The sequence below is a fragment of the Roseomonas sp. CAU 1739 genome, assembly GCF_039839775.1.
Taxonomy (GTDB): domain Bacteria; phylum Pseudomonadota; class Alphaproteobacteria; order Acetobacterales; family Acetobacteraceae; genus Neoroseomonas.
Window position 1 is genome coordinate 391,025 of record NZ_JBDOQQ010000001.1, and the last position, 55,488, is coordinate 446,512.

At 69.1% G+C, this 55,488-nt stretch carries 51 protein-coding genes (2 of these 51 only partly in view); 27 read left to right on the forward strand and 24 right to left on the reverse strand.

The features are described 5' to 3' along the window. The 6 genes in view from AAFN86_RS01805 to AAFN86_RS01830 are tightly spaced (at most 58 nt apart) and all read left to right on the forward strand, a layout consistent with a single transcriptional unit that may run on beyond the window. Positions 1 to 782, forward strand: partial view of an acetate--CoA ligase family protein gene (locus AAFN86_RS01805; RefSeq protein WP_347541491.1) — the final stretch only. Its footprint begins 1,342 nt before the window's first position; only the last 782 of its 2,124 coding nucleotides appear in the window; its start codon lies beyond the left edge, outside the window; its stop codon occupies positions 780 to 782. Then, positions 779 to 1,747: a tripartite tricarboxylate transporter substrate binding protein gene (locus AAFN86_RS01810; RefSeq protein ID WP_347541492.1), complete on the forward strand. Its 969-nt coding sequence runs from the start codon at positions 779 to 781 to the stop codon at positions 1,745 to 1,747. Before AAFN86_RS01805 ends, AAFN86_RS01810 begins: the two co-directional genes overlap by 4 nt. 1 nt (position 1,748) lies before the next feature. Continuing rightward, positions 1,749 to 2,489: an enoyl-CoA hydratase-related protein gene (locus AAFN86_RS01815; protein ID WP_347541493.1), complete on the forward strand. Its 741-nt coding sequence runs from the start codon at positions 1,749 to 1,751 to the stop codon at positions 2,487 to 2,489. A gap of 3 nt (positions 2,490 to 2,492) precedes the next feature. After that, a complete protein-coding gene (locus tag AAFN86_RS01820; protein WP_347541494.1) occupies positions 2,493 to 3,611 on the forward strand; it encodes a CaiB/BaiF CoA-transferase family protein in 1,119 nt (372 codons plus the stop codon). A gap of 58 nt (positions 3,612 to 3,669) precedes the next feature. After that, a complete protein-coding gene (locus AAFN86_RS01825) occupies positions 3,670 to 4,830 on the forward strand; it encodes an acyl-CoA dehydrogenase family protein (RefSeq protein ID WP_347541495.1) in 1,161 nt (386 codons plus the stop codon). Positions 4,831 to 4,865: 35 nt separating this feature from the next. After that, entirely contained in the window at positions 4,866 to 5,834 is a 969-nt protein-coding gene (locus tag AAFN86_RS01830) for a tripartite tricarboxylate transporter substrate binding protein (RefSeq protein ID WP_347541496.1), read from the forward strand. Here AAFN86_RS01830 and AAFN86_RS01835 read toward each other — a convergent pair. Beyond that, positions 5,821 to 7,362 carry an AMP-binding protein gene (locus AAFN86_RS01835; RefSeq protein ID WP_347541497.1) on the reverse strand — a complete coding sequence of 514 codons (1,542 nt, stop codon included), beginning with the start codon at positions 7,360 to 7,362 and terminating at the stop codon, positions 5,821 to 5,823. The two genes, AAFN86_RS01830 and AAFN86_RS01835, sit on opposite strands and share 14 nt — an antisense overlap. A 95-nt stretch (positions 7,363 to 7,457) precedes the next feature. Here AAFN86_RS01835 and AAFN86_RS01840 point away from each other — a divergent pair, with 95 nt between their 5' ends. Then, on the forward strand, positions 7,458 to 8,165 hold the full coding sequence (locus tag AAFN86_RS01840) for an NUDIX domain-containing protein (RefSeq protein WP_347541498.1): 708 nt from the start codon (positions 7,458 to 7,460) through the stop codon (positions 8,163 to 8,165). A 33-nt stretch (positions 8,166 to 8,198) separates the two neighbouring features. Next, complete coding sequence (locus AAFN86_RS01845; protein ID WP_347541499.1) at positions 8,199 to 9,404, forward strand: LLM class flavin-dependent oxidoreductase; 1,206 nt, start codon at positions 8,199 to 8,201, stop codon at positions 9,402 to 9,404. A 366-nt stretch (positions 9,405 to 9,770) separates the two neighbouring features. Here the strand turns inward: AAFN86_RS01845 and AAFN86_RS01850 are convergent, their stop codons facing one another. From AAFN86_RS01850 to AAFN86_RS01890, 9 genes are all read right to left on the reverse strand, one after another. After that, on the reverse strand, positions 9,771 to 10,742 hold the full coding sequence (locus AAFN86_RS01850; protein ID WP_347541500.1) for a tripartite tricarboxylate transporter substrate binding protein: 972 nt from the start codon (positions 10,740 to 10,742) through the stop codon (positions 9,771 to 9,773). A gap of 67 nt (positions 10,743 to 10,809) precedes the next feature. Further along, positions 10,810 to 11,961, reverse strand: coding sequence for a thiolase C-terminal domain-containing protein (locus tag AAFN86_RS01855; RefSeq protein ID WP_347541501.1), 1,152 nt, complete (start codon positions 11,959 to 11,961; stop codon positions 10,810 to 10,812). A gap of 4 nt (positions 11,962 to 11,965) precedes the next feature. Then, positions 11,966 to 12,382 (reverse strand): Zn-ribbon domain-containing OB-fold protein, encoded by a 417-nt coding sequence (locus AAFN86_RS01860; protein WP_347541502.1) that lies wholly within the window; start codon positions 12,380 to 12,382, stop codon positions 11,966 to 11,968. An 89-nt stretch (positions 12,383 to 12,471) separates the two neighbouring features. Further along, the gene (locus tag AAFN86_RS01865; RefSeq protein WP_347541503.1) at positions 12,472 to 13,332 is read right to left on the reverse strand and encodes a glycosyltransferase family 2 protein; all 861 of its coding nucleotides are present in this window, start codon (positions 13,330 to 13,332) and stop codon (positions 12,472 to 12,474) included. Next, on the reverse strand, positions 13,332 to 14,207 hold the full coding sequence (locus AAFN86_RS01870; RefSeq protein WP_347541504.1) for a glycosyltransferase family A protein: 876 nt from the start codon (positions 14,205 to 14,207) through the stop codon (positions 13,332 to 13,334). Before AAFN86_RS01870 ends, AAFN86_RS01865 begins: the two co-directional genes overlap by 1 nt. Beyond that, a complete protein-coding gene (locus tag AAFN86_RS01875) occupies positions 14,204 to 15,304 on the reverse strand; it encodes a glycosyltransferase (RefSeq protein ID WP_347541505.1) in 1,101 nt (366 codons plus the stop codon). Before AAFN86_RS01875 ends, AAFN86_RS01870 begins: the two co-directional genes overlap by 4 nt. Next, positions 15,301 to 16,377 (reverse strand): glycosyltransferase family 1 protein, encoded by a 1,077-nt coding sequence (locus AAFN86_RS01880; protein WP_347541506.1) that lies wholly within the window; start codon positions 16,375 to 16,377, stop codon positions 15,301 to 15,303. Before AAFN86_RS01880 ends, AAFN86_RS01875 begins: the two co-directional genes overlap by 4 nt. Then, positions 16,374 to 17,879 carry a flippase gene (locus AAFN86_RS01885; protein WP_347541507.1) on the reverse strand — a complete coding sequence of 502 codons (1,506 nt, stop codon included), beginning with the start codon at positions 17,877 to 17,879 and terminating at the stop codon, positions 16,374 to 16,376. The genes AAFN86_RS01880 and AAFN86_RS01885 overlap by 4 nt, the downstream gene beginning before the upstream one ends. Positions 17,880 to 17,907: 28 nt before the next feature. Beyond that, the gene (locus AAFN86_RS01890) at positions 17,908 to 18,555 is read right to left on the reverse strand and encodes a sugar transferase (RefSeq protein WP_347541508.1); all 648 of its coding nucleotides are present in this window, start codon (positions 18,553 to 18,555) and stop codon (positions 17,908 to 17,910) included. Positions 18,556 to 18,959: 404 nt separating this feature from the next. Here AAFN86_RS01890 and AAFN86_RS01895 point away from each other — a divergent pair, with 404 nt between their 5' ends. Then, the gene (locus AAFN86_RS01895; RefSeq protein WP_347541509.1) at positions 18,960 to 20,597 is read left to right on the forward strand and encodes a DUF6311 domain-containing protein; all 1,638 of its coding nucleotides are present in this window, start codon (positions 18,960 to 18,962) and stop codon (positions 20,595 to 20,597) included. Here AAFN86_RS01895 and AAFN86_RS01900 read toward each other — a convergent pair. Beyond that, complete coding sequence (locus tag AAFN86_RS01900) at positions 20,584 to 21,546, reverse strand: glycosyltransferase family 2 protein (RefSeq protein ID WP_347541510.1); 963 nt, start codon at positions 21,544 to 21,546, stop codon at positions 20,584 to 20,586. The genes AAFN86_RS01895 and AAFN86_RS01900 overlap by 14 nt on opposite strands. Before the next feature lie 191 nt (positions 21,547 to 21,737). Between AAFN86_RS01900 and AAFN86_RS01905 the strand changes: the two genes are divergently transcribed. Genes AAFN86_RS01905 through AAFN86_RS01915 form a run of 3 tightly spaced genes read left to right on the forward strand, consistent with a single transcriptional unit; the run spans position 21,738 to position 24,110 of the window. Further along, on the forward strand, positions 21,738 to 22,547 hold the full coding sequence (locus AAFN86_RS01905; RefSeq protein ID WP_347541511.1) for an SDR family NAD(P)-dependent oxidoreductase: 810 nt from the start codon (positions 21,738 to 21,740) through the stop codon (positions 22,545 to 22,547). Beyond that, positions 22,544 to 23,101: a carboxymuconolactone decarboxylase family protein gene (locus tag AAFN86_RS01910; protein ID WP_347541512.1), complete on the forward strand. Its 558-nt coding sequence runs from the start codon at positions 22,544 to 22,546 to the stop codon at positions 23,099 to 23,101. Before AAFN86_RS01905 ends, AAFN86_RS01910 begins: the two co-directional genes overlap by 4 nt. Positions 23,102 to 23,126: 25 nt before the next feature. Beyond that, complete coding sequence (locus AAFN86_RS01915; protein WP_347541513.1) at positions 23,127 to 24,110, forward strand: tripartite tricarboxylate transporter substrate binding protein; 984 nt, start codon at positions 23,127 to 23,129, stop codon at positions 24,108 to 24,110. A 178-nt stretch (positions 24,111 to 24,288) separates the two neighbouring features. On the opposite strand, the gene AAFN86_RS01920 is transcribed toward AAFN86_RS01915, so the two are convergent. Next, on the reverse strand, positions 24,289 to 25,254 hold the full coding sequence (locus AAFN86_RS01920) for a tripartite tricarboxylate transporter substrate binding protein (RefSeq protein ID WP_347541514.1): 966 nt from the start codon (positions 25,252 to 25,254) through the stop codon (positions 24,289 to 24,291). Between the two features lie 234 nt (positions 25,255 to 25,488). On the opposite strand from AAFN86_RS01920, the gene AAFN86_RS01925 reads away from it, so the two are divergent. The 6 genes from AAFN86_RS01925 (at position 25,489) to AAFN86_RS01950 (ending at position 31,528) form a co-directional block, all read left to right on the forward strand. Next, the gene (locus tag AAFN86_RS01925; RefSeq protein WP_347541515.1) at positions 25,489 to 26,403 is read left to right on the forward strand and encodes an aldo/keto reductase; all 915 of its coding nucleotides are present in this window, start codon (positions 25,489 to 25,491) and stop codon (positions 26,401 to 26,403) included. Then, a complete protein-coding gene (locus AAFN86_RS01930) occupies positions 26,393 to 27,748 on the forward strand; it encodes an MFS transporter (RefSeq protein ID WP_347541516.1) in 1,356 nt (451 codons plus the stop codon). Before AAFN86_RS01925 ends, AAFN86_RS01930 begins: the two co-directional genes overlap by 11 nt. Before the next feature lie 316 nt (positions 27,749 to 28,064). Beyond that, positions 28,065 to 28,256 (forward strand): DUF4089 domain-containing protein, encoded by a 192-nt coding sequence (locus AAFN86_RS01935; RefSeq protein WP_347541517.1) that lies wholly within the window; start codon positions 28,065 to 28,067, stop codon positions 28,254 to 28,256. After that, positions 28,253 to 29,662, forward strand: coding sequence for an AtzE family amidohydrolase (locus AAFN86_RS01940; RefSeq protein ID WP_347541518.1), 1,410 nt, complete (start codon positions 28,253 to 28,255; stop codon positions 29,660 to 29,662). The genes AAFN86_RS01935 and AAFN86_RS01940 overlap by 4 nt, the downstream gene beginning before the upstream one ends. Positions 29,663 to 29,666: 4 nt before the next feature. Beyond that, positions 29,667 to 30,053 (forward strand): oxalurate catabolism protein HpxZ, encoded by a 387-nt coding sequence (hpxZ, locus tag AAFN86_RS01945; protein ID WP_347541519.1) that lies wholly within the window; start codon positions 29,667 to 29,669, stop codon positions 30,051 to 30,053. A 44-nt stretch (positions 30,054 to 30,097) separates the two neighbouring features. After that, positions 30,098 to 31,528 (forward strand): NAD(P)/FAD-dependent oxidoreductase, encoded by a 1,431-nt coding sequence (locus AAFN86_RS01950; RefSeq protein WP_347541520.1) that lies wholly within the window; start codon positions 30,098 to 30,100, stop codon positions 31,526 to 31,528. A 165-nt stretch (positions 31,529 to 31,693) separates the two neighbouring features. Here the strand turns inward: AAFN86_RS01950 and AAFN86_RS01955 are convergent, their stop codons facing one another. The 7 genes from AAFN86_RS01955 to AAFN86_RS01985 form a co-directional block, all read right to left on the reverse strand. Continuing rightward, a complete protein-coding gene (locus tag AAFN86_RS01955) occupies positions 31,694 to 32,431 on the reverse strand; it encodes a TorF family putative porin (protein WP_347541521.1) in 738 nt (245 codons plus the stop codon). 426 nt (positions 32,432 to 32,857) lie between these two features. Beyond that, positions 32,858 to 34,540: a thiamine pyrophosphate-dependent enzyme gene (locus AAFN86_RS01960; protein WP_347541522.1), complete on the reverse strand. Its 1,683-nt coding sequence runs from the start codon at positions 34,538 to 34,540 to the stop codon at positions 32,858 to 32,860. 10 nt (positions 34,541 to 34,550) lie between these two features. After that, complete coding sequence (locus AAFN86_RS01965; RefSeq protein WP_347541523.1) at positions 34,551 to 35,504, reverse strand: tripartite tricarboxylate transporter substrate binding protein; 954 nt, start codon at positions 35,502 to 35,504, stop codon at positions 34,551 to 34,553. Beyond that, complete coding sequence (locus tag AAFN86_RS01970; protein WP_347541524.1) at positions 35,501 to 36,475, reverse strand: tripartite tricarboxylate transporter substrate binding protein; 975 nt, start codon at positions 36,473 to 36,475, stop codon at positions 35,501 to 35,503. The genes AAFN86_RS01965 and AAFN86_RS01970 overlap by 4 nt, the downstream gene beginning before the upstream one ends. Before the next feature lie 62 nt (positions 36,476 to 36,537). Continuing rightward, entirely contained in the window at positions 36,538 to 37,521 is a 984-nt protein-coding gene (locus AAFN86_RS01975) for a tripartite tricarboxylate transporter substrate-binding protein (protein WP_347541525.1), read from the reverse strand. 101 nt (positions 37,522 to 37,622) lie between these two features. Beyond that, a complete protein-coding gene (locus AAFN86_RS01980; protein WP_347541526.1) occupies positions 37,623 to 38,258 on the reverse strand; it encodes a flavin reductase family protein in 636 nt (211 codons plus the stop codon). 18 nt (positions 38,259 to 38,276) lie between these two features. Further along, complete coding sequence (locus AAFN86_RS01985; RefSeq protein ID WP_347541527.1) at positions 38,277 to 39,254, reverse strand: D-glycerate dehydrogenase; 978 nt, start codon at positions 39,252 to 39,254, stop codon at positions 38,277 to 38,279. Positions 39,255 to 39,381: 127 nt separating this feature from the next. On the opposite strand from AAFN86_RS01985, the gene AAFN86_RS01990 reads away from it, so the two are divergent. The 7 genes from AAFN86_RS01990 (at position 39,382) to AAFN86_RS02020 (ending at position 48,169) form a co-directional block, all read left to right on the forward strand. Continuing rightward, on the forward strand, positions 39,382 to 40,173 hold the full coding sequence (locus tag AAFN86_RS01990; RefSeq protein WP_347541528.1) for an SDR family oxidoreductase: 792 nt from the start codon (positions 39,382 to 39,384) through the stop codon (positions 40,171 to 40,173). Positions 40,174 to 40,231: 58 nt separating this feature from the next. Further along, entirely contained in the window at positions 40,232 to 41,497 is a 1,266-nt protein-coding gene (locus AAFN86_RS01995) for a hydantoinase/carbamoylase family amidase (protein WP_347541529.1), read from the forward strand. Between the two features lie 232 nt (positions 41,498 to 41,729). Beyond that, on the forward strand, positions 41,730 to 42,617 hold the full coding sequence (locus AAFN86_RS02000) for a LysR family transcriptional regulator (RefSeq protein ID WP_347541530.1): 888 nt from the start codon (positions 41,730 to 41,732) through the stop codon (positions 42,615 to 42,617). Between the two features lie 88 nt (positions 42,618 to 42,705). Next, positions 42,706 to 43,506 (forward strand): putative hydro-lyase, encoded by an 801-nt coding sequence (locus AAFN86_RS02005; protein WP_347541531.1) that lies wholly within the window; start codon positions 42,706 to 42,708, stop codon positions 43,504 to 43,506. A gap of 70 nt (positions 43,507 to 43,576) precedes the next feature. Continuing rightward, the gene (locus tag AAFN86_RS02010) at positions 43,577 to 45,652 is read left to right on the forward strand and encodes a hydantoinase/oxoprolinase family protein (protein ID WP_347541532.1); all 2,076 of its coding nucleotides are present in this window, start codon (positions 43,577 to 43,579) and stop codon (positions 45,650 to 45,652) included. Further along, positions 45,652 to 47,325, forward strand: coding sequence for a hydantoinase B/oxoprolinase family protein (locus tag AAFN86_RS02015; protein ID WP_347541533.1), 1,674 nt, complete (start codon positions 45,652 to 45,654; stop codon positions 47,323 to 47,325). Before AAFN86_RS02010 ends, AAFN86_RS02015 begins: the two co-directional genes overlap by 1 nt. Before the next feature lie 94 nt (positions 47,326 to 47,419). Next, positions 47,420 to 48,169: a hypothetical protein gene (locus AAFN86_RS02020; RefSeq protein WP_347541534.1), complete on the forward strand. Its 750-nt coding sequence runs from the start codon at positions 47,420 to 47,422 to the stop codon at positions 48,167 to 48,169. On the opposite strand, the gene motA is transcribed toward AAFN86_RS02020, so the two are convergent. Both motA and AAFN86_RS02030 read right to left on the reverse strand, forming a co-directional pair. Next, positions 48,170 to 49,036 carry a flagellar motor stator protein MotA gene (gene motA, locus AAFN86_RS02025; RefSeq protein ID WP_347541535.1) on the reverse strand — a complete coding sequence of 289 codons (867 nt, stop codon included), beginning with the start codon at positions 49,034 to 49,036 and terminating at the stop codon, positions 48,170 to 48,172. Continuing rightward, positions 49,033 to 50,085 carry a flagellar motor protein MotB gene (locus AAFN86_RS02030; protein WP_347541536.1) on the reverse strand — a complete coding sequence of 351 codons (1,053 nt, stop codon included), beginning with the start codon at positions 50,083 to 50,085 and terminating at the stop codon, positions 49,033 to 49,035. The genes motA and AAFN86_RS02030 overlap by 4 nt, the downstream gene beginning before the upstream one ends. A gap of 324 nt (positions 50,086 to 50,409) precedes the next feature. On the opposite strand from AAFN86_RS02030, the gene AAFN86_RS02035 reads away from it, so the two are divergent. Continuing rightward, positions 50,410 to 51,288: an N-formylglutamate amidohydrolase gene (locus AAFN86_RS02035; protein ID WP_347541537.1), complete on the forward strand. Its 879-nt coding sequence runs from the start codon at positions 50,410 to 50,412 to the stop codon at positions 51,286 to 51,288. Between the two features lie 277 nt (positions 51,289 to 51,565). After that, positions 51,566 to 52,375, forward strand: coding sequence for a murein transglycosylase (locus AAFN86_RS02040; RefSeq protein WP_347541538.1), 810 nt, complete (start codon positions 51,566 to 51,568; stop codon positions 52,373 to 52,375). Between the two features lie 312 nt (positions 52,376 to 52,687). On the opposite strand, the gene AAFN86_RS02045 is transcribed toward AAFN86_RS02040, so the two are convergent. The 3 genes in view from AAFN86_RS02045 to AAFN86_RS02055 are tightly spaced (at most 2 nt apart) and all read right to left on the reverse strand, a layout consistent with a single transcriptional unit that may run on beyond the window. Beyond that, the gene (locus AAFN86_RS02045; RefSeq protein WP_347541539.1) at positions 52,688 to 53,818 is read right to left on the reverse strand and encodes a CaiB/BaiF CoA-transferase family protein; all 1,131 of its coding nucleotides are present in this window, start codon (positions 53,816 to 53,818) and stop codon (positions 52,688 to 52,690) included. Further along, positions 53,815 to 54,657: an HAD family hydrolase gene (locus AAFN86_RS02050; protein WP_347541540.1), complete on the reverse strand. Its 843-nt coding sequence runs from the start codon at positions 54,655 to 54,657 to the stop codon at positions 53,815 to 53,817. Before AAFN86_RS02050 ends, AAFN86_RS02045 begins: the two co-directional genes overlap by 4 nt. Positions 54,658 to 54,659: 2 nt before the next feature. Continuing rightward, positions 54,660 to 55,488: the 3' portion of an acyl-CoA dehydrogenase family protein gene (locus AAFN86_RS02055; protein WP_347541541.1), read on the reverse strand. The gene runs 338 nt beyond the window's last position; the window shows 829 of its 1,167 coding nt (coding positions 339-1,167); the start codon falls outside the window, past its right edge — the gene reads right to left on this strand; its stop codon occupies positions 54,660 to 54,662.

A 55,488-nucleotide genomic window follows, 5' to 3' on the forward strand; every position in this document is an offset into this window, starting at 1 on the left:
CCGACGCGATCGCGGTAATCCGCGCGCTGGAGGCCGAGGCGGAAGGCCGCGCGCGTCGCGTGGCGCCACAACCGGCGCGACCGGCCGGTATCGGCCCCGAGCCTGCGCTGCCCGCCGGCGCACTGACCGAGGGCGAGGCGAAGCGCCTGCTCGCCGCCTATGGCATCCCGGTCACGCGGGAAGCCGCCGCGATGACGGCCGATGAGGCCGTGGCCGTCGCGCGCGGCATCGGCTTCCCGGCGGTGCTGAAGGGCGTCAGCCGCGCCGTGGTGCACAAATCCGACCTCGGCCTGGTACGGCTGAACCTGCGTGACGAGGCCGCGGTCCGCACTGCCTTCGCCGAGGTCGTCGCCGCGCTGGAACGCGCGGCGCCGGGCGCCGCCGAGGGATGCGTCATCCAGGAAATGGCGCGCGGGGAGGCGGAACTCTTCCTTGGTGCGACCTGCGATCCGCAATTCGGCCCGATGGTGCTGGTGGGTGCGGGCGGCGTGCTGGTCGAATTCCTCCAGGATGTGCGGACGGCGCCCGCGCCGCTGTCGCTGGCCGACGCGCACGCGCTGATCGAGGGCCTGCGCGCCGCACCGTTGCTGCGTGGCCTGCGTGGCCGCCCGGCGGCCGATACCGCGGCGGCGGCGGATGCATTGATGCGGCTGTCTTGGCTCGCGGCCGATCTCGGGTCGCGTCTTGTCGAACTGGATGTGAACCCGCTGATCCTGCGCGCGGCCGGACGGGGGGCGATTGCCGTGGACGGCCGCGCCACGCTCAAGGAGGAGACCCCATGACGCCGACACTGTCTCGCCGTGCCCTGGCGCTGATCGGTGCAGGGCTGCTCGCGCGGCCGGCCGTGGCGCAGCCTGTCTGGCCCAACCGCCCGGTGACGCTGGTGGTGCCCTATCCGCCCGGCGGCAGCACCGACAATGTCGCGCGGCCGCTGATGGTGGAATGGTCGCGCATCATCGGCGAGACCATCGTCATCGAGAATCGCGGCGGTGCCGGCGGGACGATCGGCGCCGAGGTGGTCGCCCGCGCGCGGCCGGATGGCTATACCCTGCTGCTGTTCCCGACGGCGGTCTTCACCATCAGCCCGTCGATGATGCGTCCGCCCTATGACGTGGATCGGGACTTCGCGCCGATCGCGCGCGTTGCCGCATCGGACGCCTTCGTGGTGGTCAACCCGTCGGTGCCCGCGAATACCATCCAGGAGCTGGTTGCCTATGGAAAGGCGCATCCCGGGCAGTTGCGCTTCGGATCGGCCGGCAACGGCACCATCACCCAGCTGCAATGCGAGATCTTCGGGGAACAGGCCGGCGTTCGACTGGAACATGTCCCGTATCGCGGGTCGGGCCTGTCGGTGAACGACCTGGTGGCGGGGCATATCCAGATGATCTGCGACCCCGCGGCGCTGCCCATGGTGCGCGCGGGGCGGGTGCGTGCGCTGGCGAGTTTCGGCGACCATCGCCATCCAGAATTTCCCGATGTGCCGACCCTGCTGGAAGTGGGTCTCGCCGATCGCGGGGCGATGTCGTGGTTCGGCATCGCCGCGCCCGCCGGCACGCCGCAGGCGGTGCGCGACCGCATTGCCGCGACGCTGGAGGAAGCGCTCAAATCCGAACAGGTCGCGCGCGGCATGGCGATCGGCGGCTTGCGCCCGGCCTTCGAGACGGGCGAGGCCTTCGCCAACCGTATCACCGGCGATCGCGCGATCTTCGCCGACGTCATCCGCCGCACCGGCGCAGGAGTGAACTGACGTGGAACTGGTCAAGGTCTCGGACGAAGGTCCGATCCGCATCGTGACGCTGAACAATCCGGCCAAGGGCAATGCCATCAGCAAGCCCATGGCGGAGCAGGTCCAGCGGGCGATGCAGGAATTCGAGCAGCGCGCCGATCTGCGCGTGGCGATCATCACCGCCGAGGGCCTGCGCGCCTTCAGCTTCGGTGCCGATGTGACAGATCCGCCGGAGCTGTGGCGCGCCATCCCGACCGTCGGCTTTAAGCCGCTCAAGCCGGTGATCTGCGCGGTCGAGGGCTGGTGCGTCGGCGGCGCCATCGTGTTGGGGATGATGTGCGACCTGATGGTCTGCGGCGCGGGCGCGAAATTCTACTATCCCGAGGCGAAGCTCGGCCTGACGGGCGGCATGATCGCCGGATTGGTCAGCCGCATCCCGCACAAGATCGCCATGGAGATCGCGCTGCTGTGCCGCGTCATCGACGCCCAGCGCGCCGAACGCGTCGGCCTGGTGAATGAGGTGGTGGCGGAGGGCGAGGCGCTCGCCACCGCGAAGCAATGGGCGGCGGATCTGAGCGGCATGGCGCCGATGGTGCTTGGCGAGATCAAGCGCATGGTGACCGAGGAGATCATCCCGCGCGGCCCGTCCGAGCAGATGGCGATCCATGGCCAGCGCATGGCGGCGATCCGGAATTCGGCCGATGTCGCCGAAGGCGTCGCTGCCTTCCGCGAAAAGCGCGCGCCGAACTTCCAGGGACGCTGAGCGATGCCCGGCCCGCTGACCGGACTCCGCGTGCTGGAGATCGCCGGCATCGGGCCGGGTCCCTTCTGCTGCATGATGCTCGCCGACCTCGGCGCGGAGGTACTGCGCATCGACCGCCCCGGCGCTGCGCCGGCTAACCCGGCTGACGTGCCCGGGCGCGGGCGGCGCAGCCTGGCACTCGACCTGAAGTCGCCGGCGTCCATCGCCGCGATGCTGCGTCTGGTCGAGCGCGCCGACGTGCTGGTGGAAGGCTTCCGCCCGGGCGTGATGGAACGCCTCGGGCTCGGGCCGGATCAATGCCATGCGCGCAATCCGCGCCTCGTCTATGGCCGCATGACCGGCTGGGGGCAGGATGGTCCGCTGGCGCAGGTGGCGGGCCACGACATCACCTACATCGCCCTGACTGGCGCGCTGTGGTCGATGGGCCGCGCCGGCGAAAGGCCGGTGCCGCCGCTCAACCTGGTGGGTGATTTCGGCGGCGGCGGGATGCTGCTGGCGTACGGGATCATGGCCGCCCTGTTCGAGACCAGCCGCAGCGGTCGCGGCCAGGTGGTGGATGCGGCGATGACCGATGGGTCCGCCACGCTGATGGGGCCCTTCTTCGGTCTGCTCGCGCAGGGGCGGTGGAACAATGCGCGGGAGAGCAACATGCTCGACGGTGCCTGTCCCTACTACGACACCTATGAATGCGCAGACGGGAAGTACGTCGCGGTCGGGGCGTTGGAACCGCAATTCTTCGCGCTGCTGCTGAAGGGTCTCGGCCTCGATTCGGAACGCTTCGCCGATCGCACGGACCGGGGCCGCTGGCCCGCCATCAAGGCGGAGTTCGCCGCCATCTTCCGCGGCCAGCCGCGCGACCATTGGGCGGTGGTGTTCGATGGCACGGATGCCTGCGTGGCGCCGGTGCTGGACCTCGAGGAAGCGCCGCATCATCCGCACAATGTTGCGCGCGGCACCTTCTTCGCGCGCGGCGCGGGCATGCAGCCCGCACCAAGCCCGCGCTTTTCCCGCACCCCGCCGGCCCAGCCCGGCCCGCCGCTTCGCCGCAGCGCCGATGGCGATGCCGCGCTGGGCGATTGGGGTTTTTCAGCCGCCGAGATCGCCGCCCTTCGCGGCGGCTGACAGGCGGGCCGACCGCGCGGTAGGCTCGCGCCAAGACAAGAATACGAGGGACACGTCAATGGATACCGCAGCCCCGCAGGCCGGGATGGCGCGCAGCGTCTTCACCTCGGATCACGAGATCTTCCGCACCCAGGTGCGGCGCTTTTTCGAGCGCGAAGTCGTGCCCCATCATCGCGACTGGGAACGCGCCGAGATCGTCCCGCGCGAGATCTGGCAGAAGGCCGGCGCGGAAGGGCTGCTCTGCCCGATGATGGCCGAGGAATACGGCGGCGCGGGTGCGGATTTCGGCTATGCCGCCATCATCATCGAGGAGATCGCGCGGACCAATGCCTCCGGCATCGGCTTCCCGCTGCATTCCGACATCGTCGTGCCCTATGTCGAGGAGTTCGCTCTGCCCCACAGGAAGCGCGAATGGCTTCCTCGCATGGCGAAGGGCGAGATCATCACCGCCATCGCCATGACCGAGCCCGGCATGGGTTCCGACCTCAAGGCGATGAAGACGCATGCGCGGCGGGACGGGTCCGACTGGATCATCAACGGGTCGAAGACCTTCATCTCCAATGGCCAGAATTGCGGGCTGGTGATCGTTGCCTGCAAGACCGATCCCGGCGCAGGCCGCAAGGGCATCAGCCTGATCTGCGTCGAGGAAGGCACGCCCGGCTTCACCAAGGGCCGCAACCTCGAGAAGATCGGCATGCACGCCGCCGATACCTCCGAGCTGTTCTTCGACGATGTGCGCGTGCCCGCCGACAACCTTCTCGGCGAGGAGAATGCCGGATTCTCCTACCTGATCAGGAACCTGCCGCAGGAGCGGCTGGTGATCGCCATCCGCAGCGCGATGTCGATGGAGGTGATGCTGCAGAAGACCATCGACTACGCCAAGGACCGCAAGGTCTTCGGCCAGACGGTGTTCGACTTCCAGCACAACCGCTTCAAGCTGGCGGAGCTGCGCGCCAACGCCACCATGTTTCGCGTCTTTTCCGACCATTGCCTCGCGCTGCACTTGAATGGCGGTCTGTCGATCGAGCTCGCCGCGCAGGCCAAGCTGCTCGGTACGGAGATGCAGAACAAGCTGCTGGATGATTGTCTGCAGATGCATGGCGGCAATGGGTACATGGCCGACTACGAGATCGGCCGCGCCTGGGCCGATGCGCGCGTCGGGCGCATCTACGGAGGCAGCTCCGAGATCATGAAGGAAATCATCGCGCGCACGCTGTGACACGCGACAGGCAACATCCGGGAGGACGAACAAGAATGGCATTGATCACCCGTCGCACGGCCATCGGCGCCGCGCTGGCCACACCCTTCGTGCGCGGCGCCGCTGCACAGGACCGCTTCCCCAGCCGGCCCATCACCATCCTGGTGCCCTTCACGCCAGGCGGTGCAACGGATGTGCAGATGCGCGCCCTGGCCGAGGCGGCGACGCGGCATTTCGGCCAGACCGTGCTGGTGGAAAACCGTCCCGGCGCAGGCAGCACGCTCGGCGCGGCGGCGGTCGCCCGCGCGCGGCCCGATGGCTACCTCGTGGCCCAGATCACGCTGCCGGTGCTGCGACTGCCGCATATGCAGCGCATGCCCTATGACGTGACGAAGGACTTCACGCCGATCATCCACCTAACCGGCTACCTGTTCGGCGTGCTGGTCTCGGCCACCGGTCCCTACATGACGTGGCAGGATCTGGTGGCCGATGCGCGCCGCCGCCCTGGCCAGATCCGCATCGGCAATACCGGCGCCAACGGTACGCCTCATTTGACCATGGTCGACCTCGCCGCGCGCGAGAACATCGAGGTGATCCACGTTCCCTTCCGCGGTGAGTCCGAGGCCGCACCCCAGCTCATGGGTGGGCATATCGAGGCGCAGGCAGCCGGTTCCGGCATCGGCCAGCTTGTCGATGAGGGGCGGCTGCGCATGCTGAATGTCTGGGTGCGCGAACGCTCCCCGCGCTGGCCGACCGTGCCGACGCTGATCGAACTCGGCTACACCGACATGGTGGTGACCTCGCCTTATGGCCTCGCCGCTCCGCCGGGCCTCGACCCGGCGATCCGCGCAGCGTTGCATGACGGCTTCAAGACGGCTCTCTACGATCCGTCGCATCTCGCGGTGATGCGCCGGCTCGACCAGCCGGTCGAGTACCTGAACAGCGAGGATTACGGGCGCAACATGCTCGAAGTCTATGAGATGGAGCGCCAGCGTGTGGAACGGCTTGGGCTCAGGACGGGGTGAGGTAGCGTTCCTTGAGGATCCTGCGCAGCAGCTTGCCGGCTTCGCTGCGCGGGAGTTCCTCGACGAATTCCCAGGATCGCGGCCGCTTCGGGCCAGCGAGATGGTCGCGGCACAGCGCGTCCAGTTCCGCTCGCAGCGCGACCTCATCCGCGCGCGGATCGCGCGGGACGATGACGGCATGGACCTGCTCGCCGAAATCCTCGTTGGGTATGCCCACGACGGCGACCTCGGCGACCGCGGGATGACGCACCAGCACCGCCTCGATCTCGGCCGGATACAGGTTCACTCCGCCCGACAGGATCAGGTCGGCGCGCCGGTCCGACAGGAACAGCCAGCCATCTTCATCGACGCGGCCCAGGTCGCCGAGGCTCGCCCAGCCGCGTGCGTTGTAGGCGGCTTCCGTCTTGTCCGGCGCGTTGTGATAGGCGAAGCGCGGCGCGCCCTCGAAGCAGATGCGGCCGACCTCGCCGACCGGCAATTCGCGGCCGTCATCGTCGCAGATGTGCAGCGTCACGCCGTTAACCGGCCGCCCCACCGTGCCCGGCCGCGCCATCCAGTCCTGCGGGGCGGCAACCGTGGTGCCGACGCCTTCAGACCCCGCGTAGTATTCCCACAGGATCGGCCCCCACCACTCCATCATCCGCTGCTTGACCGCGATGGGGCAGGGGGCCGCCGCATGGATGGCGCAGCGATGGGATGACAGGTCGAAGCGGCGGCGCTGCTCCTCCGGCAAGGCGAGCAGCCGCACGAACATCGTCGGCACCCATTGGCTATGGGTGATGTGGTAGCGTTCGATCAACTCCAGCGCCCGCAGCGGATCGAACTTTGCCATCACCACCGCCGTGCCGCCTTCGCCGATGGTGCGGCGGATCGCATAGCCATGCGGTGCGGCGTGATACAGCGGCGCCGGCGACAGGTAGACCGTGTCCGTATCGAAGCCGTACAGCGACTTCCAGGTCATGTCCCAGTCGGGCGCGTCGCGGTTCTCCCAGGACACCATGGGACGCTTGATGCCCTTGGGCAGGCCGGTGGTGCCGGAGGAATAGAGGAATTCCCGCCCGACCGGCCGCTGCGGCAATTCGGTCGGCGCGGGGGTGCCGGCGAGCGCATCCTCGAAGCTATCATAGCCGGCGAGGCCCTCGCCCACGGCGAAGCGCGGCACCGCACCGACCACGCCTTCGTGAAGCAGCGCCGTTGCAAGCTCCGCCAATCCCGGCGAGACGATGATCACCTTCGCCGCCGCATCGGTCATCATGTAGGCGACTTCCTGCGGGCGCAGATGCACCGACAGTGGCGTGTAGTACAGCCCGGCCCGTCGGCAGGCGTAGACCAGTTCGATGAATTCCGGCCGGTTATCCATCAGCATGGCGATCCCGTCGCCCGGCTGCAGCCCCAGGTCGATCAGCCATTGAGCGATGCTGTTGGCCCGCGCGTCGAGCGCGCCATAGGTCAGGCTGGTGCCGCGGTCTGGGAAATGGGCCGCGACCTTATCGGGGAATGCCCGTGCCCAGCGCGCGATCTGCGCCATCCGTTCTCTCCCCTGCCGTCGGCGCAAGCCTGCTGTGCTGCCGCCGTGACGTCAACGCGACTTGCCCCGGCGGCGCTGGCGCGCTGCAATGGGGGATGCCCGATCCAGTCCCCGCCCGGCCTGCCTCCACCGTCCTGTTGCTGCGCGACGGGCCCGGCGGGCTCGAAGTGTTCATGGTGGTGCGGCATCACCAGATCGACTTCGCCTCTGGCGCGCTGGTGTTTCCCGGCGGGCGGGTGGAGGCATCCGATGCCGTGCTCGCCGGCGGCGATGCCCAGGCCGCCTTCCGGGTCGCGGCCATCCGCGAGACCTGGGAGGAATGCGGCATCCTGCTTGCCGCCCCCGGCACGCCGCCGCCGGCCGAAGGCGACTTCGCCGCGATGCTTGCCGAACGCGGGCTGGTGCCCGATTGCGCCTGCCTCGCGCATTTCGCGCATTGGATCACGCCGGTCCCAGTGCCGAAGCGCTTCGACACGCATTTCTTCCTCGCCGCCGCGCCGGCTGACCAGGACGCGCTGCATGATGGGCATGAGGCGGTGGACAGCGTCTGGATCCGTCCCGTCGATGCACTCGCCGAAGGCGTGGCAGGGACGAAGAAGCTGGTGTTCCCGACACGGATGAACCTGACCAAGCTGGCGCGCAGCACTTCCGTCGCCGAGGCCTTCGCCGCTGCCCGCGCGAAGCCGGTGGTGACCGTGCAGCCGATCCAGCGCGACACGCCGGAAGGCCGCTGGCTCCGCATTCCGATCGAGGCCGACTATGACGGCGAGGATTTCCTCGCCGGCGACCCGCCGTCGATGTAACGGCGCCGCGCGCCCCAGCAGAAGGATCACTCCATGGCTCCGCGACGCCTGCGGTTCGGCATCTTCCTCGCCCCCTTCCATCGGGTGGGCGACAATCCGACGCTCGCGATGGATCGCGACATGGCACTGATCCAGTGGCTGGACTCCCTCGGCTATGACGAGGCCTGGATCGGCGAGCATCATTCCGCCGGCTGGGAATTGATCGCTTCCCCCGAGATCATGATCGGCGCGCTGGCCGAGAAGACCCGGCACATCACGCTCGCGACCGGCGTCACCAGCCTGCCGTATCACCATCCGTTCCTGGTCGCGCAGCGCATGGTGCAGCTCGACCACATGACCAAGGGGCGCGTCATCCTTGGCTGCGGGCCGGGCGCGCTGGTCTCCGATGCATTCATGATGGGCATCGACCCCGCGCATCAGCGGCGGCGGATGGATGAATCGCTGACCGCGATTATGCAGCTGCTGGCCTGCGAGGAACCGGTCACCATGCAGACCGACTGGTTCACGTTGCGCGAGGCGCGGCTGCACATGGCGCCGTATTCCGAGCCGCGCTTTCCGGTCACCGTCGCTTCATCCACCACGCCGTCCGGCGCGCTGGCGGCGGGCAAGCATGGCGTGGGCCTGCTCTCGCTCGGCGCGGGGCTGCATGGCGGCCCGAAGATGCTCGCCGAGCAGTGGCGCATGGCCGAGGGCGAGGCCGCCAAACACGGCAAGACCATGGATCGCCGCAACTGGCGACTGGTGGTGAACATGCATTGCGCCGAGGATGACGAGCGCGCCCTGCACGAGGTGCGTCACGGCGAGACGCTGGAGACGCTCACCTATTTCTCCGAGACGCTGGGGCGCCCGCCGATGCGCTCCGAGGATCCGCTGCGCGATGGCCTGGCGCAGGGCTCGACGCTGGTGGGTTCGCCCGACACCATCGCCGCCGGCATCGAGCGCCTGCTGTCCTTCACCGATGGCGGCACCGGCGGCATCCTGTTCCGCGCCCATGAATGGGCGGATCGGGAAGCGACCTGGCGGTCCTTCGAACTGTTCGCGCGCTGGGTGATGCCGCGCTTCCAGAAGTCCCTGGCCATGCCGCAGCAGTCGCGCGACTGGGTCAGCGAAAACCGCGAGACGATCCTGGCGCCGAACATCGCCGCGCTGAAGCAGGCCTTCCGCGATGCGGGGCAGGAGGCGCCGGAATTCTCGCGCCTGGAACTGCATACGGGGAAGGTCGATCTACCGACCTCGTGATTCGGGTTTGGGCACTGGAACGGGTTGAAGAATGGAGGGGTTTCACCCCTCCAGACCACCCCACCAAAGGCTTAAGGCCTTTGGAAACCTTCACTTGGCACAGGGCATGACGGTCAGGATCAATACCCGGAATCATGCCGGTGCACAGCGCGGTCTGCGTCATTGCCGCGAGCGATCCGCGAAGTGCGAAGTCGAGGTTTCCAAAGGCCTTAAGCCTTTGGTGGGGGCGTGAGGCACTGCCTCACGCGGAGGGGGCAAAGCCCTCTCCGGTTCTTCGTCATCCCCGGGCTATCCTGACGCCGATGCTCTTCGTCCATCATCGTCGCGCGGATGCGCAAACCCGCGGTCCGGCGGCACGCGCCGCGTTCAGTTGATGCGCAGCCCCAGCCGGCGGATCATCGCCCCTTCCTCCTCCATCGTCTGGCTGACCGCGGCCGTGTAGTCGGCCGAATTCTTGTAGATGACGGGCATGTCGTAGCGCGCCAGCACCTCGGCATGGGCGGGGTCGTACAGCGCCGTCTTGAACGCATCGTGCAGCACCCGCACCACGCCGGGGTCCATGCCCTTCGGGCCGGCGAGGCCATAGGGCGAGGCCGAGACGATGTTGATGCCGACCTCGCGCAGCGTCGGCACATTCGGGAAGCGCGCCGCGCGGTTTTCGCCCCAGGTCACCAGCAGGCGCAGTTGCCCGGCCTCGACGAGCGGCGCCCAGCCGGTGGAATCCGCATTCGCCTGGGTCTGGCCGGACAGCACCGCCTGGATGTTGTCCGCCCCTCCGCGGAAGGGCACATGCAGCCAATCAATGCCGTTCTCGGCCGCGATGCGTTCCATGGTGATGTGCAGCGTGCTGCCGACACCCGGCGAACCATAGGCGACCTTGCCGGGGTTCGCCTTGGCATGGGCCATGAACTCCTGCCAAGTCTGCCAGGGGCTGTCCGCCTTCACCACCACGCCGAACAGATATCCGGTCAGGTGGATGACATAGGTGAAGTCCTTAAGCGGATCCCAACCCGGGCGGGTGGACATCAGCGGCAGACGGAAGGCGGTGACTGGCAATTGCCCGATCAGATAGCCGTCGCCACGCGCTTCGGCGGCCATCATCTGCGCGCCGAGCGTGCCGGACACGCCGCTGCGGTTCTCGATGATGACGGGCTGGCCGAGTTGACGCTGCGCGATATCGGCGATCGAGCGCAACTGCCCGTCGGTGGACCCGCCCGGCGGCCACGGCACGATCAGGCGGATGGGGCGGCCCGGAAAGCCGGCCTGCGCCACGGCGGGCGCGGCGAGCAGCGTGCCGCCGGCGGCGAGCAAGGCACGACGGGTCGTCGTGACAATCATGGATTTTCCTCCCGTACGTTTCTTGGTGTCGGCCCCGCGGTCGTTGCCGCGAGGCCGAAGTCGCCGATCAGGGCTGCTGGTTGGACAGGATGACGGTGCCGGAGGCGGAGAACATCCCGCCCACGCCATGCGCCACGCTGGTCTTCACGCCCGGCACCTGCGCGGGGGCGGTGCCGCGCACCTGGCGCACACTCTCCTGCAGGGCGAACATGCCGTACATGCCGGTGTGGGTGTAGGACAGGCCGCCGCCATTGGTGTTCAGCGGCAGTTTCGCACCCGGGCGGGTATTGCCTTCCCAGATGAAGTCCTTCGCTTCGCCGCGCTTGACGAAGCCGAGGTCTTCCAGCCCGTACATCGGCAGATGCGCGAAGGCGTCGTAGATCATCAGGTGATCGACGTCGCTGTGCTTGATGCCCGCGGAACGGAAGGCTTCCGGCCCCGCCACGCGGAAGGCGCGGCTGGAGGTGAAATCCTCCATCTGGCTGACCATCGTGGTCTCGACCGATTCACCGCTGCCGAGGATGTAGCAAGGCTTGGTCGGGAAATCCTTCGCCCGCTCGGCGGAGGTGAGGATCAGCGCGCCGCCGCCATCCGTCACCAGGCAGCATTGCAGCAGCCGGAACGGGTAGGCGATCATCTTGCTGTTCAGCACATCGGCGACGGTGATCGGGTCCTTGAAGGCCGCGCGCGGGTTCTTCGCCGCCCATTCGCGCTGCACCACAGCGACCATCGCCATCTGTTCGTGCGTGACACCGAACTTCTTCATATAGCGCAGCACGGGGATGGGAAACAGCGTCGGCGGGCCCATCGGGCCGAAGGGGGCCTCGAACTGGCCATTCAGCGATTGCGGCTCGGGCGGGCGCGGGATGGGGTTGATGCGCGACTTGCCGCTTTCCCCATGGGTAATCAGGATGGTCTTGGCGTAGCCCGCATGGATGGCCGCGGCCGCATGGCGCACATGCAGCATGAAGGAACAGCCGCCGACACCCGTGCCATCGACCCATTTCGGCGTGATGCCGAGGTAATGCGCGACCTGCTGCGGCATCATCTGCCCCACGCAGGCCACGCCGTCGATGTCGGACGGCTTCAGCCCCGCATCGGCCATCGCGTTCAGCGCGGCATCGGCGTGCAGCATGATCTGCGCCATGTCGGGAATGGCGCCGAGCTTCGTGGTCTCGGCCGCGCCGACGATGGCGATCTCGCCTGGCTTGATCGTCATGGTCTCAGGCTCCCTTTGCCGGGCGGAACAGGGGCAGGGAGATGCTGTCATCCATCGGCACGAAGGCGACCTCGAGCGGCATGTCGAGCACCAGCGCCTCGGGCGTCTGCGGGCAGTCGATGATGTTGGTCATCATGCGCGGGCCTTCTTCCAGCTCGACCACCGCGATGGCGTAGGGCGGCTTGAAGCCCGGCACCGGGCGGTGATGGATGACGTAGGAATGCAGCGTGCCGCGGCCCGAGGCTTCGAAGACCTCGACATTGCGCGTGCCAGTATAGGGGCTGAAGGGGCGCGGCGGGAAATAGGCCTTGCCGGTATCGCCGCAGCGCTGCAGCAGCAGCTTGCCGTCCTTCGCGCCGTCCCAGAAATGCTTGGTCTCGGGCGTGGGTTCCGGCCGTGGACGGCCTGGTTCGAGCGTCATGCTGTCGCTTCCTCCTGCTTGGATGGAAGCATGTTCGCCCGGTTGCGCGCCCGGGGAAAGGGGGGCGTCCCGACCGTGCGGTCGGGCGGCTACAGGTCGAGGATGCGTTCCGGTGCCGCGCGCCCGCGCAGCAGGTCCCACAACCCCATCATGTTGCCCTGGAAACGGCCCCAGCGATCCGCCCAGGGTTCAGGCTTCAGCGACCGCACGAGGTTGGCCAGGCAATGCCGTGCCGCGCTCGGGATCGCATGGCTCCAGGGAAACGATCCCTTGCGTGCCAGGTAGACCGGGTTGACGACCTGCGAGTAGCCCAGCCGCTTCTGCTTCACCCGCCCGGATTTCGACCCCAGATGCACGCCGCGCGCGCCGGCCAGGCGCAGGATGGTGCCGTGCTCGCCCAATCGGCGCGTCACGTCGATATCCTCGTACCAGGCATAGAGCGGCAGGCGTTCATCGACGCGGATGCCGTGCGCGCGCACCGTCGCCATGCGGAACGCCATATTGCAGCCATAGCCGTTGAAATGCGGCGCCGCGGCGTTCGCATCGACCGGCGGCACATCGGCGGCGAGCAGCGCGGCACCTTCCTCCAGTGAATAGCCCGGCCCATTGGCGCCATCCGCGACGACGGTGCCGGTGGCGACCACCATGTCGGGATGCGCCGCGAAGGCGGCCTCCGTCACCGCGAGGAACTCCGGCGCGCAGAGAAAGTCATCGTCGAGGAACAGCACCACCTCGCAATCCGTCGCGGCATCCAGGATGGCGTTGCGCTGCTTCGGCAAGCCGGCGGCGGCGGTGATGAATTCGGCGCCGGTGCAGCCGGTGACGTCATCGGGCGTGACATGGCAGACGATGACGCGGTCGGGCGCCCGCGTCTGGCGTTGCAGATCCGCCAGCACCCCGGCGAGGATCGCCGGACGTCCGCGCGTGGCGATGCCGATGGCGATGCGCATCAGCCGGCCTCGGTCAGCGGCGCGACGGCGGCGGGGCGGCGGGCCTCGGGGGCGAGCATGCCGGCGAACCGGCCGCGAAAGGTCATCCAATAGTATCCCGCATCGTGCATCCGTCCGCGCAGCACGCTGGCCACCACGCCGCCGAGCGGCCGCACCAGGAAGGTGAACTGCGTCGAGACCGGCGCGCCATTGCGCCGCAGCGCGAAGCCGAGGCCGCGGCCGTAGCGTTCCGCCCGTTCCACCGCGACATCGGATAGCCGCTTGTCGGGATGAATGATGCGCAGCGCCGCGTTGTATCGCGCGGACAGCCCGCGCGCCATCGCGCGGCAGACCAGATCGTTGCCCTCGGCCGAACCAAAGGGGCTGCCGGGACCCATGCCCTCGTCGAAGCCTCCGAGCGCCAGAGCCGTCTCGCGGCGGAGGAAGATGTTGAACTCGATCACGCTGGTCCAGACATTCGCCAGGTCGATCGGCCCGCTTTCCGTCCGCCAGCGCCCCGACCCCAGCCCCCCCGCCGGCGATGCCGCCGGCCCGGTCAGCACATGCAGCGCCGCGTCGGCAGCGAAGGCCGCATCGACGCGGTCCAGCACGCCGGGCGGATACAGGCAGTCATCATCGGGGAAGGTCACGATCGCCCCGCGCGCATGGCGCAGGCCGAGGTTGCGCGCATGATTGGCGCTGCGGACCGACGAGCGCAGCCGGCGCAGCGGCAACCGCGCGGCATAGCCTGCCTCGATCGGGCCGAGCCGGTCATCGTCATTCTGATCGACGATGATCACCTCGAAATCGGTCCGGCCCTGCGCCAGCAGGGTGTCGAGCAGCGCCGCGACATCCGCATCGCGCCCCAGCGTCGCGACAACCAGCGAGAACCTCATCGCAGCGCCTCCTCCACCACGCGCCGCATCGCTGCGCGGAAGGCAGCGTGGCTGAAGCGCTCGGCATTGGCGCGGCAGGCGGCGGGCGAGATCGCCAGCGTGTCGAAGGCTTCGACCGCCGCGATGATGGAATCGGCGGATTGCTCCGCGAAGAACAGGCCGGTGTCACCGGGCAGCACGATGTCGCGCGCGCCGCCGCGGCCATAGGCGATGACCGGCGTGCCGCAGGCCTGCGCCTCGACCGTGGCGATGCCGAAATCCTCCTCGGCGGCGAAGACGCAGGCGCGGGCGGATTGCGTCAGGCGCACCAGTTCGTCGCCGCCCACGCGACCGCGCAATTCGACATTCGGCGCGCCGGCGGCCGCCGCCTGCACCTGCGGCATGTTCGGGCCATCGCCCACCACCACCAGCCTGCGGCCCGGCATGCGGCGGAACGCCTCGGCGATCAGCTCGATACGCTTGTAGGGCACCATGCGCGATGCGGTCAGGAAGAAGTCTTCCTTGGCGTCCCGCAGCGTGAAGCGTTCCACATCGACCGGCGGATGCACGACGACGCTGTCGCGTCGCCAAGCCTTGCGGATGCGCTCGCCGATATAGGTCGAGTTCGCCACCACTACATCCGGGTTCAACGCGCTGGAACGGTCCCACATGCGCATCCGGTGCAGCAGGCGTCGGGTATAAGCGCCCTTCAGCCCCGTCTCCATCCCGGCTTCGCGCAGATACTGGTGCTGCAGATCCCAGGCGTAGCGCATCGGGCTGTGGACGTAGCAGACATGCAACTGCCCGGGGCCAGTCAGCACGCCCTTCGCCACGGCGTGCGACGACGTCAGCACCAGGTCGTAGCCCGACAGGTCCAACTGCTCGATCGCCAGTGGCATCAGGCCGAGATACTTGCGGAAATGCTTCCGCGCGAAGGGCAGGCGCTGGATGAAGGTGGTGGTTACCGGCTTGCCACGCAGGAAGCCACGCTCGCCTTCCGCCATGAAGTCGCAGACCGCGAACAGGTCGGCCTCGGGCCATTCGGCGATCAACTGTTCGACGACACGCTCGGACCCCGCATAGGTGTCGAGCCATTCGTGGACGATGGCGACCTTCATGCGCCGAACCCCCGCAACTGCGCGAGCAATGCGCGCGCAGCCCTGTCCCAGGTGAAGTCGCGCGCCCGCAGCAACCCCGCGCTACGCATGCCGTCGCGCAAGCCATCCTCCTCGATCAAGCGCGTCAGCGCCTCGCCCAGCGTCGTGGGCTGCGCCGGGTCGAACCACAGCGCGGCCGGGCCGCAGACTTCCGGCACCGCGCCCGCATGCGCGGCGACGACCGGGCAGCCGCAGACCATGGCTTCCAGCGGCGGCAGGCCGAAGCCCTCATAGCGGGACGGGAAGACCAGGCAGAGCGCGTTTTCATACAGCGCGCGCAATTCGGCATCCGACACGCGGCCGAGCACGCGCCCCGCATCCGCCGCGACGCCGCCGCCGGCACGGAACACAGCCGGGTCGGCTGCACCGGCCACGGCGAGCACCAGCCCGTGCCGCCCGAGCACTTCCGCCGCCGCCGTCAGCGCCGAGAGATTCTTGTGCGCCGCCGGATTGCCCACCACCAGCGCGTAGCGCGCCGGCGCCAGCCCATGCTTCGCCAGCACGGCGCCATCGGCCGGGATACGCAGCACATGCTCGCCGCCTTCGGGCAGCACGCCGATCCCCGCGGCGTCCATGCCGAGCGCCGCGGCGATCCGCCCGCGTGAGAATTCCGACACGGTCAGGATCTTCGCCCCGCCGCGCGCCAGCCGCTTCTGCAGCAGCCGGTACCAGGTGCGAAAGGCGAGGGAATACGAGTCCGGCGTGTCGAAGGCCCCGGCATCGTGGATCACCACGGCCTGCCGCGACCCCGCGAAGACCGGTGCCGTATTGCCGAGGTTCACCAGCACGTCGCCGCGCAGCGCACGCGGCAAGTCGATCTGTTCCCAGGCCTGGCCGGACCGCGAACCGACCGGCTCGGCGCGGAAGGCGCGCAGCCCGGCATCGCGCGCACCGGCGGGGTGCAGCACCCGCGCGGCCGGCCATTCGCCCGCAACGGCCAGCGTGTCGGCGGCGGCCACGATCTCGGTGGCGAAGCGCTGCACGCCGGTCATGCCCTGGGTCAGGTAGCGACCATTGATCGCGATGCCGCTCATGCCAGCCCAACCCGCTTCAGCAGTGCCGCGCGGTCATCCTGCGGCGCGATGCGCCAGGCCAGGACCAGCACCGCCGCCAGCGTGACCCCCCCGACCAGCGCCGCCGCGACGAACCCCGGCACCAGCACTTCGAGCGCCAGCCCGCCCCCCGCCACCGCCAGCAGCGGCAGCAGCGCGCGCCCGGCCTCGGCCGCCGGCGGGTAGTACCGCGCCGCCAGCAGGAACCGCCCGGCGCAATCCGTCGCCGCGCGGGCCGCCCAGGCGATCGCCGCGCCCTCGATCCCGATGAGCAGCAGCAGCCCCGCACCCAGCGGCAGGAACACCGCTGCCTGCACCAGGGAGAAGGTCGCGGTCACCTCGGGTCGCCCGATTGCATCCAGCAGCACCCCCGGCACGAAGGCGAGGCAGGAGAAGAAGATCCCGACGCCGAGGATGCGCATCACCATCCCGCCGCCATCCGCGAAGGCGCTGCCGAGCCACAGCCACAGCAGCCAGGGGCCAAGCGCCACCAGCACCAGGCAGGCCGGCAGCACCAGCCCCGCGACGATCAGCGCGCCGCGGCGCAGCAGCAGCGCCGTGCGATCGGGCGCAGTGCGATAGGACGACGCGATGGCCGGCAGCAACGCCTGCGCCACCGCCACGGGCAGGATCCACATGCGCATGACGAGGTCGAGCGGTGTCGCATAGAAGGCCACCGCCGTCAGCCCGATCACCGCGCCGACGATGAAGCGGTCCGCATACAGAAGCATCTGGGTCAGCGCGCCGGACAGGCTCATCCAGCCGCCCTGGCGCAGCAGCGGGCGCAGCAGGGCAAAGCGCGGCCGGGACAGGCCGAGTCCCGGCACATCCCGCCAGGCGAGCGCCGCATAGGCGAGGCCGCTGACCAGCCGCACCAGCACCAGCGCCAACATCACGCCGACAAGGCTGTTCCAGGCCAGCAGCGCCAGCACCGGCCCCAGGTAGTAGAAGACGCTGACCGGCATGTTGACGATGTTGGCCGCGCGAAACCGCTGCCACGCCGCCAGCACGCCCCACAGCGCCGCATTCAGCACCACCAGCGGCGCGGCGACCGCCAGTACGCGGAAGGCGGCCAGCGCCTCGGCTTCCAGCGCCGGGGGGACGATCAGCACATGGTGGATCAGCAGCGGCATGACGGCATAGGCGATGGCCGCCATCACGGACGACAAGCCGAGCAGCGCCCAGATCGTCGCGCCAACCAGCGCCGGCGCGTCATGCCCGCGCCCTTCGCCGATCGCCTCCGACACCGCCCGCGTCAGCGCCATGCCGAGGCCGAGGTCGAATACCCCGAAGATGCCGACCATGGCGAGCGCGAGGGTGAACAACCCCCACCGTTCGGTGCCCATCAGGTGGACCAGGACCGGGGTGATCGCCAGGGCGATGACCAGGGGCACGCCGCGCCCCAGCGCATTCCACAACACCCCGGAAACAAGCCGGCGCCCGCCGGCCCGGTCTTCCGGGCCCTCGGACGCCGTCGCCGTCATCGGATGGGTTCCCTGGTGCGCCCGCGGCTCAGTGGGCGCCGCGGCGTGACAGCACCGCCACGGGGGTCTTGACCAGGATCCGCAGGTCCGCGAGCAGCGAGGGCTGCGACACATAGGCGACGTCGAGCGCCACGCGCTGGTCGTAGGAGGTCTCGGACCGGCCGGACACCTGCCACAGGCCGGTGATGCCCGGGCGGACCGTCAGGTAATGCGCCGCGGACACGCCGTAGTAGCGGTCGAGTTCCGCGGGCGTCACCGGGCGGGGGCCGACCACCGCCATCTCGCCGCGCAGGACGTTGATGAGCTGCGGCAGTTCATCGAGCGAGGTGGCGCGCAGGAAACGACCGATCCGGGTGATGCGCGGGTCGTTCTTCAGCTTGCGCGTGGCATCCCATTCGGCGCGGGCGGCCGGGTCGGCGGCCAGCAGCGCATCGAGGCGCGCCTGGCTGTCCACGACCATGGAGCGGAATTTGAGGCAGCCGAAGACGCGCCCGCCGCGACCCACGCGCGGATGCGCGTAGAAGGCCGGCCCGCCATCGGCGCGCACCATCAGCGACACGACCAGGAAGAAGGGCGCGGCCAGGATCAGCGCGGCGGAGGCGATGGCGATATCCATCGCGCGCTTGGCCAGCGGCGTGAAGCGGGCGGCGCGATAGCCGACCATGGCGCCGGACACGGCGCCTTGCGGGGGGAGGGGACCAACCGGAACGCTGGACATGATCGTCAACGGCCTTCTGGGAGCGCATCGCCGGCGGGGGCCGGCAACGGCCAAGTGGGTCTTCAGGCCAGTCTCGCCTTCCCATGTTCATGGGGGTTTGGACGATCCCGGCCTTCGGTTGATCCCGAATGTGTTCCTTGGCGCTGTCCGATTTGGGACCTGGTTGCGGCGGGATTGTGGCGGCGCAGCATGGTCGGGGCAGAATCTTCGACGCCTTGCCCAGCCTGTCGCGTCGCCCTAGACGGCTGATCTCCAAGGGGCGGTGGCGATCGTTCCGGGTGCCCACAATATATGGATCCGCCAAGGTTTTGCCCTGTTGACGGAACAGCGCCGCGATTTCGGCGCCGCGCCGATCCCAATCCGTGGAGTGCCGCCCCCTGTCCGCCCGTCTCGAGACCGTCCTTGCCTATGGCTTCGCGCTGCTGCTTGGCGCGGTGCTGGTGCTGGCCACCTTCCCGGTGGAGTTCCTGCTGCCGCAGGCGGGCGGTCCCTGGGCGCCGCAGGGCGATGCGGCCCAGCACGCCATCGCGCAGCGCTATTTCATCGGCGACGCCTGGGGCTGGCCGCCTTTGCACGTGGCGAACCTGCTGCCGCCGGATGGGCTGAACATCGCCTTCGCCGATGGGATTCCGTTGCTCGCGCTGCCGCTCAAGGCGCTGCGCGGCCTGCTGCCGGATGGCTTCCACGGCATCGGGCTGTGGTACGGCATCGCCTGGCTGATCCAGCCCGTCGCGGCGGTGTGGTGCCTGCGCGGGGCCGGCGAGACCCGGCTGGCGCCTGCCATCGCGGTGGCGCTGGCGGCCTCGGCCATGCCTGCCTTCATCAATCGCTACGGGCACGCCGCGCTGACCGGGCATTTCACGCTGCTGCTGGCGCTCGGGCTGTATCTGCGCCTGGCCCGCGCGCAGTCGGCGGGGCTGTGGGCGCTCGCCGTGCTGGCCGCGGTCGCGACGCTGCTCGTGCATCCCTATCTCGCGGCGATGGTGCTCGCGCTGCTGGCGGCAGTGCCCGCGACCCTGCTGCTGCGCGGGGACCGGGGCTGGCTCGGCGCCGCGGTCGGGCTGCTGGCCTGCGCGGGTGGGGTCGGTGCGACCATGGCCGGCTTTGGGTATCTCGGTGCGCAGGGCGATGGCGGGTATGGCGACTTCGCCCTGAACCTGCTCTCGCCGGTCTGGCCATGGCAGTCGTGGGTGCTCGGCGGGCTGGTGGGCGCCGAGGTCGACGCGACCGGCCATGGTGGGTGGGAGGGCTATAATTGGCTCGGCCTCGGGCTGCTCGCCGGCGTGCTGGCTGCTTCGGTGCTGGTCCCGATGGAGGCGCTGCGGATGCTGCGGCGCCATGCCGGGCTTGCGCTGGTGCTGCTGGGGCTGGTGCTGCTGGCGGCGTCCTTCCGCGTGGGGGCGGGGCGGGCCGTGGTGCTCGACCTTGGCCCGGCACCGGGCTTCCTGGAGCAGTTCCGCGCCTCCGGCCGATTCTTCTGGCCGGTGGGGGTGGCGCTGCTGGTCGGCACCATCGCGCTGCTGGCGCGGCTGCCGCGCATCGGGCCGGTCCTCGCGCTGGTGCTCGGCCTCGTGCAATTCGCCGATGCGCAGCCGAACCGCGCGGCGATCCACGCCTGGGCCTCGGTACGCACGCCCTGGACCGTGGATGCGCCCGCGCTGCGCCGCCTGCTGGCCGAGGCTGACGCGGTCGCCATGTTCCCCACCTGGCCCTGCGTGCCGAAGCCGGACACGCTCGGCGACCATGCGCGGCAGTTGCAGGTGCTGAGCCTGGCCGCCGAACGCCCGGTGCCGGCGAACACCATGTATGTCGCGCGCTGGCGGGGCGAACGGCCGCGCTGCGACGATGCAGCCATGATTGCCGCACCGCTCGCACCTGGTGAGTTGCGTATCGTCCTCCCCGGCGCGCGGGATGCGGCGCTGGCGACCATGCCCGACGCCGCGACGGCCTGCTCGCCCGTGGGCGACCTGCTCGCCTGCCGCCGGATCACTCCCCGCTGATGCGGCTCGGCAGGTAGCGTTCGGCGAAGTACAGCGGCCGCTGCTTCGTTTCGTTGAAGATGCGCCCGAGATATTCCCCGATGATGCCCAGCATCATCATCTGCACGCCGCCGAGGAACAGCACGACGGCGAGCAGGGAGGGATAGCCGGCGATCGGATTGCCGAACAGGATCGTGCGAACCAGCAACTGCGCGAGGTACATCACCGCGCCGACCGCCGTCAGCAAACCGACATAGGTCGCCGCCTTGAGCGGCGCCACCGTGAAGGAGGTGATCCCCTCCAGCGAGAAGTTCCACAGCTTCCAGTAGTTCCACTTGGTGGTTCCGGCAGCGCGCGGCGCGCGGTCATAGCGCACCGCCATGGAGGGAAAGCCGATCCAGGCGAACAGCCCCTTCATGAAGCGATGCTGTTCGCGCAGCTTCAGCAGCGCATCCAGCGCGCGGCGGGACAGCAGGCGGAAATCGCCGGTATCGGGGGGTAACTGCACCTTGCCGCCCAGGCGCTGCATGACGCGGTAGAAGCCGGCCGCCGTCGCCTTCTTCAGCCAGGTCTCGCCTTCGCGCGTATTGCGCTGGGCATAGACGACGTCGAAACCCTCCCGCCAGGTGGCGACCAGGGCGGGGATCACCTCGGGCGGGTCCTGCAGATCGGCATCGATGACGACGACCGCCTCGGCGCCGCGCGCATGGTCGAGCCCCGCCGTCAGTGCGATTTCCTTGCCGAAATTGCGCGACAGGTTGACCACGGCGACGCGCGGGTCGGTGGCCTGCAAGCCGGTCATGACCGCAAGCGTCGTGTCGCGCGACCCGTCATTCACATAGACGACCTCCCAGGCCATGCCGATACCGGCGAGCGCCTCGGCCAGGCGGCGGTGGAATTCGGGCAGGACCTCCTGCTCGTTATAGGCGGGGACGACAACAGAGAGCGTGGGCGCGACTGGGCTGGTCATGGGTCATCCGGTGGGCGGGTGGGGGCGGGCCCGCCCCCTCGATATCAGGAACAGCACCGATCGGGCCGAATCAAGGCAGTGACGCCGCACGCGCGCCGATCGACCGATTGATGCGGTCGCGGCGGGGTCGCCAACCGCTGCGAAGCCGCGTATGCCCGACCCCAACAACGCAATCATTCGCTGGAGGAAACGTGCTCGATCTCACAGGCAAGGCCGCCATCGTGACCGGCGCCGGCTCGGTCGGCCCGGGCTGGGGCAATGGCAAGGCGACGGCGGTGCTGCTCGCCCGCCAAGGTGCCGCGGTGTTCTGCATCGACAACAATCCGGAGGCGGTCGCCGAGACGGTCGGCCTCATCGCCGAGGAAGGCGGCCGTGCCCTGGCCCACACCGCCGACGTGACCGACAGCGACGCGGTGAAGGCCGCCTTCGATGCCGCGGTGGCAGCCTTCGGTCGGCTGGACATCCTGATCAACAATGTCGGCGGATCCCACCCCGGCAGCGCCGAGACCATGTCCGAAGCGGTGTGGGACCGGCAGTTCGACATCAACCTCCGCAGCGTCTTCCTCGGCTGCAAGCACGCCATGCCGCATCTGCGCGCGCAGAAGACCGCGGCGATCGTCAACATCGCCTCGATCGCCGCGCTGCGGATGAGCGGCGACCGCCCGCATATCGCCTATTCCGCTTCCAAGATGGGCGTCATCGGACTGTCCAAGTCGGTGGCGATGGACCAGGCGAAGCACGGCGTCCGCTGCAACACCGTCATCCCCGGCCTGATGCATACGCCGCTGGTGGAAAGCCGCCTGCTGCGCCAGCTCGGCGCCAATGACGCCGCTTCCTTGATCGCCAAGCGCGATGCGCAGGTGCCCACCGGCAAGATGGGCACCGGCTGGGACGTGGCGCATGCGGTGCTGTTCCTCGCCTCCGACGAGGCCGCCTACATCACTGGGACCGAGATCATCGTCGATGGCGGCATCTCCGCCATGATGCCGGGGGCCGCATGAGCACGCGCTTCCCGCCCATCCCGCGCGAGCAGCTGGACGACGCCCAGCGCGCGGTGTTCGACGCCATCGCCTCCGGCCCGCGCGGCGGCGTGGTCGGCCCGTTCAACGTGCTGCTGCGCGCCCCGGCCGCCGTCTCCGATGCGGCGCAGCAGCTCGGCGCCGGTTTGCGGTTTTCGGGTGCGCTGGACGACCGGCTGCGGGAGATCGCGATCCTCACCGTGTCCCGCCGCTGGTCGGCGCAGTTCGAATGGTTCGCGCATCACCCCATCGCGGTGAAAGCGGGCGTCGATCCGGCGCCGCTGGAACGGTTGCGCCAGGGCGGCGATCCCGGTTTCGCCGACGCGACCGAACAGCTGGTGTGGCGCCTGTCGCGCGCCGTGCTCGACCGAGGCCGGCTGGACGATGCCGAATTCGCTGCCGGGCGCGACGCGCTGGGCGAGGCGCAGTTGGTCGAGCTGCTGGCCGTGCTCGGCTACTACACGCTGCTGTCCTTCATCCTGAATGTCGGGGAGGTCGCGGTGCCGGAGCCCAAGCCCTTCCCCGAAGCGACCTGAACGAAGCAGCCGGGAGGAAACCAGAATGACCATCCGCCATACGCGCCGCGCGCTGCTTGGCGCCGGGCTTGCCACGCTGGCCGCGCCGGGCATCGCCTGGACGCAGGGCAGCCTGGCCGGCAAGACCATCGTGCTCGTCGTGCCATCGCCGGCCGGCGGCGGCACCGATTTCTCCGCCCGCCTGGTCGCGGAACCCTTCGGCCGGGCGCTGGGGGCCACCATGGTGGTCGAGAACCGGCCGGGCGGGAACGACGTGGTCGGGTTGTTGTCGGTGCTGCGTGCGCCGCCCGACGCCACCACGCTGCTCTGCGGCTATTGCGCCACCATGACGGCGCGCCCGGCGATCGGCGGCCTGGGCGAGATCCAGCCCGTGCGCGACTTCCAGGCGGTCGGGCAGATCACGGACACGCCGCAGCTTTTCGTGACGCACCCCACCGTGCCGGCCAATACGCTGCAGGAATTCATCGCCCTGGCGAAGCAGCAGCCTGGGCAGATGAACTATGCGTCGGCCGGCATCGGATCGATGCACCACATGGGCACGGAATACCTCAAGCACCGTGCCGGGATTGATCTGGTGCACGTGCCCTATCGCGGTACCGGCGAGACCATCCGCGACCTGATCGCCGGACGCATCCAGTTCTACATGAATTCCCCGCCGCCGCTGACGCCGCTGGTGCGCGACGGCAAGCTGCGCGCGCTGTGCGTCAGTTCGAATGAGCGGCATCCCGGGCTGCCGGACGTGCCTTCGGCGGCCGAGCAGGGGATGCCCGATACCGGGCTGAATGTGTGGTTCTCGGTGTTTGCTTCGCGTGGCGTGCCGGCAGCGCAGGTCGCCTTGCTGTCGGAGAAGCTGCGCGAGGTCCTCTCCAACCAGGGCGTGCGCGACCGCGCCTTCGCCGCCGGTGCGCTGGTCGCACCCAGCACTGCCGAGGCGCTGGCCGACCGGGTGGCGCGGGAGACGGAGAGCTGGCGGCAGATCGCGCGGACCGCGAACATCACGGCGGGGTGACCGCCCGATCCGGCCGGTTCCCTAGGACTCAGGACCGGGCGCCGCCGCACCCAAAGCGCCCTTCCCACCCCGGCGCCAATGTCCCGCGGTCCAGGGACCCGTTGGTCCCTGGCGGGGTGGTTCGGAGGGGCGGCGCCCCTCCGATCGTCGCACCCAACAGGCAGCGCCCCTGCCGCCGTCACCCCTGTGCGCTGAGGTTCAGGTCCGTCGCGATCGTCTCCCACTCCCGCAGGCTGCGGGCGATGTCCTCGCGGAATTCCGCCGGCCCGAGCCAGGCCGGGATGGTATCGATCTCGAGCAGCCGGCGCTGCGTGTCGGGGTTTTCCATCACCTTGCGGAACAGCGCGGCGCTGCGGTCCAGGATTGGCTGCGGCACGCGAACCGGCGCGAGCAGCCCTATGAAACCTGCGAAGGCGAAGCGGCGGGAGAAGCCGGCCGCCTCCATCAGCGGCACGCTCGGCAGCGACGGCAGTGGCCGAGTCCCCGACAGGCCGATCGGGCGGATGCGTCCCGACCGGATCGCCCCGCCGCTCGCCGCCATGGAGTGGAAGGCGCAGGCGACGTTGCCCGCCAGCATGTCCTGCAGCATTGGCCCTTCGCCGCGATAGGCGACATGGGTCATGTTCAGCCGCGCTTCGTCGGAGAACATCTGCCCATAGGCATGGCCCGAGGAGCCCGGCGCGTAGGAGCCGAAGGACAGGTCCCGCCCGCGTGCCCAGGCGACAAATTCGGCAAGCGTGTTGCCCTGGGTGGAAGGGGAGGCGCAGAGCACCAGCGGCGTCACGCCGAGCTTCCCGATGGGCGCGAAGTCGGCGACCGGGTCGCAGGGGAAGCGCCGCAGCACGACCGGGGAGGTCACATGCGTCGTGATGGTGAACAGCATGGTGTAGCCATCGGGCGTGGCGCGTGCGGCGGCCTCGGTGCCGATCAGACCGCCGGCGCCACCGCGGTTGTCGATGACGATGGGCTGGCCGAGCTCGGCTGCCATGGGTTCGCCGATCAGCCGTGCCCACAGGTCGGTGGAGCCGCCGGGCGGGAAGGGGACGATCCAGCGGATCGGCCGGTCCGGCCATGTTCCTTGCGCCGTTGCCGGGCGCGCCAATGCGGCGACAGCCCCCAGTTGCAGGATGGTCCTGCGTTGCATCGTGTCCGCCTCCCTTATTGCTTGCCGGAAGGCTAGCCGGGCGGGAAGTCGCGGGGCAACACGCCCGGGGGATGATGCGGGATCGGATTATTGCGCGCTGATACACTTGCCGCCCTTGCAAGGGTTCACGCCTCCGTCAGTATTGCGAACCAAGCGCAAGCTGGACCTTGTCAGCGCAAGAATGCCGCAGCCTCGTGCGGCCAATCCTCAACGCCCCGCTCGAAGGACGTGATCATGACCCCATGCCGCAGGACCCTCCTTCTTGGCCTGGCCGCCGGTGCCGCCGGCCTCGCCTCGCAGCCGGCCGCAGCGCAGGCCGCGCCGCTGCACAAGAAGCCCATCCCGAGCAGCGGGGAGATGATCCCGATCATCGGCCTGGGTTCGGCCCGGCGGTATGAGGAAGCCAAGACCGAGGCGGACATCGTCCCGCTGCGCGAGACCTTCGCGCGCTTCCACGCCCTGAATGGCACGGTGGTGGACACCGCGCCGTCCTATGGCGATGCCGAGGCGATCATGGGCCGGATCATGGCCGACCTGAACATCCGCCGGGACCTGTTCGTCTGCACCAAGGTCGGCGTCGATACGCCGGAACAGGGCCGTGCGCAGATCGCCCAGGCCTTCGAGAAACTGCGCACCGACCGGATCGACCTGTTCGCCGTGCACAACATGCGCGACATCACCAACCAGCTCGCCTATCTGCGCGAACTGAAGCAGGGCGGGCGCATCCGCTATGTGGGTGCCACCACATCCTTCGACCGCCAGTACGAAGCCTTCGAGGCGATGATGCGGCGCGAGACGCTGGATTCCATCCAGATCGACTACGCGCTCGACAACCGCAATTCGGCGGAACGGATCATCCCGCTGGCCGCCGAACGCGGCATGGCGGTGTTCATCAACCTGCCCTTCGGGCGCGGCAGCGTGTTCCGCGCGACGGAAGGCAGGGCGCTGCCCGCCTGGGCGGCCGAGATCGACGTGACGACCTGGGCGCAGTTCATGCTGAAGTATCTCGTCTCCCATCCCGCCGTGACCTGCGCGGTGCCGGGCATGGCGCAGGCGCGGTATGTCGATGACAATCTGAAGGCCGCGCAGGGCCGCATGCCCGATGCCGCGATGCGCCGGCGGATGGAGCAGTTCATCGATGGCCTCTGACCTCGCCGCCGGCCAGGCGGAGGGGGTGCTGTTCCGGCTTCTGCGACGGGTGATCGACGTTCGCCCGGCTGAGGCGCGCGCGCTGGCCTGGTCCTGGCTGTACGTCTTCGCGCTGTTCCTCGCCTACTACGTGCTGCGCCCGATCCGCGACGAACTGGGCGTGGCCGGCGGCGTGCGGAACCTGCCCTGGCTGTTCACCGGCACGCTGCTGGCGATGCTCGCGGCCAACCCGCTGTTCGCCTATGCCGTGCGGCGCTGGCCGCGCGAGACCTTCATTGCCGTCGCCTACCGCTTCTTCATGCTGAACCTACTGGTCTTCATGCTGCTGCTGATGATGGCGACGCCGGACCAGCATGTCTGGATCGGCCGTGCCTTCTTCATCTGGGTGTCGGTGTTCAACCTGTTCGTCGTCTCGGTCTTCTGGTCCTTCATCGTCGATGTGTTCGACGCGGAACAGGGCAAGCGGTTGTTCGGCTTCCTGGCCGCGGGGGCCACGCTGGGGGGCATCGCGGGGTCGGCGCTGACTTCGGGCTTCGTCGAGCGTATCGGGCAGAACTGGCTGCTGCTGGCGTCGATCGCGTTGCTGGAGGTCGCGGTCTTCGCCGCACGCCGACTGTCACTGGTGAGCGACGCGTTCCGCCATGTCGGGCCGGCCGATGATCCGCACCGGCCCCTCGGCGGGGGCATCTTCGCGGGCATGACGCATACGCTGCGCTCGCCCTACCTGTTCGGCATCGCCGTCTTCATCCTGCTGTATTCGGTCACTTCGACCGTGCTGTATTTCCAGCAGGCCAGCATCGCCGAGGCGAATTTCCCGTCCCGCGCCGCGCGCACCGCCTTCTTCGCCGACATCGACTTCTGGGTGAACGTGCTGACGCTGGGGCTGCAATTGTTCCTGACCGGGCGGCTGACGGCCTGGCTTGGCGTGGCGGTGATGCTGACCATCCTGCCCGCGCTCAGCATCTTCGGCTTCGCCGCGCTGGCGACCTGGCCGACCGTCGCGGTGTTCGTCGTCGTGCAGGTGGCGCGCCGCGTGAGCAACTTCGCCCTCGCCCGGCCGACGCGGGAGGTGCTGTTTACCGCCGTCCCGCGCGAGGATCGATACAAGGCCAAGAACTTCATCGACACCGTGGTCTATCGCGGCGGCGACCAGGTCGCGGCCTGGAGCTACGCCGGGCTGATCGCGCTCGGGCTGAGTCTGACCGGGATCGCCGCCGCCGCCGTGCCGATCTGCGTCGCCTGGGCGGGGCTGAGCTTCTGGCTCGGCCGGCGGCAGCAGGCGCAGGAGGCGGCGGCGATCCGGGCAGCAGCGTTGGCAGAGCCGGGCAGGGGCGTCGCAGCATGAGCGCCGGGCCAGGATAGAAGGTTGGAGGGGCGCTGCCCCTCCAAGCCACCCCGCCAGGAGCCAGCGGGCTCCTGGACCGCGGATTTTTGGCGACCGGCGTCGGGGGGCGGTTAGCCGCGACCTGATGTTGGGCCGAAGGACCACGGAGCCGCGCCCGCATGCCCAACACCAAGTCCCCGCGGTCCAGGGGCCCGTTGGCCCCTGGCGGGGAGAGGTTCGGAGAGGGGCGGCGCCCCTCTCCGACCTGCATCATGTGCCGCCCTTGCATGACGATTGCATCCCCCTCGACACCACCTGCCCCGAGGCACGCACCATCATGACCACGCCCCCTGACCCCGAGGCCCTGATGGCCGTGCTGCTGCCGGCCACGGGCATCCCGCTCGACCCCGCCTGGCGGGCGGCGGTGGCGGCGAATCTGCGGGTTGCGGCGGGGATTGCGGCGAACCTCCAGCGCTTCCCGCTGCCCGATACGACTGAAGCCGCCCCGGTCTTCGAGCCGGGCCGATGAGCTTCGACACGCTGCTCGACCGCGATGCGGTCGGCATCGCCGCTGCCTTCCGCGCGGGCGAGGCGCGTGCGGCCGAGATCGCCGAGGCCGCCATCGCCCGCATCACCGCGCGCAACCTGGTGCTGAACGCCTTCACCGATGTGACGGCCGATCGCGCGCGCGCGGCGGCGGCCGCGCTGGATGCGGCGCGGGCGGGCGGGGATGCGCTGGGCCCGCTCGCGGCGGCACCCTTCGCGGTGAAGAACCTCTTCGACATCGCCGGCCTGCCGACGCGAGCCGGATCGCTGATCAACCGCGACCGCCCACCCGCCATCGCCGACGCCACGCTGGTGACGCGGATGGAAGGCGCCGGCGCGCTGCTGCTCGGCGGGCTGAACATGGGCGAATATGCCTATGACTTCACAGGAGAGAACGCGCATGACGGGCCGTCGCGCAATCCGCATGACACGACGCGGATGACGGGGGGGTCTTCCGGCGGGTCGGGTGGCGCGGTGGCGGGTGGGCTGGCGACCATCGCGCTGGGGTCGGACACCAACGGATCGATCCGCGTGCCATCGTCCTTCTGCGGCACATTCGGGCTGAAGCCGACCTATGGGCGGCTGTCGCGCGGGCATTCCTTTCCCTTCGTGACTTCGCTCGATCATGTCGGACCGCTGGCGCGGTCGGTGCGCGACCTGGCGGCGTCCTACGACGCGATGCAGGGGCCGGACCTGCTCGATCCCGGCTGCACATCACGCGCGGCCGAACCCATCGGGCAGGGATTCGAAGCCGGCAGTGCGGGGCTGCGCATCGCACGGCTTGGCGGCTGGTTCGCCCGTAACCGGATGGCGGAGAGCGATGCGGCGCTGAATCTTGCCTGCACCGCCCTCGGCGTCACGGCCGAGGCCGAATTGCCCGAGGCGGAACGCGCGCGCGGCGCCGCCTTCCTGATCACCATGGCCGAGGCCGCCGAGTTCCACCTGCCGCGCCTGCGCGAACGCCCCGGGGATTTCGACCCGGCGGTTCGTGACCGGCTGATCGCCGGCGCATTGTTGCCGGCATCGTGGGTGCAGACGGCGCAGCGCTTCCGGCGCTGGTTCGCCGCGGCGGCCGCGACGCTGTTCCGGGACCACGACATCCTGCTCGCGCCGGCGACGCCGATGTCGGCGCCGTTGCTCGGGACGCAGACCGTCACGCTCGATGGGGTGGAACTGCCCTTGCGGCCGAATATCGGGGTCTATACGCAGCCAATTTCCTGCATCGGCCTGCCGGTCGTCGCCGTGCCGCTGTGGCCGGCGGGCCGGCACTTGCCGCTGGCCGTGCAGGTGATCGCCCCCGCCTGGCGCGAGGACCTGGCCCTGCGCGTCGCCCGCCAGATGGAACGCGACGGCATCGCCCGCGCGCCCGTCGCCGCCTTCGGAGCCTGACCGCATGGACATCGACATTCCCGAGGTGAAGGCCGAGGTCGAGGCCGTCTTCGCCCGCTACGAGACCGCGCTGGTGACCAACGACGTGCCGGTGCTGGACGCGTTGTTCTGGGAGAGCCCTTCGACCGTCCGCTTTGGCGGTGGGGAGAACCTGTTCGGCGCCGCGGAGATCGCCGCCTTCCGCGCCGCCCGTTCCCCGGCCGGATTGGCGCGCGAGGTGCTGCGGACCTCCATCACCACCTATGGGCGGGATTTCGCCACCGCCTCGATCACCTTCCAGCGCGTCGGCAGCAGCAAGATCGGCCGGCAGCAGCAATCCTGGGTGCGCTTTCCCGAGGGCTGGCGAGTGGTCGCCGCCCATGTGAGTCTCATCGACCCGCTTGTTTCGTGACCGCTTGCCTGTGAATTGAGCGCAGGCGTCTGCCTTGGATGACCATGACCACACCCCGCACGCTGCTTGACCTTGAAGCCGATGTCGCCCGCGACCTCGACCTGACTGCTCATCCCCGCGCGCCCTGGCTGGTGCCCAAGGCCGCCGGCGGACGGCCGGTGCTGGACTGCCTGGTCATCGGGGGCGGGCAATGCGGCCTGGCTGTCGCCTTCGCGCTGCGGCGCGACAAGGTGGACAACATCCTGGTGATCGACCGCGCCGAGGCGGGGCGGGAAGGGCCCTGGGTCACCTATGCGCGCATGCATGCGCTGCGCTCGCTCAAGGACCAGACGGGGCCGGACCTGCGCATCCCGTCGCTGACCTACCAGGCGTGGCACGAGGCCCAGTTCGGCGCCGCGAGTTTTGCCGCCATGACCCTGATCCCCAAGGCGTTGTGGAACGACTACCTGGTCTGGTTCCGCCGCGTCACCGCGCTTCCGGTGCGCAATGGGGTGGTGGCTGGTCGCATCACGCCGGGGCGGACCGATGACGGCCTGGCCTGCCTGTCGGTGGAGACCTCCGATGGGCCGATGCTGGCGCGCAAGGTGGTGCTGGCGACCGGGCAGGAAGGTGTGGGCGGTCCCTGGATGCCGGATTTCGTCACCGCGCTGCCCAAGGCGCTGCGCGCCCATGCGTGGGAGGAGATCGATTTCACGCGGCTGCGCGGCAAGGTGGTCGCGGTGCTCGGCGCCGGGGCCTCGGCCTTCGACAATGCTGCGACGGCCTTGGAAGCCGGCGCGGCCGAGGTCCACCTGTTCTGCCGCCGCGCCGAGCCGATGGTGGTGCAGCCCTATCGCTGGCTGACCTTCGCCGGGTTCCTGCGGCATATGGGCGATATGCCCGATGCCTGGCGCTGGCGCTTCATGGCGAAGATCCTCGGCATGCGGGAAGGCTTCGCGCAGGGCACCTATGACCGTGCCAATGCGCATCCGAACTTCACCATGCAGATCGGCCGGCCCTGGACCGGGGCGCGGGCCGAGGGTGGACGCGTGGTGCTGGAGACGGCGCGGGGGGATTTCACGGCGGATTTCGCGATCTGCGGTACCGGCGTGCGGATGGACCCGCGGGCGGTGCCGATGCTGGCCGGTTGCGCCGGGAACATCGCGCTGTGGTCGGACCGCTACACGCCGCCGGCCGAGGAGGCGAATGAGCGCCTCGGTGGGTTTCCCTATCTGGGGCCGGATTCGGCGTTCCTTGAGAAGCGGGTCGGAGAGACGCCGTGGATCCGCGACATCCATCTGTTCGGCATCGGGACGTCGATGTCGTTCGGGCCGGCCGGCAGTTCGATCAACGCGATGGCGATCGCCGCTCCGCGCCTCGCGGCCGGCATCACGCGTGGATTGTACGAAGCGGACCTGCCGCGGCTGTATGCCGATCTTGAAGCCTACGACGTGCCGCAAGTGGTCCTGGAGGAAGCAAGGCTGGCCGTCGGGTAGGGCGCGTCGCGCCCCGAGGCTCAATGAAAACAGCCCGAGGCATCCGCCTCGGGCCGCGAGCGCAAGGCGCTACCGCGCCCAGACCATCAGACGTCCCCGGCGCGCCAGCCCATGGCGCGAAGGCAAGGCGGGCGGTTGCCCGCCGCCCGCCGTCTGAGGCCCAGGTTAAAACGTCCAGCTGACCGAGGCGATGAAGCGGTTGTCGCAGACCTTCAGCCCACCGCATTCGCTCTGGCTGATGTTGGTGCCGTAGAAGCCGACCGCGGCCGAGAAGCCCCAATGGATGGGGATGGTCGCGTAGACGCTGTAGGCCAGGTAGTCCGGCGCGCCGAAGCGGGCGTTGTTCTCGATCCACTGGTAGCCGATGCGGCCCGACAGCACGATGTCGAGTACAGGGGTCTTCCAGTCGATACCCGTCTCAAGCCAATATCCATTGCCCGAGGAGCCGAAGAAGTCCGGTGAGAACGCCGCCGTTCCGACGAAGGTGACCGGCTCCAGCTCATACTTCAGCTTCAGGATCGCCTCGCCGAACGCCAATTGATATTGGCCCGGCTGCTCGGAATATCCGGGGTAGCCGTAGTAGACGCCGCTGATGTCGAAGGTGAAGCTGTCGATCGTGCGACGATAGCCGATGATGCCGTCGACTTCCTGTCGCGCATCGGTGTTCGGGAAGGCGACGTTGCTGGCGAAGGTGCCGATGTAGACGCCGCTCTCATGCGACAGTTCCAGGCTGCCCTGCACGGCCGGGCGGCTGCGCGTCTGGCTGATGTTGCGGAACACATAGTCCGAGGTGCCCGTTACGGTGCCGGTCGCGGAGAAACCGCTGCCGAGGTCCACCTGGGCCATGGCCGGGGCGGCGAGCAGGCCGAGCCCAAGGGTAATGGCGACGATCTTCTTGAGCATGTGGGCGTCCGATCCTTCTCAGTTGCGTCGCCGTCGCGACGTCAAGGGAGCACCCGGTCACCGGGTCTTCCCCTCCCAAGCCGAACTGAGCAAGCCCCGTGCCGCGAAACGGCCATCCTGGTTGATGTTGCTTGACCTGCGGGGCGATGCGGCAAACGAGACACACCGGCCGGTCCTGGAGCATCCTGCGCTCGCATGCGCTTACGCCACATGCTCGAGCCTAATGTTTTGAGAGCATCTTCACGCGACCGGATGATTCCATCTGAACGCGATCTGCTCCGGGCTCGGATACCGCGTGTCTGACCGGCCGTGGCACAACGTGCCGGCGGTGGCCGCAAAGGGTCCATGTGCGGATGAAGGCGGCAGTGCAAAGGCGCCGCAAAGGGGGCGCCGCCGGGTGCCCGGCGCGCCCCCCCTTGGGGTCGATCAGGCGGGGACGGGCAGTGGCATGGTGCGCTTCCGCCAGGCCGAAGCCTGTACTGCCGAGGATTTCACATGCACCACGACCGGCCGGTCGGTGATGGCGAACGCCGCCGCCAGGGCAGGTTCGATCTCCTCCTCGGTCTGCACGTCGAAGGCGGCGGCGCCGAAGGACTTGGCCCAGGCGATGAAGTCCGGGTTCACCAAACCGATGGCCCGGTCATAGGGCCGGCCAGGGTAGCGCACCTCATGGTGCATGCCGATCGTGCCGTAGCCGGAATTGTCGGACAAGATGATGACCGGGGCCACGCGCTCGCGCATGGCGGTGGCGATCTCGTTGCCGGTCATCAGGATGCCGCCGTCGCCGACGAAGGCGACCGCCCGCTTGCCCGGCCGCCGCAACGCCGCAGCCACCGCCATCGGCACCGCCGAGCCCATGGCGCCTACATTTGAGGCAAGAAAGACGTGAGTTTGCTTGAACGGAAAATACCGATGCAGGAAGGAGGAGAAATTCCCCGCATCGGACGTCACCGCCGCATCGGCCGGGATGTGGCGTGACATCGCGGCGCAGACGGCGCCGAAATTCACCCCGTCCTCCATCTTGTCCCATTCCGGGGCAAGCAGCCCGCGATGGATGGTGTTCAGCCCCTTCACCCAGGCCTTGCGGCCCTCGGTCGCCTCCGGCGCGTTGCGTGCCAGCAGGCCACGGATCACGGCATGCGGGTCGGCGGCGATCGGCAGGTCAACGCGCCAGACGCGGCCGATCTCGTTCGCATCGGGCCAGACCTGCACCAGCGGCAATTGGGGCTGGGGGGCGGCGGGGAAGGTGTAGGACTGGCTGATGGAATCCGACAGGCGCTCGCCCAGGCAGATCATCAGGTCGGACTTCTTCATCTCGTCCAGCAGCGGCTTCGGCACGCGGATGCCCATGTATCCGCCGTAGTTCGGATGCCCGGCATCGAACAGATGCGGGCGGCGATGCGTCGGGCTGATCGGCAGCGACCAGGCCTCGGCCAGGCGCGTGAGGTCGGCGAGCCCCTGTTCCCCGCAGGCCGCCATGGCCCCACCCACCAGCACCAGCGGGCGCTCGGCATTGGCCAGCATCTCCGCGAGCTGGTCGAGATCCTCGCTGCGCGGCCCCGATTTCGGCAGGGCCGAAGGCTGCACCACCGGGCCTTCGGCGGGCTGGTCGAAGATGTCCTCGGGCAGGATCACTGCGACCGGGCCCGGCGTGCCGGATTGCGCGAGGTGGAAGGCGCGCGCGATCACTTCACTCGCCTGGATCGGCTGGATCACTTCCATCACGCCCTTGGTCACGTCGGCCAGCAGGCGGGAATAGTTCTGTTCCTGCAGCGCGAGGCGACCGACATCCTTGCGCTCGACATGGCCGATCAGCGCGACCAGCGGCGTGGCGTCGTGAAAGGCGGTGTGCAGCCCGATCATTGCATTGGACACGCCCGGCCCGCGGGAGACCAGCACGACCCCCGCCCGCCCGTCGCGCATGCGGCCATCGGCGGCGGCCATGAAGGCGGCCCCGCCTTCGTGCCGGCAGACGACCAGGCGAATGGAGGGCACCTCGGTCAGCGCGTCGGTCAGGCCGAGATAGGATTCCCCCGGGACGCAATAGATCATGTCCACGTCATGCGCGGCGAGGCTCTCGGCCAGCAGGCGGCCAACGGTGCGGGTCATGGGGCGTTCCTTATTGCGGTTGCAGGCCGGCGGCACGGACCAGCGGCGCGAAGGCGGCGAGTTCGTCGCGGATGAAGGCGGTGTAGGATTCAGGCGTCGTATCCGGCGGCGCGCCGCCGAGTTCCTCCAGCCGCGCGCGGGTCGGCGGGTCGGTCAGCACGGCGCGCAGTTCGGTGGACAGCCGATCGACGATCGGGCGCGGCAGGTTGGCGGGGCCGGAGATGCCGAACCAGGCATAGGAGACGACGTCGAGCCCGCCCTCCCGCAGTGTCGGCAGATCGGCGAAGCCATCGGCACGTTCGGCGCCGCTGACCGCGAGCGCGCGTAGCGCCCCGGCCCGCACTTGCGGCCCGGAGGAGGGCAGGCTGTCCATCATCGCCGGGACCACGCCGCCGATCAGGTCGGTCAGCGCCGGGCCGGCGCCGCGATAGGGAATGCTCTCGGTCCGCACGCCGAGCGCCATGGCGAGCCGCACGCCGGCAAGATGCGACGAGGTGCCGATGCCAGCGACGGCGAAGCGAACCTCACCGGCCGCGCGCGCGGCCGCGGCGAAGTCGGCCAGCGTGCGCACCGGGCTGTTCGGGTTGACCAGCAGCACCGACGGCGAGCGCGCGATCATGCCGACATGGGTGAAGTCGCGCAGCGCGTCATAGGGAATGTTCGGATACAGCGCCGGGGATACGCCATGGGATGTGGAGGAGGAGACGAGAAGCGTCAGCCCGTCCGGTTCCGCGCGCGCGACGGCCTGGGCGCCGATCGTCGCCCCGGCACCGGCGCGGTTCTCCACGATGACCGGCTGGCCGAGCCGTGCGCCGAGTTTCTCGGCGACGATGCGACCGACGACATCAGTGGTGCCGCCCGGTGCGAAGGGCACGATCAGGCGGATCGGGCGGGTGGGCCAGGGGGCCTGCGCGCGTGCGGCGACCGGCAGCAGGACAAGTGAGAGGGCGGTGCGGCGCTTCATTCCGGGCGGATCCCCAGGCTGCGGATGACGGCGCCGAAGGCCTCGCGCTGCTGGGCGAGCAGCGTGCGGAACTCATCGGGATTGCGCGGGAGGGATTCGGTGCCGATGGTCGCCAGCCGCTGCCGCGTCTCGGGCAGGGTCGAGGCCTCGGCGAGTTCGTTCGACAGCCGGTCGAGGATCGGCCGCGGTGTCGCCGCCGGCGCCATCATGCCGATCCAGCCGATATAGTCGTAGCCGGGCAGGTTCAGCGCCTCGGCGAGCGGTGGGACTTCCGGCATGAGTTCCGTGCGGCGGCCGACGGTGGACCCCAGCGCGCGGAGCTTGCCCTCGCGGATCAGCCCGGCGGCGGCGGCCAGCGTCTCGATGGCGAAATCCACCTGGCCGCCGAGCAGCGCCGCCATGGCAGGGCCGCTGCCCTGGAACGGCACGTGCAGCACATCGACCTCGGTGCGCGCCACTAGCAGTGCGGTCAGCAGATGCTGCGCGCCGCCGACGCCGGAGGATGCGTAGCTGCGCTTGCCCGGTTCGCGCTTGAGTAGGTCGATGAGCCCGCGTGCGTCTTGCGCCGGGCTGTCGCCGCGCACCACGAGGAAATAGGGCGAGCCCGAGAAGGTCGCGATCGGCGCGAGGTCGCGTTCCACGTCATAGGGCAGCCGCTGCAGCAGCGGCCCGAAGGAGATCGGCCCGATCGAGGCGGCAAGTAGCGTGTAGCCATCGGGCGCGGCCTTGGCGACGAAATCCGTGCCGATGGAACCGCCGGCCCCGGGCTTGTTTTCCGGCACCATCTGCTGGCCGAGCTTCTGCGACAGGTGTTGCGCCATGATGCGACCGACGAGGTCGGTCGCCTGGCCGGGTGGCCAGGGCACGATCAGCCGGATGGTGCGGTTCGGCCAGGCCTGCCCCTGCGCGCGGGCGGGGCGCGCGAGCAGCGGCAAGGCGGCGGCCAGCGCCAAATGGCGGCGAGCGATCATGGAGCGGTTTCCTTGTCCCTGCCGCTTATCCTGCCGCATCGCGGCGGCACCGCAAGGGCGCGCTATTCCACGCTGACGCCCGCGCGGCGCACCACCGGTTCCCAGCGCGCCGCATCCTCGGCGACGAAGCGCGCGAAGGCGGCAGGGCTTTCGCTCGGCTCGACATCAAGGCCGCCATCCTCGAGCCGCTTGCGTGTCTCGGGGTCGGTGATGGTAGCGGACAGGGCCTCGAACAGCCGCTGGATGCGGTCGGGCGGCGTGCCGCCGGTGGCGAGGATCGCGTACCAGGTCGCCGCCTGGATATCGGGGAAGCCGGCCTCGCCGGTTGTCGGCACATCGGGCAGCGCGGCGTTGCGGCGCGTCCCCGCGATGGCCAGCGCGCGCACCGTGCCGGCCTGGATCTGCGGCTGCATCGGGGCAAGCGCGTTGGTGAAGACCTGGATGCGACCGGCCACCACGTCGTTCATCGCAGGACCCGTGCCGCGATAGGGCACGTGTTCCATCTCGACGCCCAGGACCTGGGTAATCAGCGCGCCGGCCGCATGCCCGGTGGAACCGACGCCGGGAGAGGCGTAGTTCAGCGGCGGGTTGGCGGCCTTCGCCACCGCCTGCAATTCGCGCAGGTTGGTCGCGCGCACCGACGGATGCACGATGATGACATTCGCCCCGCTGCCGATCATGCCGACCGGCGCGAAAGCGGTGGCGGGGTCGTATGGCAGGCGGCGCCGCACAAGCTGGTTGATCGTCAGGCTGCCGGAACCGCCGAGCAGCAGCGTGTAGCCATCCGGCGTCGATTTCGCGACGACCTCGGCGCCAAGCGCGCCGCCGGCGCCGCCGCGATTCTCGATCACCACCGGCTGGCCGAGGCGATGCGCCATGCCATCGGCGACGAAACGCCCGACGATGTCGTTGGTGCCGCCCGGCGGCCAGGGGATGACAAGGCGCAGCGGACGGTCGGGGAAGGCTTGGGCGAGGGCCGGCATCGGCAGGATGGCGGCGGCGGCCAGGGCCAGCACGGCCCGTCGCGTCGGGCGCGGGAACATCATCGGACACATCCTCGGTTGCGCGGCCCTCACCCCCGGCGGATGGGTCCGTCGCGCTTGGCCGTCAAACTGACGGCCAAGCTGAACAGTGTCCAGGGGTGGCGCTATGCCTTCTTGCGCGCTTCCCATTCCGCGAGCGGGATGCGCGGGATCTCGATGCGATCGGTGGTGCGCGCATACCAGCCGCGGCCATGCATGCGGCCGACCAGGTCGAGCTTCGGCGTATCGACATAGAACTTCGCCGCATCCAGCACGCAATCGTCGTCGATATGCATCGCCACGACGCGGCCGAGAACGATGGTGTGGCCGTTGGTCGGCACGAATTGCAGGATCTCGCATTCCAGCGCGACCGGGCTTTCGGCGATGCGCGGCACGCGCACCATGGTCGATGGCGTGGTGGTCAGGCCGGCTTCGGTGACCTCGTTCACGCCGGCGGGGAAATCGACCGCCGTGATGTTCATCTGGTCGGCATTGGCGGCGGAGACGAGGTTCACCACGAACTGCCCCGTCGCCTCGATATTGGCGAGCGTGTCCTTGGGCGTGCCCGGCGCGCGCTGCGAGCAACCGATGGCGACGACTACAGGATTGTCTGAGAAGACGTTGAAGAACGAATAGGGCGCGGCGTTCACCTGGCCCTCGCGATCCTGGCTGACCACCCAAGCGACCGGGCGCGGCACAACGGAGGCGACGCAGAGCTTGTAGGCCTGGTCGTGCGGGATCTTGGCGAAGTCGAACAGCATTGGCAGGTAATCCTTGGTTCAGGCGGCGCGGTGCGGCGGGTTCTGGCCCTTGAGCAGCAGCGCTTCCAGGTTCTCGATGCAGCGATTGCCCATGGCGTCGCGCGTCTCGATGGTGGCGGAACCCAGATGCGGCAGCAGGGCGACGTTCTCGAGCGACATGTAGCCGAGATGGATCTTCGGCTCGGCGGTGTAGACATCGAGGCCGGCAGCGCGGATGTGACCGGAGGACAGGGCGGCAACCAGCGCCTCATCGTCCACTGACGGCCCGCGGCCGGTGTTGATGACGATCGCACCCTTCTTCATCTTCGCCAGCCGAGCGGCGTTGAGCCATTTGCGCGTGCCCTCTCCGCCGGGGACATGCATCGAGATCACGTCGATGGCGCCGAGGAAGCTGTCCTCATCGGCGTGGAAGGTCGCACCCTTCTCAAGTTCCACCGGCAGGCGCTGGACGTCGTGGTAGTGGATCTTCATCTGCATGCCGCGCGCCATGTCGGCGAGCTCACGCCCGATACGCCCGAAGCCGAGCACGCCGAGCGTCTTGCCCTGCAGCGTGACGCCCATGAGCTGCGTCGGCGCCCAGCCTTCCCACTTCCCGGCGCGCACCATGCGCTCGCCTTCGCCGGCGCGGCGGGCGGCCATCAGCATCAGGGTGAAGGCGGTCTCGGCGGTGGCGAAGGACAGCACCTCAGGCGTGTGGGTCACGGCGATGCCGCGCGCCTTGCAGGCATCGAGCGCGACATGGTCCACGCCGACGCTGAAGGTGGTAACGATCTTCACGCTGTCCGGAAGGGCGCCGATCGTCTGCGCATTCATGGGATCGCCGGCGGCGCAGAGCACGCCCGCCGCGCCGGCTTCGGTCGCACGCTTCGCGATTGCCGCGCCGTCGCGGAACCAGGGTTCATCCCTCGGGTTCAGCCGGGCGTCGAACAAAGAGGAGAGCCGCGCCTCGATGCCGTCCGGCAGCTTGCGGGTGACGAGGATGACGGGCTTGGCCATGGAACGCTTCCTGCTTGAACTGGGCTTGTGGGCCGCACCATGACGCGGGGCGGCCCGTCTTGCCAGGGGGCGGGGGAGGGGGCAGGGTCCGCCCCGGTTTGTTGGCAGGAAACGAGGGATTAGGACGATGGATCTCGGTCTGAAGGGCAAGCGCGCCCTGGTCATGGGTGGTGCGAAGGGTCTCGGGCGGTCGATCGCCGATGCGCTGGCGGCTGAGGGCACGGTGCTGACCATCAGCGGCCGCGACGTCGCCGCGCTGGACAAGGCGGCGGCCGATCTGAAGGCGCTCGGTGCCCCGGCGGTAACCGTGGTGCAGGCCGACGTGTCCTCCGGCGAGGAGATGGACAAACTTGCCGATGCCGCCGTCGCCGCGATGGGCGGGGTGGACATCCTGGTGCTGAACCATGGCGGCCCGCCCTTCTGCACCGCCTCCGACATGAAGGAGGCGGATCTGGTGAAGTGGTTCCAGAACATCGTCGTCTCCCCCATCCGCATCACCATGAAGCTGATGCCGGCGATGCGGGCGCAGAAGTTCGGCCGCGTGATCGTGGTGGGGTCGTCGGGCATGCAGCACCCGATCCCGACGCTCGCGCTGTCCAACACACTGCGTGCGTCGATCTGGGCCTGGCTGAAGACGCTGTCGGCTGAGGTGGCGGCGGATGGCGTGACGATGAACATCCTCGCACCCGGTTCGATCCGCACCGACCGCATCCTGCAGGGTGCGTCCGCGCGCGCCGCGAAGGCAGGCATCACCGTCGAGGAGGAAGTCGCGCGCGCCGGCAAGGAAGTGCCCGCCGGGCGCGTCGGCGAGCCGCATGAATACGGCCCGATGGGCGCCTTCCTCGCGGGCACGACCGGGGCCTACATCACCGGGTCGATGGTCCGCGTCGATGGCGGCCGCGTCCGCTCCATGCTCTGACGCAACTGGCTGCCGGGTGCGAATGCCGCGCCCGGCGGCCTCACGAAGGTTGAACGCGATGCTGCCGAACCTCACCCCCGATGTGGATCTTGCCGCCGAATTGTTCGACGGGCTGCGCGCGGGCAGCATCGATGGGGAAGGGGTGACGCGCGACGCCTATGGCCCCGGCGAACGCATGGCGCATGCGCTGGTGCGCGCGGCGGCGGACCGTATCGGGCTGGACAGCAGCGTCGATGTCGCGGGCAACCTGTACATGACGCTGCCCGGCGCGGACCGGGCGGCGAAGCGGATCATCCTGGGCAGCCATCTCGATTCCGTCCGGCAGGGCGGCAATTTCGACGGGGCGGCGGGCGTGCTGGCGGGCCTCGCGGCGGTGGCCGGGATGAAGCGCGCGGGCTTCGTGCCCGGACGCGACATCACCGTCATGGCGACGCGCGCCGAGGAAGCCGGCGCCTGGTTCCCCGTCTCCTATCCCGGTTCGCGCATGGCGCTGGGGCTGATGAAGCCGGATGGGTTGGCGATCGCGCGGCAGGATACGGGCCGCAGCCTCGCTGACCACATGAAGGAGGAAGGCCTGGACCCCGATGCGGTGTCGCGCGGCGAACACGCGCTCGGGCCGCACAACGTCGCCGCCTATCTGGAACTGCATATCGAGCAAGGGCCGGTGCTGGATGCGGAGGAAATCCCGGTCGGCATCGTGACCGGCATTCCCGGCAGCCGCCGCCTGCGCGCGGGCCGCGTGGTCGGGGAATACAATCATTCCGGCGGCACGCCGCGCAAGTACCGGCGCGATGCGGCGGCGGCACTCGCCGAGCTCGCCTATCGCATGGATGAGGAATGGTGCCGGCTCGACAGCATGGGCCATGTGCTGGTCTGCACCTTCTGCACCCTGGCGACGACCGAGGATGCCGGCTTCACCAAGATCGCCGGCGAGGCGACATTCCAATTGGACGTGCGCAGCGTCTCCCCGCATGCCTGCGACCTGATGTTCGAGGCGCTGCACCGCTTCATGGAGGAGATCGCCGCCCGCCGCGGCGTGCACTTCGATTGCGGCCCCGAGACCGGCAGCCGCGCCAGCCCCATGGACGAAGGCATCCGCGCCGGGCTGAAGCGCGCGGCGGAGGCGCTGGGCATTGCCCATCGGGAGATGGCATCGGGCGGTGGCCACGACGCGGCGGCGTTCGCGGAGGCGAAGATTCCGTCGAGCATGCTGTTCGTGCGCAACCAGAATGGCAGCCACAATCCGCGCGAGGCGATGCGGATGGAAGATTTCGCGGCGGCCTGCGCCGTGGTGCAGCGCTGGGCGGCGGAGGCGGCGCAGTAGTTGGAGGGGCTTTGCCCCTCCAAGCCACCCCACCAGGGGCCAGCGGGCCCCTGGACCGCGGGGATTTGGCGCCGGGCATGGCGTGACGGCGATAGCGGTGCGGGATGCGCCGCTCACGGTGACCGTCGCGCCCAGCACGAGGTAACGGTGGTCCAGGGTGCACTGCACCCTGGCGGGGTGGTCCGGAGGGGCAGCGCCCCTCCGGCCTTCCTGCCACCACGCACCACACCCCATGCGTGACCTCCGCTCCCTCGAAACCGTCATCTGGGTCACCCGCCTCGGCGGCTTCCGTGCCGCCGCGGCCAAGCTGAACACCACGCAGTCCGCGATCTCCGCGCGCATCGGCCAACTTGAGCAGGAACTCGGCATCCGCATCTTCCAGCGCGGCCAGCGCGTGACGCTGACGGCCGAGGGCACCGCGCTGCTGCGCTACGCCGAACAGATGGTGGATCTGCGGGAGGAGATGCTGCGCGCCATCGCCGACCCGGCGGCGATGCGCGGCCTGCTGCGCATCGGCTTGTCGGAGACGCTGGCCCACACGCTGTTGCCGCGCCTGGTCGAACGCATCGGCGTGGCCCTGCCGGGCATCGTGCTCGATATGCAGGTCGATATCACGCCGTCGCTGCGGAACAGCCTCGCGGCGGGGCATATCGACGTTGCGATGCTGGCCGGCACGGTCGCCGATCCACGCGTGGTGAACCAGCCCTTGTGCAGCTATCCGCTCGGTTGGCTGGCGAGCCCCGCGCTCGGCCTGCCGGACCGCCCGGTGCGGTTGGCGGAGCTGACCCGCTGGCCGGTGCTCAGCTTCTCACACGACACCGAGATCTCAGCCGCGCTGCGCCGCAGCTTTGCCGCAGCCGGTGTGCCGGGCGTGCGGCTATGGGGCAGCACCTCGATCGCCACCATGGCCGAACTGGCCCAGGCCGGGGTCTGCATCAGCGTCATGCAGGTGGTCGCTGCGGAGCGGGAGATCGCCGCCGGCACGCTGCGCCTGGTGGAGGTCGAGGACATCGCCCTGCCACCCGTGGATTTCCACGTCAGCTACCTGCGCAAGCCGGACAGCCACCTCTCGGCGATCGTCGCGGGGCTGGCGCGGGACCTCGCCGGCGCCGCCGACTGATTTTTTCGATCACCCCGATCCAGATTTCGCGTTCGACAGGCGTGAGCGAAGGGCCTGAAATGCCACCTTCGACCCGAGGAGGCTCCGCATGGACCACAATCCCGTGCCGCAGCACGAGACCGGCTGGCAGGTGCGCCAGCGGATCCGCCGTGGCGAGTGGACGCGCTCCACCCAGGGCATGGCGCCGGGCTATGTGCAGGCGAACCTCGCCATCCTGCCGCGCGACCTGGCGGCCGATTTCCAGCGCTTCTGCGCGCTGAACCCCAAGCCCTGCCCGTTGTTGGCGTCCTCCGAGCCCGGCGACCCGACGCTGCCGAGCCTCGGGCGTGACATCGACATCCGCACCGATATCGGCACCTACCGTGTCTGGCGCGACGGCGAGATGGTCGCCGAGATGCATGACATCCGCGACCTGTGGCGCGACGATCTGGTCGCCTTCCTGCTCGGCTGCTCCCATTCCTTCGAGGAAGCGCTGCTGGCCGATGGCCTGACGCTGCGGCATCTGGAACAGGATCGGGCAGTGCCGGTCTATACGACGAATGTGCCCACCGTGCCTGCCGGGCCATTCCACGGGCCGCTGGTCGTGTCCATGCGGCCCTTCCGGCCGGCCGAGGCGATCCGTGCCATCCAGATCACCTCCCGCTTCCCATCCGTGCATGGCGCGCCGGTGCATATCGGCGATCCCGCGATGATCGGCATTGCCGACCTCGCGCGGGTCGATGCGGGGGAAGCGGTGGACATGGAAGCGGGCGAGATGCCCGTCTTCTGGGCCTGCGGCGTCACGCCGCAGGCGGTGGTGGCGGCGACCAAGCCGCCCTTCTGCATCACCCATGCTCCAGGGCGCATGCTGGTGACCGACCTGATGAATTCGCGCCTGGCGGTCTTCTGATCGCCGCTGGCGCGGGGTATGCATGCCCCGCGCGTCACCTTCCGCTTTCCAGGACAGCATGACACCCGACATGGCCAAAGCCCGCCTTGCCGTCGATATCGGCGGCACCTTCACCGACCTCGCCATCGAGAAAGGCGATCAGCGCTGGACCGCCAAGGTCCTGACCACGCCGCATGCGCCGGAGAAAGGCGTGCTGGAAGGCGTCGCCCAGGTGCTCGCCAAGGCGGCGATGACGCCGGGCGACCTCGCGCTGGTCATCCACGGCACGACGCTCGCGACCAATGCGATCATCGAGCGCAAGGGGGCGAAGACCGCGCTGCTGACCACCGAGGGGTTCCGCGACGTCCTCGCGCTGGCCAATGAGGCGCGCTACGACCAGTACGACCTCAACATCAACCTGCCCGAGCCGCTGGTGCGCCGCCGCTGGCGCGTCGCGGTGCCGGAGCGGCTGGACAACACCGGCAAGGTCCTGCTGCCGCTCGATGAGGCGGCGGTGCGCGCTCAGGTCGAGTTCCTGAAGGGCGAGGGGATCGAGAGCCTCGCCATCGGCTTCCTCCATGCCTTCGTGAATCCGGCGCATGAACGCCGCGCGGCGGAGATCGTGCGGGAGATGTGGCCGGGGATGGCGATCTCGCTGTCCTCCGAGGTGTCGCCGGAGATGCGCGAGTGGGAGCGATTTTCCACCACCGTCGCCAATGCCTATGTGCAGCCGCTGATGGCGACCTATCTCGGCAGGCTTGAAACCGGGCTGCGTGCGGCGGGGCTGACCTGCCCGCTGTTCCTGATGCTGTCGGGTGGCGGGCTGACGACGATCGAGACGGCGTCGCGCTTCCCGATCCGGCTGGTGGAATCCGGGCCGGCGGGCGGGGCGATCTTCTCCGCCTTCGTCGCGAAGCAGCGCGGCTTCGACAAGGTGCTGTCCTTCGACATGGGCGGCACCACGGCAAAGGTCTGCCTGATCGACGCGTTCCGCCCGCAGGCGTCGCGCACCTTCGAGGTCGCCCGCGTTGGGCGTTTCGCGAAGGGGTCCGGCCTGCCGCTGCGCATCCCAGTGATCGAGATGGTGGAGATCGGCGCCGGTGGCGGTTCCATCGCCAAGGTGGACAGCATGGGCCGCATCCAGGTGGGGCCGGAATCGGCCGGGGCCGACCCGGGCCCGGCCTGCTACGGGCGCGGCGGCACGCATCCGGCGGTGACGGATGCGAACCTGTCGCTCGGCCGCTACGAGCCATCACTGTTCGCGGGTGGTGCCCTGCCGTTGCAGCCGGAACTGTCGCGCGCCGCGCTGGCGGAACATGTCGGCGGCAAGCTCGGCCTTTCAGGGGACATGGCCGGGCTCGGCGTCGTCGAGATGGTCGATGAGAACATGGCCAATGCCGCCCGCGTCCACGCCATCGAATCCGGCAAGGGTTACGACGGGCGCATCGTCATCGCCTTCGGCGGCGGCGGGCCGGTGCATGGGTATCGCGTGGCGGAGAAGATCGGCGTGAAGCGCATGCTGGTGCCCTCGGGCGCTGGCGTGGGATCCGCCATCGGCTTCCTGCGGGCGCCGGTCGCCTATGAGGTGGTGAAGTCGCTGTACCAGCGCTTCGGAACCTTCGACCTTGCTGCGGTGAACGGGTTGCTCGGCGCGATGTCGGCCGAGGCGACCAAGGTGGTTTCCGAAGGTGCCTTCGGCCAGCCGGTCGAGGAAACGCGCATCGCCTATATGCGCTATGTCGGGCAGGGACATGAGATATCGGTCCCGCTGCCGCCGCGGGCGCTGACCAAGGCGGATGTGGCTGAGATCCGTGCGCTGTACGACGCGGAGTACACGCGCTTCTACGACCGCCCCGTGCCGGGTTCGGATGTCGAAATCCTGTCCTTCGCCGTCACCGTGCGCACCGTGGAAGACCATGTCGAACCGGCCGCACCCGTGGACGACAGCCCGGCACCCAAGCCGATCCGCACCCAGATGGTGCGCGACACCGCGACCGGCGAGGTGGCGGAATGGCCCGTCTATGACCGCGAACACATGTCCCCCGGCGCGACGCTGCCCGGCCCCGCCATCGTGGCGGAAGCCGAGACCAGCACGCTGATCGGACCAGGCTGGACGTGCCGGATGGATGGGCTTGGCTATCTCGACCTGACGCAGGAGGCCGCGTGATGAGCAAGGAAACCGGTGCACTCGCCACCATCCAGCGCCAGATCCAGTGGAACCGCCTGATCGCGGTGGTCGAGGAACAGGCGCAGACCATGATCCGCACCGCCTTCAGCACCACGGTGCGCGAGGCGGGCGACCTTTCGGCCGGCATCTTCGACCTGCAGGGCCGCATGCTCGCGCAGGCGGTGACCGGCACGCCGGGCCATGTGAATTCCATGGCGGAATCGGTCGGGCACTTTCTTGCCAAGTTCCCGGTCACGGGCATGCAGCCGGGCGACCACTACATCACCAACGATCCCTGGCTCGGCACCGGGCACCTGCATGACCTGACGGTCGTGACGCCGGCCTTCCGCAAGGGGAAGATCGTCGGGCTGTTCGCCAATACCGCTCATATCATCGACATCGGCGGCCTCGGTATGGGGCCGGAGGGGCGGAGCGTCTTCGAGGAAGGCCTCTACATCCCCATCGTGAAGTGCTTCGACCGCAATGTGCCGAACGAGACCTTCTTCGATTTCATCCGTGCGGGGTCGCGCACGCCGGTCGAACTCGAAGGCGACATCTACAGCCTGTGCGCCTGCAACGACGCGGGGGCGAAGCGGCTGGTCGAGATGCTCGACGAGTTCGACATGGATACGCTCGACAACCTCGGCGCCTATATCTTCGAGGCCAGCACCCGCGCGACCCTCGCCGAGATCGCCAAGCTGCCGCGCGGCACCTTCAGCAATTCGATCAAGTCCGACGGCTATGAGTCCGAGGTGACGCTGAAGGCGGCGATGACCATCCACGCCGACCGCATCGTGGTGGATTATGCCGGCACCTCCGGCCTGTCCAACCGCGGCATCAACGTGCCGCCGGCCTATTGCCGCGCCTATTCCTGCTTCGGCATCAAATGCGTCGTCGCCCCGGAAGTGCCGAACAATTGGGCGTCGCTGCTGCCGTTCCAGATGGAGATCCCCAAGGGCTGCATCCTCAATGCGCCGCATCCCTATCCGGTGTCGGTGCGCCACATCGTCGGCCAGCTGCTGCCCGACCTGATGATGGGCTGCCTGCACCAGGCCGTTCCCGGTCGCGTCAATGCGGAAGGCTCCTCGGCGCTGTGGAACCCGCCGCTGCGCGGTGGCTCGCAGGTCTCCGGCCAGGCGGCGGAAACCGAGGATTTCGAGATCATCACCTTCAATTCCGGCGGTACCGGCGCGCGGCCGGATAAGGATGGTCTCGACGGCACGGCCTTCCCGTCCGGCGTGCGTACCATGCCGGTGGAAGCGACCGAGAATGTCGCGCCGGTGATCTTCTGGCAGAAGCAGTTGCGCCCGGATTCCGCCGGCGCCGGCCGCACGCGCGGCGGCTTCGGCCAGGTCATGGAGATCGGCGCGAAAGGCGATGCCGAATTCGCGGTAAACGCCATCTTCGACCGCGTCGCCAATGCGCCGAAGGGCCGCGATGGCGGCGGGGAGGGCGCCACAGGCTGGGTCGGCATGAACGATGCCAACGGCACCGTGCTGCGTACCAAGGGCTTCCAGATCATCCCGAAGGGGCGGCGACTGCTGTTGAAGCTGCCCGGCGGCGGCGGCATGGGCGACCCGAAGCAGCGCGACCCGGTGTTGGTGGAACGCGATGTGGCGGATGGGCTGGTCAGCCCCGAAGCAGCGCGCACGGTCTATGGCGTGAAGCCCTGACGCAGGCCGAGCCTTGGCATGGCAGCCCGCCGGCTGCCATCATCAGGCATGGCCGCGCGGGGACGACCGTGGTCGACCTTGAGGGCCTTGCCGGATGACCCTGCTGATCGGCTTCGGTGTTTTCGTGCTGTGCATGGGGGCCGGAATTCTCGGCCTTGCGCTGCACGGTGCACTGCCCGAGCCGCATCGCGGGACGGAAACCAAGGACACGGTGCGCCTGGTACAGGCGCTCATCGCATCGATGGCGACGCTGGTGCTGGGCCTGCTGATCGCCTCGGCCAGCGCGCATTTCCGATCCCAGGCTGAAGGCGTCACCGAACTCGCGGCGGATCTGCTGGTGCTTGATGTCGCGCTGGCCCATGTGGGCCCCAGCGCGCGGGAGGCGCGCGGGACGCTGCGCGACATGGTGCAGGAAGCGGTAAGCGCCCATGTGCTGGAATTGGGCCGCAATGCACCGGTGGTGGACCAGGCGCGCTTCGATGCCTTCTTCGGCGCGGTGGCGCGCCTGCGGCCGGGCGATGAAGGGGAACGTGCGGCGCAGGCCCGCGCTCTGGAGATGGCGCATCGCCTGGTGCAGTCGCGCGCGCAATTGATGGTGCGTGATGTGACGGACGATGTGCAGTGGCCGTTCCTCGGCGTGCTGATCTCCTGGCTGGCGCTGCTGTTTCTCGCCATGGGGCTGTTCGTGCGGATCAATGCGACCATCGTCCTGGCGATGGTGGCCGGGGCGCTCGCGGTCGGCGGCGCCATCTTCCTGATCATCGAGCTGGAGCATCCGCGCACCGGCCTGCTGCGCGTCTCGGATGCGCCGTTGCGCTTCGCACTGGAACGCCTGGACCGCTGATCAGGCGATCTGCAATTCCTGCAGCGACTGTTCCAGTTCCTGGAAGCTCGGCATCAGCCCTGACGGCACCATCTTGCGACCGGTCTCGACGGCGACCTGCGGCGCGTTGCCGTGCAGATGCGCCACCAGCACGGCGCGGATGACCTCGAAGAACTTGCTTTCCTCATCGACGACACCTTTGAGCCGCGACGCGAAGGGCCCCATCAGCCCATAGGCCAGCAGGACTCCGAGGAAGGTGCCGACCAGCGCGCCGCCGATCATCTTGCCCAGCACCGCCGGCGGCTCGCTGATCGACCCCATGGTCTTGATCACACCCATCACGGCGGCGACGATGCCGAGCGCCGGCAGCGCATCGGCCATCGACTGCATGGCGTGGGAGGGATGCATCTCCTCCTCCTTGATCTTCTTCAGCTCGCGCGCCATCACATCCTCGATCTGGTGCGGGTCGTCGGCATTCATGCCGACCATGCGCAGGTAGTCGCAGATCAGGTGCACCACATGGTGGTCATGCGCGATGCGTGGGAACTTGGCGAAGGCAGCGCTTTCCTCGGGTTTCTCGATGTGCGGTTCGAGCGCCATCGGCCCCTTGGTCTGCGCCAGGCGCACCAGGTAGTAGAGCAGGCTCAGCAGGTCCATGTAGTCCTGCCGCGTGTACCGCGCGCCCTTCAGCAACTTCCCGAAGCCGCAGCCGACATGCTTGAGGTCGGAGACGCTGTTGGCCATCACCAGCGTGCCGACCGCCGCCCCGCCGATGATGGCGAATTCGAAGGGCAGCGCCTTGAGGATGATTTCCATCTTGCCGCCGGCGGCGATGTAGCCGCCGAAGACGCAGGCGAGCAGGAAGCCGAGGCCAGCAAGCGAGATCATGGGGTGGCGTCCGGATTCTGGCGCAGAACGGTGATGGAGACGCGGCGATTGGCCGCCGCATTCGGGGTCTCGGGCAGCAGCAGGTCGCGCTCGGCGTGGCCGGACACGCTGCGGATGCGTCCCTCCGGCAGCCCGGCTTCCACCAGCAGCCGGCGCGTCACGTTGGCGCGCTCGGCGGACAGGTCCCAGTTGCTGCGGTCACCGCCGCCGCGGAAAGGCGTCGCATCGGTGTGGCCGGCGATGGCGATCGGGTTGGGCAGCCGCGCTGCGGCCTGCGCGACGCGGGCGAGCAGTACCCGCGCCCGGTCGTTCGGTGCCGCACCACCCAGCGCGAACATCGGCTGGCGGTCCGCATCGATCAGTTGGATGCGCAGCCCTTCCGGCGTCTGTTCCACCAGCATCTGCCGGGCGAGGTCGGCGAGGCCGGGGTCGGCGGCGACCGCCTCGCGGATCTGCGCGGCGGCAGCCTCGAAGGATTCGCGTTCGCGCCGGGCGAGTTCGCGGCGCAGATCGGCTTCGGCCAGCGCCTCCGGCGCGGGGGCTTCGGCGGGGCCGCCGCGCGGTGCCTCGGGGGCGGCCAGCGCGCCGGGGGCGGCCGGGGCGGTCAATTGCGGCCGCTCGGCGTCCTCCTGCGCGGGCGGGCCCTCGCGGCGGGGCATGGGCTGCGCGGGGGTGTCGGTGTCGTCTTCCTCGATATCCATCACCGCCGGCAGCCGGCCGGGCTGGATCGTGGTGACGCCGCTGGTCGAGGTGACGTTGCCGTCATCGTTCGGCGTCCGCCCGCCGAAGGGCTGGCCGGAGCCGGAGACCGATCGCGCCAGCAGGTTGGTGGGGGCGAAATAATCCGCGAGACCCCGGCGCTGTTCCTCGGTGGTGGCATTGAGCAGCCACATGAGCAGGAAGAAGGCCATCATCGCCGTGACGAAATCGGCATAGGCGACCTTCCAGGCGCCGCCGTGATGGCCAGCCTCGCCACCCTCCTCGCGCCTGATGACGATGGTGGCGCCGCCCCGCGCGCCTTTTGCCTTGCCGGACATCGGCGCGACCATGCGCAGCGGGTGCTGACTATTTCGCTAATCTCGCGGCTGCCCGGCAGGGCGAATGAGAATATGTCTTGCCTCCCCACCAGCGGCGCATCGCTGGCGTCCACGCCGGGCGCCGCCGCACCCTTCGGGCCCTGGCTTCGCGCCGCGCATTGTTACGCCGGCAGTAACGGCCCGCCCGGGCACGATCGCGCTTCGCGCTCCCGGATCGCGGCATCGCCGCAATTCGGGATGTTCGTTCAACGGATCCCGCACCCCGCAGAGAGGCGGGACGGACTCGCGTGTCTGTCGCGTGACATGCGCCGGTCGCTATGGTTTGGTCGCTCCCTCATGGACCTTCCCGCCCCGAACCTCGCAGGGCCTGCCGAGACCGCGCCCTATGTCGTCTACCGCCCGGTGCGGCAGACCATGCCGGTCGTCTTCGCCTCGCCCCATTCGGGCCAGGCCTATCCGGCATCGCTCGTGGCCGAGGCGCGGCTGGCTCCCCTCGCGCTTCGCCGCAGCGAGGATTCCTTCGTCGACGAATTGTTCGCCGCGGCACCCGCGCATGGCGCGCCGCTGCTGGCCGCCAATTTCCCGCGCGTGTGGTGCGACGTGAACCGCGAGCCCTGGGAACTGGACCCGGCGATGTTCGACGGCCCGCTGCCGCCATGGGTCAACACCTCCAGCCCACGCGTCGGCGCCGGCCTCGGCACCATCGCGCGCATCGTCGCGACAGGGGAGACGGTGTACCGCCGCCGGCTGTCCTTCGCCGAGGCCGAGGCCCGCATCCGTGCCTGCTGGGAGCCCTACCACGCCGCCCTGGCGGAGTTGATCGCCGAGACGCGCGCTCGCTTCGGCTTCTGCCTGCTGATCGACTGCCATTCCATGCCGGCCCATCCGGCCCAGGCGGCGAACCCGCCGGACATGGTGCTGGGCGATGCCCACGGCACCGCCTGCGCCCCGCGCGCGACGCGGTTGGTCGAGGAAGTATTGCTCGGCTTGCGGTTCCGGGTGCGCCGCAATGATCCCTACGCCGGCGGCTACGTCACGCGCCATTACGGCCGCCCGCGCGAAGCGACCCACGCGCTGCAGATCGAGATTGCGCGCGCGCTGTACATGGATGAGGTGCGGATCGAGCGCAGCGCCGGGCTCGTGCCGCTGGTGCGGAACCTGAACACCCTGATCGGGCATCTGGCCGAGACTGATTGGACCTTCCTCCGCGCTTGATGCGCCGCAGCAATACGGGGAAGATTTTTCTCCAATTGAAGAAATTATTGCTTCAGGAGGCCGGAAAAAAGAAAGGCGGTGCCCGAGGGCACCGCCAAGTTTAGGGAGGAAACGTCCAAGAAAAGCAGCAAGTGGCTAGGCCAACCTGCTGCCGAAGGCACATTTAGGTCGATTGCCCGACCCTCGCAAGAGGTTTTTTGCGGTGCAGCAAAAATGACGCGACGCAGCATGCCGACGAATGTTTGTTGCGTGGCACAGGGCTTGCGCAAGCGGGTGCATGTCGAATCACCTCGCGGTCCTGTGCGGACTCCTGGCAACGCTGATCGCCCTGGCGGGATTCCCGTCCGCCGGGCAGGGGCAGCCGGTGGCGGCGGTTCCCGATCCGGGCGCGGCTTGCCGGGCTGCGATCTCCACCGCTGAACGCGAAAGGGCTGTTCCATCCGGCCTGTTGCAGGCGATCGGCCGGGTGGAGTCCGGCCGGCGCGACCCGCTGACCGGGCAATTCGTCCCCTGGCCCTGGACCATTAACGCCGAGGGGCGCGGCATGTTCTTCCCGACGCGGGAGGCAGCGATTGCCGAGGTCCGGCAACTCCAGGCCCGTGGCGTCCGCATCATCGACGTGGGCTGCATGCAGGTGAACCTGCACCACCATCCCAATGCATTCGCCGCGCTGGAGCAGGCCTTCGATCCGCTGACGAATGCGCGCTACGCCGCGCAATTCCTGTCCGAACTGCGCGCCGCCGGCGGCGACTGGGCGCGCGCGGCCGGGCATTACCATTCGCAGACGCCTGAGCGGGCGGAGCCATATCGCGCGCGGGTACTGGCCGCCTGGGCGGTGGAGCAGGGGCGCCCACCGGGCGATCCGGCGGCCGAGGCAGCGCTGCTGGCGCGTTTCGCGGCGGGTGGGGCGGGGCCGCTGAGCCTGGCGAACCGGGCTGATCGGGCGCAGGTGATCCCGCTTGCGTCCGGTGCGGCGGGGCGGGGGCTGGATGCCTATCGCGCGGCTCCGATCATGGCGATCGGGCGCGCCGCGCCGGTGGCGCCCATTCGCGGGTCGCCGATGATGTTTTTCAGGCGGCCGGCGTGATGGGGGAGGGGGCGCTGCGTCCGCGAGGGTAGGGACCAGAGAGGGGCGGTGCCCCTCTCCGGACCTCACCCCACCAAAGGCCGATGGGCCTTTGGAAACCGTCACCTTGTGTTGGTATGGCGGAGGGCGCGCGGTGCCCAAAACGCCGCCTGCATGATCGGCGCTTCCCTTTTGCCAGGTGCCAGGTCCCGGCGGTCCAGGGTGCCCTGGCACCCTGGCGGGGAGAGGTTTGGAGAGGGGCGGCGCCCCTCTCCGATCACCAGCACCACATCTTCGCGCAGCGGCGCAAAGCCGCTGCAAACCTCCTGCCGGCTACGCCGCGAACTCAGCGCGAATCTTCGCGCTATGCTCGCCCAGCGCCGGCACCGCGCCGAAAGGCCGCACCCCATCCGACAGACGCGCAGCCGGCAGTGCGACCTGCACCGGGCCTTTCTCCGTCTGCACCGGCATGCGCTGCAAGGCCGGATGCTTCTGCAGCCCGCCGCAATCATTCACGAAGCCATAGGCCGTATTGGCGCGCCGTAGCTTGGCCGCGCATTCGTCGCGCGTCAGCGTCGCGAACATCGCCTGGATATGCGCGTCCACCATCGGGCGATGGGCCACGCGGTCGTTGTTCACGGTGAAGCCGGGCTTCTGCGGCAGATCCGGCTCATCGAGGAATTGCGCGCAGAAGGATGCCCATTCGCGCTCGTTCTGGATGGCGATCAGCACGTCGTGGCCATCCTTCGTCTGGAAGGCGCCGTATGGGCAGATGGACGGATGCGCGAGTCCGATGCGCGGCGGGTTCTTGCCGGTACCCTCGTATTGCAGCAGCGGCACCGTCATCCAGTCCGCCATGCCGTCGAACAGGGAGACGGCGATGCCCTTTCCCTGGCCGGTGATGCCGCGCGACAGCAGGGCTTCCAGCACGGCGGCGTAGGCGTGCATGCCGCAGGCGATGTCGCAGGCGGATACGCCGACGCGCCCCGGGCCTTCGGCGCGGCCGGTGATGTAGGCGAGACCGGATTCCGCCTGCACCAGCAGGTCATAGGCCTTCATCGAGGCGTATTCGCCTTCCTCCCCATAGCCGGAGATGTCGACGGTGATGAGCCGCGGATGCTTCGCGCGCAGGTCGGCGGAACCGAAGCCCGCCCGCTTCATCGCACCGGGGGCGAGATTCTGGATGAACACATCCGCCTTGGCGATCAGCCGTTCCAGCAGCGCCTTGTCGCCGGGCTGCTTGATGTCGAGGCAGACGCTCTCCTTGCCGCGATTGAGCCAGACGAAATAGGAGGATTGCCCGTTCGCCACCTTGTCGTAGCCGCGGGCGAAGTCACCCTCGGGGCGTTCCACCTTGATCACCCGCGCGCCGGCGTCGGCGAGGCGGGAGGCGCAGTAGGGCGCGGCCACCGCCTGGTCCATCGCGACGACGAGAAGCCCCTCGAGGGGGCGGGATCCGCTCATGCGTTGTTCTCCGGCATCGGGGCAGTGACCGCGGCGCGCGCGGCGAGAAGGTCGAGGATGGACAGCACGCGGTGCTCAATCTCGCCGCCCGCGCCGTAGTCGGCGGGGACGGCGCAATGCACGCGGCCATCGGTGATCAGCTTGCGGGTGCGTTCGGCGCGCTGCGCGTCGCCGGCGGGATGCACGGCGATGGCGTGCCCGCCCTGTTCCTTGACGAGGCGGAAGCAGGGGATGTCGGTGTCGCCATCGCCGATGAAGATGATGTTGGCGAAGGGCACGCGCCGCGCCTCGGGCGGGCGGTACGCATTGACTGCGGTGTTGTCCGCGAGGTCGAGCGCATCCTTGTTGATGCGGAAAAGATACTGCGTCTTGGTGGTGTAGTTCACCGCGATGGCGGGCGCGATCGCCGCGCCGGATGCATTGTAGAGGAAGCCCGAAGCGAAGACCGCGCGGAAATGCCGCCGGATCGCCGTGCCTTCCACCAGTTCCCGCAGGCCGGAGGAGATGACGTAGTGCTCCACCGCCAGCCCGCGCGCCGCACCGGCCGCGTTGACCCGGTCGAACCAGGTCTCGACGCCGGGGAACAGCGTGATGCCCGCGCCATGTGCGGCCCAATCCTCCCGCCGCACCGGCACGTCGGCGGCGGCGGCTTCGACCAGCATGCGGTGCATGTAGGTCAGGATCGGGTCGCCCTGCTGTTCCTCGGCCAGTTGGTTGGACCGCGCCCAGAAGGCGCGCGCATCCAGCCCGAGCTTCGGCAGGAAGACGTGTTCCTGCATGTTGCCCGGGGCGAGCGTGCCGTCGAAATCATAGGCGATGGCGACGGGCACGCCGGCCATGGTCAGTAGCTCCGCGGCATCCCCAGCACGTGCTCGCCGATGAAGGACAGCACCAGGTTCGTGCTGATCGGCGCCACCTGGTACAGGCGGCATTCGCGGTACTTGCGCTCGACGTCGTATTCCTCGGCGAAGCCGAAGCCGCCATGGGTCTGCAGGCAGGCCTCGGCGGCCATCCAGGCGGCGTCCGCGCAGAGCATCTTGCCCATGTTGGCTTCCTCGCCGCAGGGCAGCCCGGCCTCGAACTTCTTCAGCCCCTGCTGCAGCAGGGCTTCGGCCGCGCGCATCGCCGCATAGGCCTTGGCGATCGGGAACTGCACGCCCTGGTTCTTGCCGATCGGGTGGCCGAACAGCACGCGCTGCTTGGAATATTCCACCGCCTTGTTGATGAACCACTTCGCGTCGCCGATGCATTCGGCCGAGATCAGCATGCGCTCCGCGTTCATCCCGTCGAGGATGTAGCGGAAGCCCTTGCCTTCCTGGCCAACCATGTTCTCGGCCGGCACTTCCATGTTGTCGAAGAAGACCTCGCAGGAATTGTGGTTCATCATCGTGCGGATGGGACGGATGGTCAGGCCGTGGCCGAGCGCGGCCTTCATGTCGACCAGGAAGGTGGACAGCCCATCCGTCTTCTTCTTCACCTGGTCGCGCGGCGTGGTGCGGGCCAGCAGCAGCATCAGGTCGGAATGCTCGGCACGGGACGTCCAGATCTTCTGGCCGTTGACGATGAACTTGTCGCCTTCCCGCTTGGCGAAGGTGCGCAGCGCGGTGGTGTCGGTGCCGCTGGTTGGTTCGGTCACGCCGAAGGCCTGCAGGCGCAGTTCGCCGGTGGCG

What these genes read in the sequence shown, in the direction of transcription:
- AAFN86_RS01810 (WP_347541492.1), top strand. Translation starts at nt 779, where the DNA reads ATGACGCCGACACTGTCTCGCCGTGCCCTGGCGCTGATCGGTGCAGGG.
- AAFN86_RS01820 (WP_347541494.1), top strand. Translation starts at nt 2,493, where the DNA reads ATGCCCGGCCCGCTGACCGGACTCCGCGTGCTGGAGATCGCCGGCATC.
- AAFN86_RS01825 (WP_347541495.1), top strand. Translation starts at nt 3,670, where the DNA reads ATGGATACCGCAGCCCCGCAGGCCGGGATGGCGCGCAGCGTCTTCACC.
- AAFN86_RS01830 (WP_347541496.1), top strand. Translation starts at nt 4,866, where the DNA reads ATGGCATTGATCACCCGTCGCACGGCCATCGGCGCCGCGCTGGCCACA.
- AAFN86_RS01835 (WP_347541497.1), bottom strand. Translation starts at nt 7,362, where the DNA reads ATGGCGCAGATCGCGCGCTGGGCACGGGCATTCCCCGATAAGGTCGCG.
- AAFN86_RS01840 (WP_347541498.1), top strand. Translation starts at nt 7,458, where the DNA reads ATGCCCGATCCAGTCCCCGCCCGGCCTGCCTCCACCGTCCTGTTGCTG.
- AAFN86_RS01845 (WP_347541499.1), top strand. Translation starts at nt 8,199, where the DNA reads ATGGCTCCGCGACGCCTGCGGTTCGGCATCTTCCTCGCCCCCTTCCAT.
- AAFN86_RS01850 (WP_347541500.1), bottom strand. Translation starts at nt 10,742, where the DNA reads ATGATTGTCACGACGACCCGTCGTGCCTTGCTCGCCGCCGGCGGCACG.
- AAFN86_RS01855 (WP_347541501.1), bottom strand. Translation starts at nt 11,961, where the DNA reads ATGACGATCAAGCCAGGCGAGATCGCCATCGTCGGCGCGGCCGAGACC.
- AAFN86_RS01860 (WP_347541502.1), bottom strand. Translation starts at nt 12,382, where the DNA reads ATGACGCTCGAACCAGGCCGTCCACGGCCGGAACCCACGCCCGAGACC.
- AAFN86_RS01865 (WP_347541503.1), bottom strand. Translation starts at nt 13,332, where the DNA reads ATGCGCATCGCCATCGGCATCGCCACGCGCGGACGTCCGGCGATCCTC.
- AAFN86_RS01870 (WP_347541504.1), bottom strand. Translation starts at nt 14,207, where the DNA reads ATGAGGTTCTCGCTGGTTGTCGCGACGCTGGGGCGCGATGCGGATGTC.
- AAFN86_RS01875 (WP_347541505.1), bottom strand. Translation starts at nt 15,304, where the DNA reads ATGAAGGTCGCCATCGTCCACGAATGGCTCGACACCTATGCGGGGTCC.
- AAFN86_RS01880 (WP_347541506.1), bottom strand. Translation starts at nt 16,377, where the DNA reads ATGAGCGGCATCGCGATCAATGGTCGCTACCTGACCCAGGGCATGACC.
- AAFN86_RS01885 (WP_347541507.1), bottom strand. Translation starts at nt 17,879, where the DNA reads ATGACGGCGACGGCGTCCGAGGGCCCGGAAGACCGGGCCGGCGGGCGC.
- AAFN86_RS01900 (WP_347541510.1), bottom strand. Translation starts at nt 21,546, where the DNA reads ATGACCAGCCCAGTCGCGCCCACGCTCTCTGTTGTCGTCCCCGCCTAT.
- AAFN86_RS01910 (WP_347541512.1), top strand. Translation starts at nt 22,544, where the DNA reads ATGAGCACGCGCTTCCCGCCCATCCCGCGCGAGCAGCTGGACGACGCC.
- AAFN86_RS01915 (WP_347541513.1), top strand. Translation starts at nt 23,127, where the DNA reads ATGACCATCCGCCATACGCGCCGCGCGCTGCTTGGCGCCGGGCTTGCC.
- AAFN86_RS01920 (WP_347541514.1), bottom strand. Translation starts at nt 25,254, where the DNA reads ATGCAACGCAGGACCATCCTGCAACTGGGGGCTGTCGCCGCATTGGCG.
- AAFN86_RS01925 (WP_347541515.1), top strand. Translation starts at nt 25,489, where the DNA reads ATGACCCCATGCCGCAGGACCCTCCTTCTTGGCCTGGCCGCCGGTGCC.
- AAFN86_RS01930 (WP_347541516.1), top strand. Translation starts at nt 26,393, where the DNA reads ATGGCCTCTGACCTCGCCGCCGGCCAGGCGGAGGGGGTGCTGTTCCGG.
- AAFN86_RS01935 (WP_347541517.1), top strand. Translation starts at nt 28,065, where the DNA reads ATGACCACGCCCCCTGACCCCGAGGCCCTGATGGCCGTGCTGCTGCCG.
- AAFN86_RS01940 (WP_347541518.1), top strand. Translation starts at nt 28,253, where the DNA reads ATGAGCTTCGACACGCTGCTCGACCGCGATGCGGTCGGCATCGCCGCT.
- hpxZ (WP_347541519.1), top strand. Translation starts at nt 29,667, where the DNA reads ATGGACATCGACATTCCCGAGGTGAAGGCCGAGGTCGAGGCCGTCTTC.
- AAFN86_RS01950 (WP_347541520.1), top strand. Translation starts at nt 30,098, where the DNA reads ATGACCACACCCCGCACGCTGCTTGACCTTGAAGCCGATGTCGCCCGC.
- AAFN86_RS01955 (WP_347541521.1), bottom strand. Translation starts at nt 32,431, where the DNA reads ATGCTCAAGAAGATCGTCGCCATTACCCTTGGGCTCGGCCTGCTCGCC.
- AAFN86_RS01960 (WP_347541522.1), bottom strand. Translation starts at nt 34,540, where the DNA reads ATGACCCGCACCGTTGGCCGCCTGCTGGCCGAGAGCCTCGCCGCGCAT.
- AAFN86_RS01965 (WP_347541523.1), bottom strand. Translation starts at nt 35,504, where the DNA reads ATGAAGCGCCGCACCGCCCTCTCACTTGTCCTGCTGCCGGTCGCCGCA.
- AAFN86_RS01970 (WP_347541524.1), bottom strand. Translation starts at nt 36,475, where the DNA reads ATGATCGCTCGCCGCCATTTGGCGCTGGCCGCCGCCTTGCCGCTGCTC.
- AAFN86_RS01975 (WP_347541525.1), bottom strand. Translation starts at nt 37,521, where the DNA reads ATGATGTTCCCGCGCCCGACGCGACGGGCCGTGCTGGCCCTGGCCGCC.
- AAFN86_RS01980 (WP_347541526.1), bottom strand. Translation starts at nt 38,258, where the DNA reads ATGCTGTTCGACTTCGCCAAGATCCCGCACGACCAGGCCTACAAGCTC.
- AAFN86_RS01985 (WP_347541527.1), bottom strand. Translation starts at nt 39,254, where the DNA reads ATGGCCAAGCCCGTCATCCTCGTCACCCGCAAGCTGCCGGACGGCATC.
- AAFN86_RS01990 (WP_347541528.1), top strand. Translation starts at nt 39,382, where the DNA reads ATGGATCTCGGTCTGAAGGGCAAGCGCGCCCTGGTCATGGGTGGTGCG.
- AAFN86_RS01995 (WP_347541529.1), top strand. Translation starts at nt 40,232, where the DNA reads ATGCTGCCGAACCTCACCCCCGATGTGGATCTTGCCGCCGAATTGTTC.
- AAFN86_RS02000 (WP_347541530.1), top strand. Translation starts at nt 41,730, where the DNA reads ATGCGTGACCTCCGCTCCCTCGAAACCGTCATCTGGGTCACCCGCCTC.
- AAFN86_RS02005 (WP_347541531.1), top strand. Translation starts at nt 42,706, where the DNA reads ATGGACCACAATCCCGTGCCGCAGCACGAGACCGGCTGGCAGGTGCGC.
- AAFN86_RS02010 (WP_347541532.1), top strand. Translation starts at nt 43,577, where the DNA reads ATGGCCAAAGCCCGCCTTGCCGTCGATATCGGCGGCACCTTCACCGAC.
- AAFN86_RS02015 (WP_347541533.1), top strand. Translation starts at nt 45,652, where the DNA reads ATGAGCAAGGAAACCGGTGCACTCGCCACCATCCAGCGCCAGATCCAG.
- AAFN86_RS02020 (WP_347541534.1), top strand. Translation starts at nt 47,420, where the DNA reads ATGACCCTGCTGATCGGCTTCGGTGTTTTCGTGCTGTGCATGGGGGCC.
- motA (WP_347541535.1), bottom strand. Translation starts at nt 49,036, where the DNA reads ATGATCTCGCTTGCTGGCCTCGGCTTCCTGCTCGCCTGCGTCTTCGGC.
- AAFN86_RS02030 (WP_347541536.1), bottom strand. Translation starts at nt 50,085, where the DNA reads ATGGTCGCGCCGATGTCCGGCAAGGCAAAAGGCGCGCGGGGCGGCGCC.
- AAFN86_RS02035 (WP_347541537.1), top strand. Translation starts at nt 50,410, where the DNA reads ATGGACCTTCCCGCCCCGAACCTCGCAGGGCCTGCCGAGACCGCGCCC.
- AAFN86_RS02040 (WP_347541538.1), top strand. Translation starts at nt 51,566, where the DNA reads ATGTCGAATCACCTCGCGGTCCTGTGCGGACTCCTGGCAACGCTGATC.
- AAFN86_RS02045 (WP_347541539.1), bottom strand. Translation starts at nt 53,818, where the DNA reads ATGAGCGGATCCCGCCCCCTCGAGGGGCTTCTCGTCGTCGCGATGGAC.
- AAFN86_RS02050 (WP_347541540.1), bottom strand. Translation starts at nt 54,657, where the DNA reads ATGGCCGGCGTGCCCGTCGCCATCGCCTATGATTTCGACGGCACGCTC.